At 61.1% G+C, this 52,850-nt stretch carries 70 protein-coding genes and 1 pseudogene (1 of these 71 running past the window's edge); 21 read left to right on the forward strand and 50 right to left on the reverse strand.

The genetic code is table 11. The features are described from left to right. The 4 genes from RYH74_RS20020 to RYH74_RS20035 all read right to left on the reverse strand — a co-directional run. A partial coding sequence (locus RYH74_RS20020; protein ID WP_317409981.1) for an Ig-like domain-containing protein occupies positions 1-5,763 on the reverse strand: 5,763 nt, incomplete at its 3' end. A 408-nt stretch (positions 5,764-6,171) separates the two neighbouring features. Next, positions 6,172-6,483: a hypothetical protein gene (locus RYH74_RS20025; RefSeq protein ID WP_075045127.1), complete on the reverse strand. Its 312-nt coding sequence runs from the start codon at positions 6,481-6,483 to the stop codon at positions 6,172-6,174. 130 nt (positions 6,484-6,613) lie between these two features. Further along, positions 6,614-6,982 carry a hypothetical protein gene (locus RYH74_RS20030; protein ID WP_075045126.1) on the reverse strand — a complete coding sequence of 123 codons (369 nt, stop codon included), beginning with the start codon at positions 6,980-6,982 and terminating at the stop codon, positions 6,614-6,616. 274 nt (positions 6,983-7,256) lie between these two features. Next, a complete protein-coding gene (locus RYH74_RS20035; protein ID WP_155951619.1) occupies positions 7,257-7,412 on the reverse strand; it encodes a hypothetical protein in 156 nt (51 codons plus the stop codon). A gap of 491 nt (positions 7,413-7,903) precedes the next feature. Here RYH74_RS20035 and RYH74_RS20040 point away from each other — a divergent pair, with 491 nt between their 5' ends. The 3 genes and pseudogenes from RYH74_RS20040 (at position 7,904) to RYH74_RS20050 (ending at position 9,128) form a co-directional block, all read left to right on the forward strand. Next, positions 7,904-8,578, forward strand: coding sequence for an SOS response-associated peptidase (locus tag RYH74_RS20040; protein WP_317409982.1), 675 nt, complete (start codon positions 7,904-7,906; stop codon positions 8,576-8,578). 10 nt (positions 8,579-8,588) lie between these two features. Beyond that, entirely contained in the window at positions 8,589-8,756 is a 168-nt protein-coding gene (locus RYH74_RS20045; RefSeq protein ID WP_157896959.1) for a hypothetical protein, read from the forward strand. Between the two features lie 3 nt (positions 8,757-8,759). Then, positions 8,760-9,128: pseudogene (locus RYH74_RS20050) on the forward strand (integrase). Between the two features lie 422 nt (positions 9,129-9,550). Here RYH74_RS20050 and RYH74_RS20055 read toward each other — a convergent pair. Together RYH74_RS20055 and RYH74_RS20060 are read right to left on the reverse strand one after the other, a co-directional pair. After that, complete coding sequence (locus tag RYH74_RS20055; protein WP_084850717.1) at positions 9,551-10,825, reverse strand: Y-family DNA polymerase; 1,275 nt, start codon at positions 10,823-10,825, stop codon at positions 9,551-9,553. After that, on the reverse strand, positions 10,815-11,243 hold the full coding sequence (locus tag RYH74_RS20060; protein WP_317409983.1) for a S24 family peptidase: 429 nt from the start codon (positions 11,241-11,243) through the stop codon (positions 10,815-10,817). Before RYH74_RS20060 ends, RYH74_RS20055 begins: the two co-directional genes overlap by 11 nt. A 103-nt stretch (positions 11,244-11,346) precedes the next feature. Between RYH74_RS20060 and RYH74_RS20065 the strand changes: the two genes are divergently transcribed. Next, positions 11,347-12,066, forward strand: a complete 720-nt coding sequence (locus RYH74_RS20065) for an SOS response-associated peptidase family protein (protein ID WP_317409984.1) — start codon at positions 11,347-11,349, stop codon at positions 12,064-12,066. Here RYH74_RS20065 and RYH74_RS20070 read toward each other — a convergent pair. The 18 genes from RYH74_RS20070 to RYH74_RS20155 all read right to left on the reverse strand — a co-directional run bounded on the left by RYH74_RS20070 (position 12,029) and on the right by RYH74_RS20155 (position 27,052). After that, positions 12,029-12,235, reverse strand: coding sequence for a hypothetical protein (locus tag RYH74_RS20070; RefSeq protein WP_317409985.1), 207 nt, complete (start codon positions 12,233-12,235; stop codon positions 12,029-12,031). The two genes, RYH74_RS20065 and RYH74_RS20070, sit on opposite strands and share 38 nt — an antisense overlap. A gap of 20 nt (positions 12,236-12,255) precedes the next feature. Beyond that, the gene (locus RYH74_RS20075) at positions 12,256-12,465 is read right to left on the reverse strand and encodes a hypothetical protein (RefSeq protein WP_061305539.1); all 210 of its coding nucleotides are present in this window, start codon (positions 12,463-12,465) and stop codon (positions 12,256-12,258) included. 12 nt (positions 12,466-12,477) lie between these two features. Continuing rightward, a complete protein-coding gene (locus RYH74_RS20080; RefSeq protein ID WP_317409986.1) occupies positions 12,478-12,969 on the reverse strand; it encodes a DUF2514 domain-containing protein in 492 nt (163 codons plus the stop codon). After that, complete coding sequence (locus RYH74_RS20085; protein WP_317409987.1) at positions 12,966-13,409, reverse strand: structural protein P5; 444 nt, start codon at positions 13,407-13,409, stop codon at positions 12,966-12,968. Before RYH74_RS20085 ends, RYH74_RS20080 begins: the two co-directional genes overlap by 4 nt. Before the next feature lie 73 nt (positions 13,410-13,482). Then, complete coding sequence (locus RYH74_RS20090; protein ID WP_317409988.1) at positions 13,483-14,076, reverse strand: tail fiber assembly protein; 594 nt, start codon at positions 14,074-14,076, stop codon at positions 13,483-13,485. Then, complete coding sequence (locus RYH74_RS20095; RefSeq protein WP_317409989.1) at positions 14,076-14,870, reverse strand: phage tail protein; 795 nt, start codon at positions 14,868-14,870, stop codon at positions 14,076-14,078. The genes RYH74_RS20090 and RYH74_RS20095 overlap by 1 nt, the downstream gene beginning before the upstream one ends. A 12-nt stretch (positions 14,871-14,882) precedes the next feature. After that, positions 14,883-15,755 (reverse strand): hypothetical protein, encoded by an 873-nt coding sequence (locus RYH74_RS20100; protein WP_317409990.1) that lies wholly within the window; start codon positions 15,753-15,755, stop codon positions 14,883-14,885. After that, on the reverse strand, positions 15,755-16,069 hold the full coding sequence (locus RYH74_RS20105) for a hypothetical protein (RefSeq protein ID WP_317409991.1): 315 nt from the start codon (positions 16,067-16,069) through the stop codon (positions 15,755-15,757). The genes RYH74_RS20100 and RYH74_RS20105 overlap by 1 nt, the downstream gene beginning before the upstream one ends. Next, complete coding sequence (locus RYH74_RS20110; RefSeq protein WP_317409992.1) at positions 16,066-20,307, reverse strand: phage tail protein; 4,242 nt, start codon at positions 20,305-20,307, stop codon at positions 16,066-16,068. Before RYH74_RS20110 ends, RYH74_RS20105 begins: the two co-directional genes overlap by 4 nt. Positions 20,308-20,362: 55 nt before the next feature. After that, the gene (locus RYH74_RS20115; RefSeq protein WP_317409993.1) at positions 20,363-20,947 is read right to left on the reverse strand and encodes a tail assembly protein; all 585 of its coding nucleotides are present in this window, start codon (positions 20,945-20,947) and stop codon (positions 20,363-20,365) included. Next, positions 20,944-21,726 (reverse strand): C40 family peptidase, encoded by a 783-nt coding sequence (locus RYH74_RS20120; RefSeq protein WP_317409994.1) that lies wholly within the window; start codon positions 21,724-21,726, stop codon positions 20,944-20,946. Before RYH74_RS20120 ends, RYH74_RS20115 begins: the two co-directional genes overlap by 4 nt. A gap of 2 nt (positions 21,727-21,728) precedes the next feature. Continuing rightward, positions 21,729-22,430: a phage minor tail protein L gene (locus tag RYH74_RS20125; protein ID WP_317409995.1), complete on the reverse strand. Its 702-nt coding sequence runs from the start codon at positions 22,428-22,430 to the stop codon at positions 21,729-21,731. Between the two features lie 37 nt (positions 22,431-22,467). After that, complete coding sequence (locus tag RYH74_RS20130; RefSeq protein ID WP_317409996.1) at positions 22,468-22,815, reverse strand: phage tail protein; 348 nt, start codon at positions 22,813-22,815, stop codon at positions 22,468-22,470. Then, on the reverse strand, positions 22,815-25,373 hold the full coding sequence (locus RYH74_RS20135; RefSeq protein WP_317409997.1) for a phage tail tape measure protein: 2,559 nt from the start codon (positions 25,371-25,373) through the stop codon (positions 22,815-22,817). Before RYH74_RS20135 ends, RYH74_RS20130 begins: the two co-directional genes overlap by 1 nt. A gap of 54 nt (positions 25,374-25,427) precedes the next feature. Next, complete coding sequence (locus tag RYH74_RS20140; protein WP_317409998.1) at positions 25,428-25,769, reverse strand: superinfection immunity protein; 342 nt, start codon at positions 25,767-25,769, stop codon at positions 25,428-25,430. A 70-nt stretch (positions 25,770-25,839) separates the two neighbouring features. Next, complete coding sequence (locus tag RYH74_RS20145) at positions 25,840-25,980, reverse strand: hypothetical protein (protein ID WP_317409999.1); 141 nt, start codon at positions 25,978-25,980, stop codon at positions 25,840-25,842. 80 nt (positions 25,981-26,060) lie between these two features. Beyond that, positions 26,061-26,528: a phage tail assembly chaperone family protein, TAC gene (locus tag RYH74_RS20150; protein WP_317410000.1), complete on the reverse strand. Its 468-nt coding sequence runs from the start codon at positions 26,526-26,528 to the stop codon at positions 26,061-26,063. An 8-nt stretch (positions 26,529-26,536) separates the two neighbouring features. Then, positions 26,537-27,052: a phage tail tube protein gene (locus RYH74_RS20155; RefSeq protein WP_317410001.1), complete on the reverse strand. Its 516-nt coding sequence runs from the start codon at positions 27,050-27,052 to the stop codon at positions 26,537-26,539. Positions 27,053-27,200: 148 nt separating this feature from the next. Between RYH74_RS20155 and RYH74_RS20160 the strand changes: the two genes are divergently transcribed. Then, on the forward strand, positions 27,201-27,677 hold the full coding sequence (locus RYH74_RS20160; protein WP_317410002.1) for a hypothetical protein: 477 nt from the start codon (positions 27,201-27,203) through the stop codon (positions 27,675-27,677). A gap of 149 nt (positions 27,678-27,826) precedes the next feature. Here RYH74_RS20160 and RYH74_RS20165 read toward each other — a convergent pair whose 3' ends face one another. The 24 genes from RYH74_RS20165 to RYH74_RS20280 form a co-directional block, all read right to left on the reverse strand. Continuing rightward, positions 27,827-28,195: a DUF3168 domain-containing protein gene (locus tag RYH74_RS20165; RefSeq protein ID WP_317410003.1), complete on the reverse strand. Its 369-nt coding sequence runs from the start codon at positions 28,193-28,195 to the stop codon at positions 27,827-27,829. Further along, positions 28,192-28,677, reverse strand: a complete 486-nt coding sequence (locus RYH74_RS20170) for an HK97-gp10 family putative phage morphogenesis protein (RefSeq protein WP_317410004.1) — start codon at positions 28,675-28,677, stop codon at positions 28,192-28,194. Before RYH74_RS20170 ends, RYH74_RS20165 begins: the two co-directional genes overlap by 4 nt. Next, positions 28,670-29,008: a phage head closure protein gene (locus RYH74_RS20175; RefSeq protein WP_317410005.1), complete on the reverse strand. Its 339-nt coding sequence runs from the start codon at positions 29,006-29,008 to the stop codon at positions 28,670-28,672. Before RYH74_RS20175 ends, RYH74_RS20170 begins: the two co-directional genes overlap by 8 nt. Then, entirely contained in the window at positions 29,005-29,334 is a 330-nt protein-coding gene (locus tag RYH74_RS20180; protein ID WP_317410006.1) for a head-tail connector protein, read from the reverse strand. Before RYH74_RS20180 ends, RYH74_RS20175 begins: the two co-directional genes overlap by 4 nt. Next, on the reverse strand, positions 29,331-29,630 hold the full coding sequence (locus RYH74_RS20185) for a hypothetical protein (protein ID WP_317410007.1): 300 nt from the start codon (positions 29,628-29,630) through the stop codon (positions 29,331-29,333). Before RYH74_RS20185 ends, RYH74_RS20180 begins: the two co-directional genes overlap by 4 nt. 43 nt (positions 29,631-29,673) lie before the next feature. Beyond that, positions 29,674-30,828 (reverse strand): phage major capsid protein, encoded by a 1,155-nt coding sequence (locus RYH74_RS20190; protein WP_317410008.1) that lies wholly within the window; start codon positions 30,826-30,828, stop codon positions 29,674-29,676. Positions 30,829-30,843: 15 nt separating this feature from the next. Further along, on the reverse strand, positions 30,844-31,503 hold the full coding sequence (locus RYH74_RS20195; RefSeq protein ID WP_317410009.1) for an HK97 family phage prohead protease: 660 nt from the start codon (positions 31,501-31,503) through the stop codon (positions 30,844-30,846). 18 nt (positions 31,504-31,521) lie between these two features. Beyond that, on the reverse strand, positions 31,522-32,793 hold the full coding sequence (locus RYH74_RS20200; protein WP_317410010.1) for a phage portal protein: 1,272 nt from the start codon (positions 32,791-32,793) through the stop codon (positions 31,522-31,524). After that, complete coding sequence (locus tag RYH74_RS20205; protein ID WP_317410011.1) at positions 32,793-34,514, reverse strand: terminase large subunit; 1,722 nt, start codon at positions 34,512-34,514, stop codon at positions 32,793-32,795. Before RYH74_RS20205 ends, RYH74_RS20200 begins: the two co-directional genes overlap by 1 nt. Then, complete coding sequence (locus RYH74_RS20210) at positions 34,514-34,993, reverse strand: phage terminase small subunit P27 family (protein ID WP_238738876.1); 480 nt, start codon at positions 34,991-34,993, stop codon at positions 34,514-34,516. The genes RYH74_RS20205 and RYH74_RS20210 overlap by 1 nt, the downstream gene beginning before the upstream one ends. Before the next feature lie 136 nt (positions 34,994-35,129). Then, entirely contained in the window at positions 35,130-35,498 is a 369-nt protein-coding gene (locus RYH74_RS20215) for an HNH endonuclease (protein WP_317410012.1), read from the reverse strand. After that, positions 35,489-35,668: a hypothetical protein gene (locus tag RYH74_RS20220; protein ID WP_317410013.1), complete on the reverse strand. Its 180-nt coding sequence runs from the start codon at positions 35,666-35,668 to the stop codon at positions 35,489-35,491. The genes RYH74_RS20215 and RYH74_RS20220 overlap by 10 nt, the downstream gene beginning before the upstream one ends. A 50-nt stretch (positions 35,669-35,718) precedes the next feature. After that, the gene (locus RYH74_RS20225; protein ID WP_317410014.1) at positions 35,719-35,964 is read right to left on the reverse strand and encodes a hypothetical protein; all 246 of its coding nucleotides are present in this window, start codon (positions 35,962-35,964) and stop codon (positions 35,719-35,721) included. Further along, positions 35,964-36,245 (reverse strand): phage holin family protein, encoded by a 282-nt coding sequence (locus tag RYH74_RS20230; protein WP_196187950.1) that lies wholly within the window; start codon positions 36,243-36,245, stop codon positions 35,964-35,966. Before RYH74_RS20230 ends, RYH74_RS20225 begins: the two co-directional genes overlap by 1 nt. Further along, the gene (locus RYH74_RS20235) at positions 36,246-36,620 is read right to left on the reverse strand and encodes a putative holin (RefSeq protein WP_317410015.1); all 375 of its coding nucleotides are present in this window, start codon (positions 36,618-36,620) and stop codon (positions 36,246-36,248) included. 86 nt (positions 36,621-36,706) lie between these two features. Further along, entirely contained in the window at positions 36,707-37,288 is a 582-nt protein-coding gene (locus RYH74_RS20240; protein WP_317410016.1) for a hypothetical protein, read from the reverse strand. A gap of 70 nt (positions 37,289-37,358) precedes the next feature. Further along, on the reverse strand, positions 37,359-38,045 hold the full coding sequence (locus RYH74_RS20245) for a hypothetical protein (protein WP_317410017.1): 687 nt from the start codon (positions 38,043-38,045) through the stop codon (positions 37,359-37,361). A gap of 12 nt (positions 38,046-38,057) precedes the next feature. After that, positions 38,058-38,378, reverse strand: coding sequence for a hypothetical protein (locus tag RYH74_RS20250; RefSeq protein WP_135002667.1), 321 nt, complete (start codon positions 38,376-38,378; stop codon positions 38,058-38,060). Next, positions 38,375-39,673, reverse strand: coding sequence for a site-specific integrase (locus tag RYH74_RS20255; RefSeq protein ID WP_317410018.1), 1,299 nt, complete (start codon positions 39,671-39,673; stop codon positions 38,375-38,377). The genes RYH74_RS20250 and RYH74_RS20255 overlap by 4 nt, the downstream gene beginning before the upstream one ends. Further along, on the reverse strand, positions 39,670-40,098 hold the full coding sequence (locus tag RYH74_RS20260) for a VRR-NUC domain-containing protein (protein WP_317410019.1): 429 nt from the start codon (positions 40,096-40,098) through the stop codon (positions 39,670-39,672). The genes RYH74_RS20255 and RYH74_RS20260 overlap by 4 nt, the downstream gene beginning before the upstream one ends. Then, complete coding sequence (locus RYH74_RS20265; RefSeq protein ID WP_069942525.1) at positions 40,095-40,391, reverse strand: DUF1364 domain-containing protein; 297 nt, start codon at positions 40,389-40,391, stop codon at positions 40,095-40,097. The genes RYH74_RS20260 and RYH74_RS20265 overlap by 4 nt, the downstream gene beginning before the upstream one ends. Continuing rightward, complete coding sequence (locus tag RYH74_RS20270; protein WP_317410020.1) at positions 40,391-41,185, reverse strand: ATP-binding protein; 795 nt, start codon at positions 41,183-41,185, stop codon at positions 40,391-40,393. Before RYH74_RS20270 ends, RYH74_RS20265 begins: the two co-directional genes overlap by 1 nt. Beyond that, positions 41,175-42,032, reverse strand: a complete 858-nt coding sequence (locus RYH74_RS20275) for a replication protein (protein ID WP_317410021.1) — start codon at positions 42,030-42,032, stop codon at positions 41,175-41,177. Before RYH74_RS20275 ends, RYH74_RS20270 begins: the two co-directional genes overlap by 11 nt. Before the next feature lie 136 nt (positions 42,033-42,168). Further along, entirely contained in the window at positions 42,169-42,399 is a 231-nt protein-coding gene (locus tag RYH74_RS20280; RefSeq protein ID WP_080563748.1) for a transcriptional regulator, read from the reverse strand. Positions 42,400-42,504: 105 nt separating this feature from the next. Here RYH74_RS20280 and RYH74_RS20285 point away from each other — a divergent pair, with 105 nt between their 5' ends. From RYH74_RS20285 to RYH74_RS20315, 7 genes are all read left to right on the forward strand, one after another. After that, a complete protein-coding gene (locus tag RYH74_RS20285) occupies positions 42,505-43,161 on the forward strand; it encodes a LexA family protein (protein WP_038410363.1) in 657 nt (218 codons plus the stop codon). A gap of 115 nt (positions 43,162-43,276) precedes the next feature. Continuing rightward, on the forward strand, positions 43,277-43,555 hold the full coding sequence (locus RYH74_RS20290) for a DUF1654 domain-containing protein (RefSeq protein ID WP_049798432.1): 279 nt from the start codon (positions 43,277-43,279) through the stop codon (positions 43,553-43,555). Between the two features lie 539 nt (positions 43,556-44,094). Continuing rightward, positions 44,095-44,478: a response regulator transcription factor gene (locus tag RYH74_RS20295; protein WP_132841336.1), complete on the forward strand. Its 384-nt coding sequence runs from the start codon at positions 44,095-44,097 to the stop codon at positions 44,476-44,478. Between the two features lie 18 nt (positions 44,479-44,496). Next, the gene (locus tag RYH74_RS20300) at positions 44,497-44,766 is read left to right on the forward strand and encodes a hypothetical protein (protein WP_085614947.1); all 270 of its coding nucleotides are present in this window, start codon (positions 44,497-44,499) and stop codon (positions 44,764-44,766) included. Next, positions 44,763-45,221, forward strand: a complete 459-nt coding sequence (locus RYH74_RS20305) for a hypothetical protein (protein WP_317410022.1) — start codon at positions 44,763-44,765, stop codon at positions 45,219-45,221. Before RYH74_RS20300 ends, RYH74_RS20305 begins: the two co-directional genes overlap by 4 nt. Positions 45,222-45,314: 93 nt before the next feature. Further along, positions 45,315-45,503 carry a hypothetical protein gene (locus tag RYH74_RS20310; protein WP_135002229.1) on the forward strand — a complete coding sequence of 63 codons (189 nt, stop codon included), beginning with the start codon at positions 45,315-45,317 and terminating at the stop codon, positions 45,501-45,503. 50 nt (positions 45,504-45,553) lie between these two features. Then, positions 45,554-46,159: a hypothetical protein gene (locus RYH74_RS20315; protein ID WP_317410023.1), complete on the forward strand. Its 606-nt coding sequence runs from the start codon at positions 45,554-45,556 to the stop codon at positions 46,157-46,159. Positions 46,160-46,193: 34 nt separating this feature from the next. Here RYH74_RS20315 and RYH74_RS20320 read toward each other — a convergent pair whose 3' ends face one another. Further along, positions 46,194-46,970, reverse strand: a complete 777-nt coding sequence (locus RYH74_RS20320) for a DUF4145 domain-containing protein (RefSeq protein WP_317410024.1) — start codon at positions 46,968-46,970, stop codon at positions 46,194-46,196. A 151-nt stretch (positions 46,971-47,121) separates the two neighbouring features. Between RYH74_RS20320 and RYH74_RS20325 the strand changes: the two genes are divergently transcribed. The 6 genes from RYH74_RS20325 (at position 47,122) to RYH74_RS20350 (ending at position 49,304) form a co-directional block, all read left to right on the forward strand. Beyond that, complete coding sequence (locus RYH74_RS20325) at positions 47,122-47,376, forward strand: hypothetical protein (protein WP_317410025.1); 255 nt, start codon at positions 47,122-47,124, stop codon at positions 47,374-47,376. After that, positions 47,373-48,098, forward strand: coding sequence for a hypothetical protein (locus tag RYH74_RS20330; RefSeq protein ID WP_317410026.1), 726 nt, complete (start codon positions 47,373-47,375; stop codon positions 48,096-48,098). Before RYH74_RS20325 ends, RYH74_RS20330 begins: the two co-directional genes overlap by 4 nt. 78 nt (positions 48,099-48,176) lie before the next feature. After that, a complete protein-coding gene (locus RYH74_RS20335; RefSeq protein ID WP_317410027.1) occupies positions 48,177-48,506 on the forward strand; it encodes a hypothetical protein in 330 nt (109 codons plus the stop codon). Then, positions 48,503-48,766 (forward strand): hypothetical protein, encoded by a 264-nt coding sequence (locus tag RYH74_RS20340; RefSeq protein ID WP_317410028.1) that lies wholly within the window; start codon positions 48,503-48,505, stop codon positions 48,764-48,766. Before RYH74_RS20335 ends, RYH74_RS20340 begins: the two co-directional genes overlap by 4 nt. Continuing rightward, positions 48,763-49,011, forward strand: a complete 249-nt coding sequence (locus RYH74_RS20345) for a hypothetical protein (RefSeq protein WP_139121105.1) — start codon at positions 48,763-48,765, stop codon at positions 49,009-49,011. The genes RYH74_RS20340 and RYH74_RS20345 overlap by 4 nt, the downstream gene beginning before the upstream one ends. Next, positions 49,008-49,304: a hypothetical protein gene (locus RYH74_RS20350; RefSeq protein ID WP_317410029.1), complete on the forward strand. Its 297-nt coding sequence runs from the start codon at positions 49,008-49,010 to the stop codon at positions 49,302-49,304. Before RYH74_RS20345 ends, RYH74_RS20350 begins: the two co-directional genes overlap by 4 nt. A gap of 7 nt (positions 49,305-49,311) precedes the next feature. Here the strand turns inward: RYH74_RS20350 and RYH74_RS20355 are convergent, their stop codons facing one another. After that, on the reverse strand, positions 49,312-49,725 hold the full coding sequence (locus tag RYH74_RS20355; RefSeq protein ID WP_317410030.1) for an Imm50 family immunity protein: 414 nt from the start codon (positions 49,723-49,725) through the stop codon (positions 49,312-49,314). A 155-nt stretch (positions 49,726-49,880) separates the two neighbouring features. On the opposite strand from RYH74_RS20355, the gene RYH74_RS20360 reads away from it, so the two are divergent. The 3 genes from RYH74_RS20360 to RYH74_RS20370 form a co-directional block, all read left to right on the forward strand. Then, a complete protein-coding gene (locus tag RYH74_RS20360; RefSeq protein ID WP_317410031.1) occupies positions 49,881-50,195 on the forward strand; it encodes a hypothetical protein in 315 nt (104 codons plus the stop codon). Positions 50,196-50,407: 212 nt separating this feature from the next. Next, positions 50,408-51,586 carry a tyrosine-type recombinase/integrase gene (locus tag RYH74_RS20365; RefSeq protein WP_317410032.1) on the forward strand — a complete coding sequence of 393 codons (1,179 nt, stop codon included), beginning with the start codon at positions 50,408-50,410 and terminating at the stop codon, positions 51,584-51,586. Positions 51,587-51,621: 35 nt separating this feature from the next. After that, positions 51,622-52,850 carry the 5' portion of an ABC-F family ATPase gene (locus tag RYH74_RS20370; protein WP_075045122.1) on the forward strand. 358 nt of this gene lie beyond the right edge of the window, so only the first 1,229 of its 1,587 coding nucleotides appear in the window; the start codon lies at positions 51,622-51,624; its stop codon lies off the right edge, out of view.

Genomic DNA, 52,850 nt, shown 5'->3' on the forward strand with positions numbered 1-52,850 from the left:
TGTCGTCTGGCCGATCGGGTTGCCACTGCCGTCGGTGAGGATCACCTTGGTCCCGGCTTCGGCGGTACCACTGATCACCACCCCGTTGCTCGGGTTGACGATCGGTGCGGCCGGGGCGATGGCGTCAACGGTGACGCTGGCCGGCCCGCTGGTATTGCCGGCCGGGTCCTGGGCCACGGCGTTGATGACCGTGCCGTTGGCCAGCGGCGCGCCGGGCGTGAACGACCAGTTGCCGCTGCCATCGGCGGTAGTCTGACCTATCGGGTTGCCGCCGCCGTCGGTGAGGATGACCGTCGCGCCGGCTTCGGCGGTACCGCTGATTTCCGTGCCATTGCTCGGCTCGACCACCGGAGCGGCCGGCGCCACGCCGTCCACGGTAATGACCGCCGGCGCACTATCGGTCCCACCGGGGTTGCGCGCCACCGCGTTGACCACGGTGCCATCCGGCAACGGAATGCCGGGTGTGAACGACCAGTTACCGGCGCCGTCGGCGGTGACCTGGCCGATCGGGTTGCCGTTGCCATCGGTGAGGATAATGGTGTTACCGGCATCGGCAGTACCGCTGATCACCGAGCCGTTACTCGGGTCGACCTGCGGAATCGACGGCAGCGACGAGTCCACGGTGGTGCTCCCTGGAGCGCCAGTATTGCCGGCGGCATCGGTCGCCGTGGCGTTGACCACGGTGCCATTGGGCAGTTGCGTGCCCGGGGTAAACGTCCAGTTGCCGCTGCCGTCGGCAGTGACTTCGCCAATCGGATTACCATTGCCATCGGTGAGAGTCACGGTGCTGTTCGGCTCGGCAGTACCGTTGATCACGGCGCCGTTGCTCGGATTGACCACTGGCGCGGCGGGTGCGATCGAATCCACCGTGGTGCTGCCCTGCGGGCCAGTGTTGCCGGCTGGGTCCTGGGCGACGGCGTTGACCACCGTGCCGTTGGGCAGCGGTGTGGTTGGGGTGAAGCTCCAGTCGCCGCTGCCGTCGGCGGTCGTCTCGCCGATGGGGTTGCCGCTGCCATCGGTCAGAATGACGGTGCTGCCCGGCTCGGCGGTGCCGCTGATTTCGCTGCCGTTGCTTGGCTCGACGACTGGTGCGGCCGGGGCTACCGAGTCCACTGTGGTGGCGGCCTGCGGACCGGTGTTGCCGGTCGGGTCGGTTGCCGTGGCGATGATTACGGTACCGTTGGCCAGCGGCAAACCGGGGGTGAAGCTCCAGTTGCCGCTGCCGTCGGCGGTGATCTGGGCGATCGGGTTGCCGCCGAGGTCGGTCAGGGTGACGGTGGCGCCCGCTTCGGCGGTACCGCTGATGGTCGTGCCGTTGGTGGGATTGATTACCGGTGCAGCCGGCGCGCTGGAATCGACGGTGACCGTCGCTGCCAGGCTGGTGTTGCCCGCCGGGTCGCTCGCCGTGACATTGACCACGGTGCCATTGGGCAGCGGCGTCGCTGGGGTGAACGTCCAGTTGCCGCTGCCGTCGGCGGTGACTTCGCCAATGGGGTTACCGCTGCCGTCGGTGAGGGTCACGGTGCTGTTCGGCTCGGCGGTGCCGCTAAGACTGCTGCCGTTGCTGAGATTGATGGTAGGTACACCCGGGGCCACGCCGTCCACGATGGTGCTGCCCTGCCCGCTGGTATTGCCGGCCGGGTCCTGGGCGACGGCGTTGACCACCGTGCCATTGGGCAGCGGCGTGGTTGGGGTGAAGCTCCAATCGCCACTGCCGTCGGCGGTCGTCTCACCGATGGGGTTGCCGCTGCCATCGGTCAGGATGACGGTGCTACCCGGCTCGGCGGTACCGCTGATTTCGCTGCCGTTGCTCGGCTCGACGACTGGTGCGGCCGGGGCTACCGAGTCCACCGTGGTGGCGGCCTGCGGGCCGGTGTTGCCGGTCGGGTCGGTTGCCTTGGCGATGATTACGGTACCGTTGGCCAACGGTGTACCGGGGGTAAAGCTCCAGTTGCCGCTGCCGTCGGCGGTGACCTGGGCGATCGGGTTGCCGCCGAGGTCGGTCAGGGTGACGGTGGCGCCCGCTTCGGCGGTACCGCCGATGGTCGCGCCGTTGGTTGGGTTGATCACCGGTGCAGCCGGCGCGCTGGAATCGACGGTGACGGTCGCTGCCGGGCTCGTGTTGCCGGCCGGGTCACTCGCCGTGACATTGACCACCGTGCCATTGGGCAACGGCGTGGCTGGGGTGAACGTCCAGTTACCGCTGCCGTCGGCGGTGACTTCGCCAATCGGATTACCGCTGCCATCGGTGAGGGTCACTGTGCTGTTCGGCTCGGCGGTGCCGCTAAGACTGCTGCCGTTGCTGAGATTGATGGTAGGTACGCCCGGGGCCACGCCATCCACGGTGGTGCTGCCCTGCCCGCTGGTATTGCCGGCCGGGTCGGTCGCCGTGGCATTGACCACGGAGCCATCCGGCAACGGTGTGCCTGGCGTGAACGACCAGTTGCCGCTGCCGTCGGCGGTGGTCTGGCCGATCGGGTTGCCGCTGCCGTCGGTCAGGGTGATGGTGCTGCCCGGCTCGGCGGTGCCGCTGATTTCGCTGCCGTTGCTCGGCTGGACCACCGGCGCGGCCGGGGCTACCGAGTCCACTGTGGTGCTTGATGGAGCGCTGGTGTTGCCGGTCGGGTCGGTCGCGGTGGCGTTCACCACGGTGCCGTTGGGTAACGGGCTGCCCGGTGTGAAGCTCCAGTTGCCACTGCCGTCGGCGGTGACCTGGCCGATCGGGTTGCCGCTGCCATCGGTCAGGGTGACGGTGGCGCCCGCTTCGGCGGTACCGCCGATGGTCGCGCCGTTACTCGGATTGATTACCGGTGCAGCCGGCGCGCTGGAATCGACGGTGACGGTCGCTGCCGGGCTCGTGTTGCCGGCCGGGTCACTCGCCGTGACATTGACCACGGTGCCATTGGGCAGCGGCGTGGCTGGGGTGAACGACCAGTTACCGCTGCCGTCGGCGGTGACTTCGCCAATCGGATTACCGCTGCCGTCGGTGAGGGTCACGGTGCTGTTTGGCTCGGCGGTGCCGCTGAGGCTGCTGCCGTTGCTGAGGTCGATGGTAGGTACGCCCGGGGCCACGCCATCCACGGTGGTGCTGCCCTGCCCGCTGGTATTGCCGGCCGGGTCGGTCGCCGTGGCATTGACCACGGAGCCATCCGGCAACGGTGTGCCTGGGGTGAACGACCAGTTGCCGCTGCCGTCGGCGGTGGTCTGGCCGATCGGGTTGCCGCTGCCGTCGGTCAGGGTGATGGTGCTACCCGGTTCGGCGGTGCCGCTGATTTCGCTGCCGTTGCTCGGCTGGACCACCGGCGCGGCCGGGGCTACCGAGTCCACTGTGGTGCTTGATGGAGCGCTGGTGTTGCCGGTCGGGTCGGTCGCGGTGGCGTTCACCACGGTGCCGTTGGGTAACGGGCTGCCCGGTGTGAAGCTCCAGTTGCCACTGCCGTCGGCGGTGACCTGGCCGATCGGGTTGCCGCTGCCATCGGTCAGGGTGACGGTGGCGCCCGCTTCGGCGGTACCGCCGATGGTCGCGCCGTTACTCGGATTGATTACCGGTGCAGCCGGCGCGCTGGAATCGACGGTGACGGTCGCTGCCGGGCTCGTGTTGCCGGCCGGGTCACTCGCCGTGACATTGACCACGGTGCCATTGGGCAGCGGCGTGGCTGGGGTGAACGACCAGTTACCGCTGCCGTCGGCGGTGACTTCGCCAATCGGATTACCGCTGCCGTCGGTGAGGGTCACGGTGCTGTTTGGCTCGGCGGTGCCGCTGAGGCTGCTGCCGTTGCTGAGGTCGATGGTGGGCACGCCCGGGGCCACGCCGTCCACGGTGGTGCTGCCCTGCGCGCTGGTATTGCCGGCCGGGTCGGTCGCCGTGGCATTGACCGCGGAGCCATGCGGCAACGGTGTGCCTGGCGTGAACGACCAGTTGCCGCTGCCGTCGGTCAGCGTGACGGTGCTGCCCGGCTCGGCGGTGCCGCTGATTTCGCTGCCGTTGCTCGGCTGGACCACCGGCGCGGCCGGGGCTACCGAGTCCACTGTGGTGCTCGTTGGAGCGCTGGTGTTGCCGGTCGGGTCGGTCGCAGTGGCGTTCACCACGGTGCCGTTGGGTAACGGGCTGCCCGGTGTGAAACTCCAGTTGCCACTGCCGTCGGCGGTGACCTGGCCGATCGGGTTGCCGCCGGCATCGGTCAGCGTGACGGTGCTGCCCGGTTCGGCGGTGCCACTGATCGTGGTGCCATTGCTGGGGTTGATCACTGGTGCAGCCGGGGCCTGGGCATCCACTGTCGTGCTCGTCGGAGCGCTGGTATTGCCAGCTGCATCCTGGGCCACCACGTTGATCACGGTACCGTCGGGCAGCGGTGTCGCGGGGGTGTAGCTCCAGTTGCCACTGCCATCGGCCGTTACCTGGCCGATTGGATTACCGCTGCCATCGGTGAGGGTCACGGTGCTGTTCGGCTCGGCGGTGCCGCTGAGGCTGCTGCCGTCGCTCAGGTTGATGGTGGGAGCGCCCGGCGCCACGCTATCCACGGTGGTGCTGCCCTGCCCGCTGGTATTGCCAGCCGCGTCCTGGGCCACCGCGTTGACCACGGTACCGTCGGGCAGCGGTGTCGCGGGGGTGTAGCTCCAGTTGCCGTTGCCATCGGCCGTCACCTGGCCGATCGGGTTACCGCTGCCATCGGTGAGGGTCACGGTGCTGTTCGGTTCGGCGGTACCGCTGAGTTCGCTGCCGTTGCTCGGGTTGATCACGGGTGCCGCTGGTGCCACGCCATCGATGATGGTGCTGGCGGGCGGGCCGCTGTTACCGGCGGCATCCACTACCACTGCTTTGACCACCGTGCCATCGGGCAGTGGGCTATCGGGTGTGTACGACCAGTTGCCGTTGCCGTCGGCAGTAGTCTGGCCGATGGGGTTGCCGTTGCCGTCGGTGAGCACCACGGTGCTGCCCGGCTCGGCGGTACCGCTGAGGCTGGAGCCGTTGCTCGGGTTGATTTGCGGCGCATCGGGGAAGTCAGGGGCCTGCACGGTCGCGGGCGGGCTGCTATTGCCGGCCGGATCGGTCACCACCACGGTAACCGTTTCACCGTTGGTCAGTGGCGGATTCAGTGGAATCTGGAATTTGCCGTCAGAGCCGACCACCACGCTGACGTCGGTTTGCCCGTCGCCGTTGATGTCGATGCCCACGGTGGCGCCCGGCTCGGCCGTGCCGCTGATGCTGCTGCCATCTGGGGCAATCTGCAGTCCGCTGGCGGGCGCCGGAGCCGTGGTGTCAGGCGGCACACTGCCGTCACCGCCGCCACCACCGCCGCCGCCGCCATCGTTGCTGTTGGCGATCGCGACGCCGCCGCCAATGATCGCAGCCCCAGCCAGCAATGCAGCGCCGGGGCTGAGCCCGGCAATGGTGCCGTCGGCGCCAGTGAGCGACTCGAACCCGGCCGCAGTTTCCTGTGGCACATAACCTGCCACCAGCGGCCCATCGGCAGCGACCGGTGGCAGGTCCACGGCCAGCAGCTTGTCCCGGTCTACCAGGTACAACTGGCTTACCGGCTGCCCCTCGACATAGAAGTTGGCAATGCGCAGGCTCTCGCCAGACTTCAGTTGTACGATCAGGTCCGCCCCGCTTTTTGTGTAGCTCGTCACGCTTTCGGGAGCAATATCCAAAACAATGTTACTGCTCTGAGTAAGCGTCAGGATTCCGTTATCGGGGATTGCGATGGGGGCGGCAGAAGTAACACTTTGAGCGAGGGGAGATACCTTGGCCTGAATCGACATACGTGACAGTCCTTTTGTCTACAGCACGACCGAGCGATCGCACGCGTATATCCACAAATAGCACGACCCCCATAAAACGCCAGACGGGCTTTAGAATATTTAAGGAAGGTCTCTTGCGGGGAGGATCATCATCAAGGTTCGCAAAAATCTACTTGATCTATTACTTTTGAGTTAGCCCTTCCTCACCGCAGGATGGCGTAACTGAAAGTTGGTGTTAACAGGAAGGTATTAGTTGAAAAGTAGCCGCCCCCACACCTTGATAAATGCAAACAAATCGTGTTTGCTTCCAGCTCCTGACGAACCTTTCAACTTGAGCCTGGGTAAGCCCGACAGCAAGGCAGATTATCGAGCAACATGAGACAGTAGGCCGCTCGGTGCTGGTCTTCGAGCGGCTCGTTCAGCGTTCCCTTAGTTGAACTTGAGCTTTGCCACTTTGCTCAGTGCCCACCCACTGAACACGTAGAACGCATCCAGATAGAAGCGGCCTTCGTAGTTCGGTAGCGGTACACGATTCAACAACAGCTCGGGCATGTCGGGCGACGGTGGAAACAGCGCATAAAAGCCGTTGGGCAACACCGCCAACGCGATGAGCAGCAGGTAGGTCACGGTCCGCAGCATGGTGGCGCGGTTATCGGACTGCTCGGCCCATTTCAGGCCGAACCAGGCGACCAGGCCGGCAACCGGCAACACCCAGAAATGCGTCGGCATTCCAATGAACATTTCCGCGACAATGCTTCTTGCTTCCAACCTGGTGCTCTCCGTTCAAATGAGCGGATTATTGCCGCTGGAGTCAGCAAATGCAAAAAGCCCGCTCTCGAGGGCGGGCATTTTGTTCGCGAGGGTCAGTCGATCATGCTTTAGAACACATCAGCGCGGCATCCAGCAGCCTGCCATGGTCGTACCAGGCATCGCGTTGATAGGCCGCGAACTGGCGCTGGTTACCCGTGCCCCGCACCTCGACCAGGCCACCCGCCTTATCGGGGTCGGTACTATCGACGAACAGTCTGACCGAGTTATCGCCATCGACCTGGTAGGTTTTCACATTCCCTTGAAGTTCGCTTTTGACGCATCCCAGGTACGCCGGCGTACTTCTTTCCGTGGCCCCGGCCGCATACCCATGGCCCTCGCGCACATCGGGGTCATGTGCGCAGCCTGCCATGAACAGTGTGGCGAAAGTGGATATCAGTATTGCACCTGCTACCGATCTTGAGCTCTTCACGCGACACGCTCCTGCCGCCCCATCGAGTAACTTGGGAAAGTGTTGCCAAGCCGCATGCCTTTTTTTGGTTTTTGTTTGCCCATGTTACTGCTCAACGTCAGCCGGGCAATATGCTTGTTTGCTATATCGGTTTCAGGACGGGCTTTCCCCGAGAAGATAATCTTCGTTCATGGATCAGCGGGCAAGTTCCAGACAGGCCAGCCTGGGCGAGTTTGCGTTGTCTTGCAGTGTATTCGCACAGGCCTGGCCGCAAGCGGAAGGGATGCTGCCTGCATCAATAGCGGCGGTAGTCCTGGCCACCATGGTATCCATCGTTGAAATGCCGGTGATGACCGCCGCCGTGATGCCCACCGTGGTGCCAGTATGGCCAGCAACCACCGAGCAGCAGCAACCCTGACAACACCACGACCCATGCAGTCTTGCGTTTCATGTGCGTACCTCCGGCCAGGTGAAACCAGGCCTTGCTTACGTTGGACCGCACAAAGGAGGGATGTTCAGGCAGGGGCCGGCCGTTGGTCTTCTTGCCAGCGATTTCATGCGCAGGACATTCCGGTACCGTATGGCCATGAACCCGCCAGAGCGCGAGCAAAACCCGACCAAGACCGGATTGCCTTCCTGCTGGTGCCCCGATTCCGGGGGGGCTGAACCCACAATCGGGGTCAGGCGATGGCCTTCAGGAACACCAGTGTCGCCACCAGATCCAGGAGCAGTACGGCAACCACCACGAAGGCCATGTAATAGCGGTCATCCTGAGTCATTTTTGCGTTCCCCGAATGATCAATGCCTCAGGGTCAAAGCAATTGCTGTTCCAAAACCGTGACACATCCGATCAGGGTCGCTCCGTCCATGCTCGGCCCCCTGCTGCCATGTGCCCGAGGAACCATGCCCTGGCCTATGCTCATGGTTTCGGAGGAAGCGAATATGTGCGGAAGGCTCAGCCAGTACCGTGGCATACATGACTTCGTTGAAACCCTGAGCCTGCCAGAGGCCTGGCGGAACAACGTCGGCGACCAGCCGCTTGGCCGGTACAACATCGCGCCGACCACGCTGGTGGCAGTACTGCGGATGGATGACGCAGGCCCACGAGCGGACCTGGTGAAGTGGGGATGGCGGCCGCACTGGGCAAACGATCGCGCTGCGCCGATCAACGCGCGGGTCGAGAAGGTGGCGCATGGCCCATTCTTCCGGGCGATCTGGCCGCACCGGGCCATCACCCCTATCGACGGCTGGTACGAATGGGTTGATGAAGGTGGGCCGAAGAAGCAGCCGTACTACATCCGCCGCCAGGATGGGCGCCCTGCCCTTTGCGCCTCGATCGGCCAGTTCACCGGCACCGAACACGACGGGTTCGTCATCATTACCGCCGACGCTCAGGGCGGAATGGTCGACGTTCACGACCGCCGGCCTGTCGTGTTGTCGCCAGAGCTGGCGTACGAGTGGATCGCGGCAGCAATGCCCAGCGAGCGCGCAGAACAACTGGTGCTCAACCTGGGTGAGCCGGCCGAAGCCTTCGAGTGGTACCGGGTGGGTATCGCCGTGGGGAATGTGCGCAACCAAGGTGCCGAGCTGATGAACCCGCTTCAGCGTATGATCTGAATGCGCAGCGATGCAGGATCGTAAGCGCGGCGCCTGCGATTATTGCGATGAGGACCGTATCCCTGCCATCAGCCATACCGAGCTGGCCAAGATCTCGCGCCTCTATGCGACGCGTAGAAGTATCTGCAGATCAGTGCTGCTCAACGAGCGCGCGCTGAATGCCATCCAGCAGGCCTAGAGGATGGCAACTCTCCAGCGCAGGGCATCCCAAGCCCGCGCACCCGATCCGCCCATTTCTGTTCCAGCCGAGCAAAGGTGGGCTGTGGATCAACGAACCAAGTGTTACAATCCGCCACTTCAAATCGGCGCCCAAGGCGCTGAACATCCGTGAACGCCGTCAGTACGACACCCGCCACACCTACGCCACCCTATGCCTGATGTCTGGGATGAACCCGCGTTCATCGCGAACCAGCTTGGTCACAGCGTCGAGATGTTGCTTTCTACCTACGCGAAATGGATCAGCTCCTCCTCGGACTGGAGGGAGCTGGAGAAGCTGCCGCCCCGAGTCGAATTGGCCCAAAATTGGCCCAAGACTGACGAGAGGGCCTAAATACACCTCTGGAACCCCCGCAGGACAAGCACTTGATTTCTACCGCCAACATCACCATGCGATTTCTTAGGGGTGTTCGGCGGTGATAAAGGGTTGATTTTGCTGGACTAAATGCCCCTCCAGTACCCTACGATACCCCATCATTGGTATCAGAATTGGTATCGCACGCGGATGGCTATCGCTTCACTCAGCGCCTCGTCGACCCAGATCGACGCGCAGCGGGCCGCATGGCTGGTCATGCTCGAGCGCCCACAATCTCGCCGACTCGGCGAACTCCAGCATGTCAGCCAACTGGTCTGCGTCAACGTCACACCGCCGGTGGGCAGATACCGCCAATTCCGTAAGCACCGTGGCCCGGCCATCAGGATCTGCTATCAGTGCGTGCTGGTCATTGAGTTCGGCCAGCCAGGCCGATGGCAAGCTCAACATTTAACCGTCCACAGCTGATCGATACGCGTTGTGTAGGATTGGCTCATCATCTCCCTCCTCATCCCCCAGTCCGGTGTCGCCGGCACGCTGCCGGCTCGCATCGTCCCCCTCCCCCAGCGCTCATTGATGTTATCCATCACCTGCATCAGCCGGTCACATGCCACCGATTGCTTGAGCGCGAACAAATCCTCTGAAAACTCACCTGGTTGCCGCAGGTCCATCAGCAGCACCTCGGCCTTGCTGTAACGGAACCCAGGCCTGAAGATCCTCCCGACCGCATCGGTGGCCAGTCGAGTCATCAGCAGCGTGTCGCAGGTTGGGTAAGGAAGCTCCACCAGCGCACCCTGGGCGTGATGCGCCTCCTCCGGATTGAACATGCCTGTGCGGATGCTGACCCGCATGCGCTTGCACACTGACCCTTGAGCCCGCAGTTTCTCCGCAGCGCGGCCAACATAAGTGGCCACGGCCTGTTTGATCGGCGCCAGCTCGGTCAACCGCTTTCCGAACATCCGACTGCAGCAGATCTCCTGCTTCGGCGGTTCGGCCTCGTCAAGTTCAAGGCATGGTGTGCCAGCGAGCTCTCGGGCCGTCTTTTCAACCACAACGCTGAACTTCTGGCGAAGTGTCCAGGCGTCAGCTTTGGCCAGGTCCATGGCTGTGCGGATGCCCATCGCTTCAAGGTGAGCGGTCATACGCCGACCAATGCCCCATACTTCCTTCACCTCGGTATTGCGCAACACCCAATCGCGCTTGAACGGATCGGTGATGTCGACGACGCCACCTGTCTGCGCCAGCAGGCGCTTGGCGGTGTGATTGGCCAGTTTCGCAAGCGTCTTGGTTCCGGCGATCCCGACACCTACAGGAATCCCCGTGCACTGGAAGATCCTCGAGCGCAGCTTTCGTCCGAACTGGGTCAGGTTTTCCTGAATACCGGAAAGGTCAGCGAAACACTCGTCGATGCTGTAGACCTCTGTTGCTGGCACCATCGATTCGATCAGCGTCATGACACGCTCGCTCATATCGCCATAGAGCGCATAGTTACTGCTGAAGGCCATGATGCCGTGTCGGCGCAGCTTTTCCTTCGCTTGGAAAAACGGCTCGCCCATCTTCACAAATGGCTTAGCGTCGTAGGATCTGGCAATCACGCAGCCGTCGTTGTTGCTCAACACGACGATTGGGGTCTTGGCCAGGTCCGGCCGAAACACACGCTCGCAACTAGCGTAGAACGAGTTGCAATCAATCAGCGCAAACACCTGGTCACTGCGCATGGTCACGAACGCTGTAACGCACAACGCCCCATATCACGAGCTCGTCGCCTTCCATGATGTATCGCGGCGGATATGCAGGGTTCTCGGACTTCAAGATGACCACGCCATCGCGCCGGTGCAGGCGCTTGCAAACCGGCTCACTGTTAACCGCGGCAATCACCACATCGCCGTGTTCAGCCTCGCGGCCGCGATCGACGATGACGATGTCACCGGAGTAGATCCCTGCCCCTTGCATGCTGTCGCCTTCGACTTTCACTAGATACACATGGGGCGCGCGGAGGTCGAATAACTCATCAAGGGAAATATGGCCTTCCAGGTGGTCCGCAGCAGGCGACGGGAATCCGGCCGGCACGCGAAACGAATACAGCGAAAGGGGTTCGGTACCGCCGGTTGGCGTACCCAAGAAAGTGATGGTCATGGTGGAAGGTCCGAAGCAAACTGTATGCATATACAGTAAATCCGGCATCAGCTGCTCGGTCAATCCTGGGCGATGAAAATTCTGACGGGCGAGAGGGGAAATTATGTGCGGACGGTACTCGATCTATGAGTCGATGGATCACTACCTGCGACAGCTATCGCTGGATCTGGTCGTAATCAATGGTTACGACCATGAACCGATCAGTCGCTTCAATGTGGCACCTTCGACCCGCGTCGAGGTCATCCGCAGAGTAGACGAGGGGTTGAGCGTGGATAGGGTCAAGTGGGGATGGTCGCCTTTCTGGGCGAAGGGGATACGCCCGGACCCGATCAATGCCCGGGCTGAGACGGTGGTGATGGGAAAATTCTTCAAGGCTCTGTGGCCGAACGGAAGGGCTTTGGCGCCGGCAAATGGCTGGTTCGAATGGGTTCCAGATCCTGCAGACCCGAAGCGAAAGCAGCCGTACTACATCACGAGCGCCGATGGCGGACCTCTATTTTTTGCCGCGCTCGCAGAAGTACATCAGGGTCTGGAGCCAGATGAGCGGGATGGATTTGTTGTCATCACAGCCGCTGCTGATCAAGGCCTGGTCGACATCCACGACAGAAAACCCCTGGTGCTCTCGCCTGAAACCGCTAAGGAATGGCTGGATCCAGCCACATCAGGCGAACGCTTGGAAGCCATTGTCGAGGTTGGATGCCGGCCGGCACAAGACTTCCGATGGTTTCCAGTTGGCAAGGCCGTGGGGAATGTTAAGAACCAAGGCCATGAGCTGATTGAGCCGGTCAGTGAACAGAACCGCCAGGGCAACCTAGAGCTCTAAGCTGGTAGTCGGTTACCGCCTGGAACTGCGATTCGGCAATTAGCCGCAAGCGCTCGACCTTTTCGGCAGATTCGCCTGCCGCCTGAGCCTCGTGGTACCGCTTCATCGCAGCCACAGCATCGCCGTACATAGGGTGATCGGGTAACAAGGGTGGCGGTTTGTCGCTCATTTGCATCCCCGTGGCGGGTGTCATTGGATGGTGGATGGTGGCTGACCAGCTGCGACCAGCTGGTAGTCAATGGCCGCATTGTAAAGCGAGTCGGCCAGCAGACGTAGGCGCTCAACTTCTTCAATGGACGCACCATTCTCCTCGGCTGCTCGATGCTCACGTATAGCTTCCAAGGCTTGACGAAGCAGGGGTTCGCCAGCGAGAGCTATGCCTTCCAACGTTCGTTTCATCGTCTGCTCCAGCTATGGGACCAGAGCATTATAGGACGATTCACATAGCTGCCCGGCTATTCTGGCTCGGTCATAAGCTTTCGCCAGCTCTCCCGCTCGTGCATCAGCCCGGTCGCGCAGTTCGGAGAGCACCATGGCGGCGCGGGTGGCTGCCTGGCCTCGGGCGATAGCGGCGGTATCCGTGCCGGGGCAACTGACGGTGGTGGCGAATTTGGCGCCTTCGTCGCGCAGCCGCTGGCCAGCATCATCAGCGCCAGCAGCGCCAGAATCAGCAGTCGTTCGTTCTTTCTGGGCATGGGCTCTCGCCTCCTCCTGCGCCATGGCGCGTCGTTGTTCTTCCTGGCGCGCATCCCGCTCGCCGATCACCTCGGCCAACCGGTCACCGCTATCTCGTTGCGCTGATGCCTGTCCGGCGTTCGCTCGCTCGATCGAGATGCCGTGCTGGTATGCCGCCCAGTGGGATCCCAGCAGCACAAATACCGCCGCTATGGCCCCCCCCTTCATGCCAGCGCCCGCCGAATGCCTTCGTCGATCACCTCTGCCTTGTACGGATTGCCGCCGTTCTCGTGGACGATGATGCCGACTACGGCTTCGCGCAGCACCTGCGGCCTGGAGATGTCGATGGAGTCGAGCACGCCAACACCCAGGCGCTTGGCGATGGCCTGGGCGTAGGCCTGGGTATTGTTCTCGCTGGACGGCGCCCAGCGGCTGATGAACTCCAGCGGGGTATCGATGCCTGGGCGGCCAACCCCGGGCATACCATCCTTGCCCCGATAGTTCAGCAGCAGCTTGCCCAAGGCCCGGATGCCATTCTCTGCTTGGTCGAAGCGGGCAAAGCGTGGCTTGGCAACGCCCTCCTCCAGGCCGAGCTGGCCCTGCCAGGCGTTGCGCGGGTTGAAATCGATGTTGCCGGGGTTGTTGTTGCGGATGCCGCGTGCGGTCATAGGTTTTCTCCAGGCAAAAAAATACCGGCTCTGAGCCGGTTGTGTTCGAAAGGCAGGTGATTGTTCAGCCGGATCACGCCGGCGGCGCGGGCCACTCGATGTCGTTGGGGTAGCTTTCCTGGTCGGGTAAGCGGCTCAGCGCCACGCGGTAACGTTTCCAGGCGATCAGCAGAGCGGCCTCAGCTTCGGTGGCCTCGTCAAGCTCAACGGCATCCTGCAGCGGGGCAATCGCTGCATCGGCCACTGCGCGCCGCTGCGCCTGTTCAGAAACCACAGCGGCCAGCAGCTGCTCAGCGGAAGCTTGGGCCTTGGCCTCGGCGGTGATGACCTGCGACCAGTCGATTACACCGGGAGTGGCGGGTAGACGTTCGCCCAGCTCCAGGCCGGGCAACTGCACCTGACCGTCACCCGGATAGAGGTCGACCGGGAAGCGCGCCCCCTGCGGTGCATCGGCGTCGTGAGGCAGCATCAGGGTCAGCACCAGGTCGCCGTTGATACGCTCTACAGGGGCAATCACGAAATCACAGCCCACGGCCTCGGACGGCAAGGTCGCGCCATCGGACAGGCGCGAGAAGTCCAAGGCCAAGCCGTTCACTTCCAGTGTGTCGCCGGCCTTCGCAACCGAGAGGCGGACATCAGAACGAACCGGGGAAAGCTTGATAATCATTAGAACCACCTCCCCAGCGCTAGCGCGCCGATTGTCACCAAAGACTGATCGCCTGACACCCAGGCGCCAGTAGATGCAATGCCTAACTGAACCCCCGATGCGGAAACGTTCCTTGCATACACTTCTTTGGTCGTTCCGTAAATCTTCGCCGCGTAGTTGGTAAGATCGAGTTGAGGCAGAACAACCGGCGCCTGACTGAAATAACTTGGGTAGGTCCAAGAAGCTTGCAGGTTGGAGTTATTCGCGAAGGTTAAATTCAGCCCATTCGCATAGCAAACCAGGCACCCATTGGCGAATTTGAAGTAGGTTCCGTTGGCATTCGATCCAGTTTCCATGATCGCCCCATTTGGAACCCCACCACTTTGGCTGACGGTACCAAGAATCGCTGCGACCGCCGCAGCGCCCAGGCCTAAGCCGGTGCGCCCGAGCGCTGCGGTGTTGCCGCCGGTACCACCCTTGGTCACCGGGACCACGTTCTCGGTCGAGACCGAGCCCAGGCCGGCCAGCGTCGAACCCCAGGTGTTGGCGATATCGTTGAACTTGTCAGCCAGGGTCTTGGTGTAACCCTGAACCGGCGCGATCGCATAGGTGCCGCCGGCTACCGTTACCCCTTTGTATGCCGGCAAGATGCTCAGCACCGTAGCGCTGGCAATGTTGGTCACCTCATACCAGTTGCCGTCTGGCCCCAGAAGCGCATCGCCCACCCGGGCGTTCGCGGAAAAGTTGGTGCCGGTACCGGTCACCGTTGTTTGGCCAGCCGTGATCGCGACCGTGCCTGTCCTGTACCAGGGCATAGGATGCTCCGATTAGTTGAATGGGAATGGGAGATCGTCCGTTTTGATGACGAGCGCCTGCGGGTATCGATCGGTGGGTATGTCGAAGTAACTTTGTGCTGCGGTGGTACTCAGCACCATCGTGGTTCTAGCCGCATCACAGCACATGAAGTAAATGCCACCAGCGGCGCCATATGCCCCATCCATGTTTGCCTGCATATAAACGCCAGCTGGGAACGGATTTCCGGGCGAGGACATATTGTCCATTGCACCCTGTCCAATCGACCTGGAGAAGGTCGTGCTGGCTGCGTATTCGCCGGCTCCAATTGAGATGAATACGCGTGCAACGCAATAGTAGGGCCCGCTGCTAATGAAGCGTGTTGCCTGTTTTGTGGCGCCTACAAACGGCATCCCGTAGAGCCGGATACCGTTCCATATAGTCGGCGTAGGCGGTGGCGGAGCCTGAATCACCGAAACAATATCGAGCGGGCGCTGCAATGAATTGAAAGTCAGCGCCCCGGACTCGTCGTAGCACTTCAGCCCGGCACCATTCAGGTTGTTCCGCATGGTGTCGAAGTAGTAGAACTTCGTGGATGGGCTGGCTCCGATAAAATAAAAGGTGGTGGTGTCCCCCGACTTGGACGAGCCACAGGAAATTCCCGAGCCCGTGATGAAGACGATCGGCGCAACAGCTCCGGTAACACTAAATCCGTGGATAGGATCGGCAAGGGAGGACTCGGCAAAACTGCTGCCTTCGTTCGGCGGTAGTTGCGCCGAACGGTGATCGAGCCGGGGCCAGTTGAGTTGAAACGAGAGATAGCCGCTCTTCAAAAGCCCATAAGTGATCTTCTCAGTGTCGAACAGGAGGCTTCCATCCTCCTTGTAGACCTTCAGGCCTGCGGACATCAGTAGTATCCATAGTGAATGCGGCAGTTGAGTGAGTAGAAGCCCCAGCCGCCGGGGTAGGAGTACTGCCACGAAAGGGTGGCGGCAGAGGCGCCCACGGCCAAGGTCACCCCAGGCCGCTTGCCGAGGTACTTGTTCTGAGCGGAAAGCTCGGTGATGGCGTAAAACAGCGTCTTTCCTGCGGGTGCCAGGGGAATCGAGAGCGACCCATTGGCCGCCCCCGTATCCACATAGCCCATCATCTGGCTGATCGAGCTGGTCATATCCAGCAGCGCCAGGCCGCTCGGGTCGTAGACCTTCAGGCCTGCCGTCATACGTTCACTCCCAGATCGATCGCCAGGTTGCCGTTGGCGTGGAAGATGCGCAGGCGCTGGTTGTTGATCAGCAAGCGGCCCTGCCCTGCCACCGTGCCGTTGATCTCGAACGTCCCGCTCTTGTTCAGGATCCAGCCTTGCTGGCCGGCCACGTAGTTGGTCGAGCTGATGTAGCTGCCGATCTTGGCGTTCGTAATGGTGCCGTCTTGGATGAAGGCCTCATTCATGAACACCTGCCCGCCCTGTACCGCGAACGGCGAGGAAAGCGTGCCATTGATGCCGTTGACCACTGCGAAGAGGTCGGCCGACACTAGGAACTTGCTCTGCAATCCGGCCGGGCCGTTCTCGATGCCAAGGCCGATGCCGGCTGCCACGTATTGGCCTTGGGCGTTGACCTGCATCTTGACCGACCACATAGTGCTGGCCTTGTCGTCGAGCGCGGCCAGGGCCTGGCTGGTGATCTGCACCGCAGCGCTGGTCTTCTGGACTTCGGTATTGGTTTTGCCAATCTCCCCGTTGGCCTTGTCCAGCCCGGAGTTGAACGACACCTCCAGCGTCTCGGTCTTCTTCGCTTGGGCGTCGATTGCGGTGGCCCGCGTCTTCGATTCCTCGGCTATCTTGGCCGTGCTTTCCCAGCCCTTAAGGGCCGCAGACAGCTCACCCTCGGCATTGTCGTCCCGCCCAGCCGTGTACACCGCCTCAATATTGGTGCGCATCGAGGCAACCGCCTGGTTGGTGTCTGCTTGGGCCTGCTCAACGACCTGGATCTTGCCGGTGTTTTCGTCCACCTGGGCGCTGACGGTTTCGACCAACAGGCCCAACGCCTCGTCCGCATCCGCCCGAACAGTCGCCTCGTTCTCTACAGCCGCTTCCCGCGCCTGACGCTCGCCTGTCACGGCGCCGTCACGGTCAAGCTTCTCCTGATCGAGTGCTTGATTAGCAGCATCGACCCGCGCATTGACCGACTGCAGGCGCGAGGCAGTCGAGCTCTCGTTGTTGGTGACCGTGGTCTCCAGCTGCGAAATGCTCGCGGTGTTGCCGGCCACCTTGGTATTGACCTCGGTGAGTCGGCTGGCCGTCGCGCTCTCGTTGGTAGCCACCGTGCGCTCCAAGGACCGGACGCTTGCGATGTTCTCATCGACGCGCGACTCCACCACAACCAGCCTGGTGGCCATGGCTTCGTTCTGCGTTGCGCGCGTGCGCGTCTCTTCCGAGACCTTGGCCAGGGTGTCCCAGCCCCGCAATGCATCGTTGAGGGCCCCTTCCCTGTTGTCGTCGCGGTAAGCCGACTGCACGGCCTGGAGCATGGCCGCGCTTACCATGACCTTCCCGTCGACGGTGGCGATGTCGGTGGTGTTCTTGGCCACCGCCTGCGCCAGGCCATTTGCCGTCGACGCAACGCTGCCGATATCGACCCAGTAAGTCGGGTTCGGCGGGGCGTTGCTGCCATTGGCTGCCGCCGGTACCGGCGCAATGGCCATGTACAGACGCTGCCCGCTGCGCACAGCGTCGTCCTTGGCGTAGGCGTTGGTGGCCACGTACTCGAGCGGGTCAGTCAAGTCAGTGATCAGGTCCTCCAACTCCTGCTTGGCCGCCTCGATGCGGCCATTTACTGACTCCGGACCCTCGCCGGAAATCTTCTCGATTTCGCTCAGCAGATTCTGCCCAAGCTCGCTTTCGGTGATCTGGCCACTGATCAGCTCGAGCACCGGGCTGGCATCCGCCCCAGACTGGCCAAGCACGCCATTGCCAGCCGGGTACCATGGGCCGATGTTGCCGGTTCGGTCCACCAGGCGCGCCCAGAAGAAGAACGACACACCGGCTTTCAGGCCTTGCATTACGTGCTCGGTCTGCGGGTAGGCTAGGTCGGCGAGCTTCGTTGCTGCCTCCAGGCTGTTCGTTGGGCTGTACCAGATCTCTGTTCGCTGGGTGTCCTCGGCGCCTGGTGGAATTCCCCACTTCAGCGATATCCCAAAGATCAGCGAACCGGCAGTGAGGTGCGTCACCGCAGGCGGTGGCGTGGTCTTGCCGGCAACATCTGTCAGCACGGAGGAAGTCGGGATAGAAGAAACGTCCATGGCATTGACCGCACGCACGCGGGCCATGTACTGGCCGGCATACACCCCACGAACATCCACCGCCAACTCACCAGTGCGCGGTACCTTGATCCAGTCACGGGAACCCCATCGCCATTCCACATCGTATGCAACGGCACCGGGTGCAGCGTCCCACCCAATGGTCATGGTGGTTACCGCTATGCCCTGGTCCACAGCTGAATGGCTGCTGATCAGCACTCGGGCCGTGGCTTCTTGCACCCCTGGTGGCAACACACTGATCGGCCTGTCGTCGATCATGGTGCCGTGGTCGATTGCGTCGAACTTGCTCGGTTCGTGCTGAATCAACTCGAGCTGGAACCGGGTCCACTCCGGCCGCGTCACATTCCTGACGTAGAACTGCATCAGCTTGAGGTCGTCGTAGTCGATCGCCCAGCCGCATTCCGGCTGCGGGGACTCGCTGTAGTCGGCCATCACCGTGATCTGCCGACCGGAGACGGAACGCACCTGGCGCATCTCGGCCTTACCGCTCGGAAGGTTGACCAGTAGACGGGCGCCGGCTGGCACATCCGCGTCCCGGTCGAGTGTCACGACACGCCCGGATACAGCCGCGATCCTACCGCCATTGGCCCGGCCAGCCAGCATGGAGTCGGACAGCGCAATCACTGTACCTGGCTTCGGGATGTAGCCATCGAGACCTACGTTGATCGTCGCGCCGCGGATCTGCAATTGCTCGGTCAGCAGTGCCCACTTTCCCGCGCGTTGGGCCTGGCCACGGCTGGTGCAACCCACGGCCTCGACGGACACATCACGCACACCGTACTCAGCCATGGCATCCTCATCGAACACCGGTTCCTTATCCGTCTCAAAGCCCTGGTCCGGATCATCGAACGAGACCATGGCGAGGCTGTGGCGGTCACGCCATTTGCTGCCGGTGTACTTGATCACGCCGTCGCCCAGGATCTGGGAGGGGCTGTAGGTGTACACCGGGTCTTGAGGCATGTCGGCATTCACCGCGATCTGGCTGCCATCCCAATAGGCCAAACCATGGAAGATCGCGGCTAGGTCCTGCAGCACTGCCCAGGCGTCGGCCTGCTTCTGCAGGTAGAGGTTGCAGGTGAACCGCGGCTCCATACCACCCTGCCCTTTCCCGTCCGGAACCAGCTGATCGCACCACTGGGCGATACGGTATAGCGACCAGCGGTTGATCATGGACGCATCAATACGATCGCCCAGGCCGTAGTAAGGATGCAGGGCCAGGTCGTAAAAGACCCAGGCCGGGTTGTTGGTGTAGGCCTCCTTGAAAGATCCGTCCCAAACGCCATTTGTGGTGCCCGCACCCGAGGTGGCATAGGTTCGGGTCTCAGGGTCGTAGTTCATCGGCACGCGAACTATCCGGCCCCGCATCAGCACAGCGATTTTCGGAAAGTCTCCACCGAACTGCTGGGCGTCGTATTCCACGCAACCAACCGCCGTGAGCGGGTATTCCTGGTCACTATCGACCACCTCAGCGATCGCCTCGACGACCATGGCGTCTTGCACCAGCGAGCTGTTGGCCTCAGGCGTCAAGCGGCGTGCACGGATTGTCCAGCTGGTACCTTCTGGCAGCTCGATGCGATGCGACCGCTCGTACTTGGTGACGTTCTTGCGGCTCACGCTCGACGCCAGCACTTGCTGATATGAGCCGCCATCAGTAGCTACGTCGACTGCATAGTCGATGCGTACGCCGTTGATGTTGCCGCCGCTGTCTTGGGCCTGCAGCACAGGCCAGGAGAACCGAACTCGAACGGCATCAATCACGGGGTTGTTGATCGAGTGGACCCAGGATGCGGTGGTGCGCAGCTCCTGGCCGACCTGGATCTCGTTGCTGGACTCCGTCACGCCATCCAGGCGCTCCTGATGCAGTTCGCCCGAGCGAAACTGCCACTTTACCCCCGGGTAATTGATCGTGCCGTCCTCGGCCATGATCGGCGTCCCGTCGAGCTTGACCGAACGCAGGCCATTCACCGGGCCAACGATCGGCCCCCAGCTCCACAGGTAGACCAAGCGTGCCGTGGAGATCGACGGCACGCTGTTCGAAGCGATGCTGGGCTGCTTCTGCTTCTTGCTGCCGCCCTTGTGCCCGGTGATCTGGCGCCGTTGCGCACGCGGGGCCGGGGTTTTGCGCTTCACTTCTGCGCCCATTCTTCCTCCAGAAACAAAAAAACCTGCCGAAGCAGGTCAGGGAATCGAGCCGTGGCTACAGCTTGTCTTGTGGGTACACCCCGCCGGACTCGATAGCCCCGCCGATCTCCCGTTCGCCGTAGAGCACCGGATAGGGGTTGCCCTGGGCGATGGTCGTCACCGCCGAGCCGAAGCCGTAACTGGGGTTGTTGCCGTCCTCGTTGCGGTCAAGGCTGCCGGTCTTGGCTGTTGGCGAGAGCATCTGAACCGCCCCGCCCAGGGCAAGGGCAGCACCACCGGCCATCATCGCAATGCCCACACCTGACGAGAGGCCGCCGGTGAACACCCCGGCGACCACCAGCACAGCGCCAAGCACCACCTGGAACAGGCCGCCCTGTTTGCTGCCCTGGATGATCGGCGCAATGCGGATTTCCTCTGCATCGCTTCCCTGCAGGTCCAATTCCTCAATTCCCAGGTTGCGCCGCCCCGAGAACACGGTGAACACCAGGCCGCGCTCCTCGCCCGTGGCCAGGAACTTTTCAAAGCCTGGCACCAGGCTGCACAGCGCCTGCACGGCGTCGCGCGGGCTCTGGACATCCAGCAGATACTCCCGCCCGAAGTGTTTGCGGAGCACGCCGTAGAGTTTCACCGTTCGCTTCATGGCTGGTAGTCCTTGTGCCGGAGGATCAGCCGGCAACGGTTGGCCATCGACCAGCCGTAGATATCGCGGGTAGAGGCCCGGCCGGCCATATGGTGGTAGATGAACGGGCCAGAGCCGCCCAGCGCCGGAGCATCCTCGCTGACCAGGGCGGGCTCATTGCCGAGGTAGATTGCCGCGTGGTTCGGGTGGTAGCACGGCCGCCCAGGTGACGGCACCATGAAGACGAGCATGTCGCCGCGGCGTGGCTCGTCGACCTGGTAGAAGCCGGCACCCTTGAAGTTGTCCTCGTACAGACTCGGGCCGTCGGCCTGCTCCCACCACAGATCCTTGCGCTCGAAGTTCGGTAAGTGCAGCCCGGCCTCGCGGGCATACCAATCGCGGCAGGCGCCCCAGCAATCGAGCAACCCATGCGAGAACTCTCGGCCCAGCAGTGGCGCGGTATAGCCGGAAGGCTTAAACCATTCCATGTCGCCCCCGGGCCAGGCCACAATCCCCCATGGAACTTCATGCAGCTCGCAGCTGACGCGATCAGCCATGCTCGGGCGTGGGCTGGCATCGGGATGGCTGTGGATGATCGCCAGCAACTCGCCGCGGTCTTCGGCTGCCGCCAGGTCTTCATGGTGCAGGGTGAACTGGTCGCGCGGCGTCCTGGCCAGGTTGCGACACGGCACGTACTCGCGGCCCGCTTCGGTCTTGATCAGTACGCCACACGCCTCGGCCGGGTGCTCGCGTTCCGCATGCTCGCGAATCGCGGTCTGCAGCTGTTGGTTAATGCGCATGGTTACCTCGAACTGGCTATCAGGCTTGCGCCCATTGAGCCGCCGAAACGGCGGGTGTTGCCGCGCAGCTTGCAGCTGTTCCAGCGGCCGCCGCACCGATCGAGCGCGGGGTTATCGGTGGGCTCGTTTTGCTTGGTGAACATCGCCGCGCCGGCATAGGCGCATGCCTCGCCTCGGTACCCGCCGCGCGTGGCCCAGCGGCAAAGCTTGGTGATTTGCTGACTGGGCAGCTGTACGCCACCCAAATCGAGTGGGCTCGACAGCTGGAACGTCACTTGCTCGCGGTCCTCCTCGGTCTTCTGTTCGATGAACCAGAGGTTTTCCCGGGCTTGGTTAGCGGCGTTGGGATTGCCGTCCTCAAAATTGGCCGCGTCCAGAAAGTGCCGAAAGGTCTCGATGACTTTCACTCGGGCGCCGGCCAGATCCTTGAGGGCCAGGCACAGCGCCGATACCGCGCCGCGCACACCGCCGATCTCGTTCACCAGCTGCAGGGTTGGTGTGGCCGGCCTGCCGTCGCCACGGATGTCGAAGCCCTTGGCCTCGATCTGGATCGGCTCGTACAGCTGACCTCGCCAGATGATGTCGCCCTCTTGGGCGTGGCCATGGAAGCGCATGATGTTGCCGCCAAGGCGGGTGGCGTCCACCTCGTACAGCCGAATCTGGTTGCCAGGCTCGAGCTTCTGGATATCGGTCTCAAAAGTCATGGAGGCCTCAGAAAAAAGAAACCCCGCGCGGGCGGGGTCAGTAAGGGGTGAAGACCTGCTTCATCGTGAAGCTGAGTTTGAACAGGCCGGCGCCTTGGGGGTCGAGTTTGTAGTCCTTGACCTTGTACCGGCCCTGGGCGCCGCCTGGCGGCGTCCAGAGGAACGACTTGTAGCCTTCGTGCCGGTCAAGGAAGTCGCGCATCAGGCGCAGTTCCTGGCCCTCCTCCAGGCCTCCGATAGCCTGGTGCGACCACTCCTGCGACTTGCCGTTGATGCCGGTACCGCCTGACTGGACGTAGCCGTCCCCAAACTCGTTCTCCCAGACCCGGTGCTTGATCTCGCCAGAGGCGCCGACCCTGGTACAGAAGCTGAATGTCTCGGACATTACCGCCTCCACATCGAGCCGCCCTGGGCGAACTCTTCGTTAACTACCTCACGGATGGTTTGCCTGAACGCCTGCCCCATCATCTCTCCTTGTCGCCGCGCCGCTTCATCGCTCATTCCCGGCTGGGCCTGGACGGTAACCGGTGCGTGGATGGTGATGCCGCCGCGCAGCCCAACACCGGCGCCAGCGTCATTCGCATTGCGCAGATACTGAGTCAGGTCGCGGTTTTGGTTGGGGTTCAGCACGCGCTCACCTCCATCAAGAAGCCACGTGCCCTCGCGGGGAATGCTGTCGATACCATCGTGGGCCATACCCATCAGCGCAGTAGATGCCACGCCAGCAACCATGGGCGCGGTCGCAGCGGCAGCTGCGGCTGCGGCTGCGGGGGCCGCCGCGGGGCCGACAATCGGAATGGCTGCGGTGGATGCGAAGGCCGCTAGACTGGCCTGGAAAGCTGTTGCTTGTGCATTGGCAACCATCGCCATGCCGGCGGTCGACTGCGTCGTTTTGCCTACCAACAACTGCACTGTCTGGTACACCAGCCACTGGGCAGCCATGTCTGCAAGAGCGCCGACGAAGGCCTTGCCGAAACCGGTGATCATGTCCATCAGAGCATCGCCAGCGTCCTCGGAGCCGGTGGCCACGTCAGAGAGGAACGAACTCAACTCGCCCTTTGCGCTACCGAGAATCGAGGTGGTGGCGTCGGCCGCCATAGCTGAATAGTTGGTGGCTGCGTCGGCGAAGTTTTCCCAGGCGCTGGTGACACCATCCATCCAGTTGCTTTGCGCTTCGTCTACCTGGTTGTAGTAGTCCTGTTGCAGCACCAGGCGCGCCGCAAGCGCTTCGCTCAGCACCTCGGTTTCCTGATCGTACAACTCGGCACTGATATCGCCGCTGTTGCGCTGCAAGACCAGCTCGCGCTGCCGGCGGTTGAAGTCCTCCTCGATCGCCAGGCGCTCCTTCAAGCGCTCCTTGTACTTGTCGCCGCGGCCCGCGCCAGACAGGTCCTGATCGAAGCCGCTCCTGGCTGTCTGGTAATCTTCGCCGACGTTGGCTCGGAAGGCGGCGAGCTTCTTCGCGTCCTCGTTCTCCTGCTTGATCTTCTTGAGCTGGTCGAGCTCAGCGGCGAGGCCCTTGAGTCGATCCTGCTGCTGAACGCTCAAGCCGCTCAGCTTCCCGGATTCGAGCTCGAACTGCAGCTTCGCCACTTCCGTGGCGTCCTTGCGCTTGTCGACCTCAGTATTGATCAGCGCGATCTGGCGCTGGTAATTTTCCTCAGTCGTCTCGAAGCTCTGGTTGAGCTTCTTGGCCGCAGCCTCCGCAGCTTTGGCAGCCGTCTTTTGGGCATCTGTTTGCCCGAGAATCCCAGGGCTCCCAGCTTCAGGCGGGATGAGCTTCGGTAGATCAGCCGCCGCTTTCCTGGCCTCTTTCACATAGTTACGAATCACATCCCCTGACCAGGGCTTATTGAAAGCATCCGCAACTTCTGACATTACACTGCTAGCAGTTCTAGAGTTGATAATGGCGTCACTAGTCAGCTGCTCAGCGTTCTTTTTGAAGTCCTTAGACATGTCTCCGAACGTGATAGAGCCCAGCAACGTATTTGCAGTAGCTCCGATGCTTTGCAGGTAGGCCATTGTCGTGGAGAACCCACTAACTATGAGCGCTGCGGCGATTTTGAAAGCACGTGCTGTTCCATCAGCTAGGCTTGCAGTAATCGCGGTTACCTCAACCAAGTCATCCGCAAACTCGTGCACCACGCTCCTCAGCCCGCCAGCCTCTTTGGCAGTGTCCGCTAAATCTCTAGCAAGCTGTGCTAGAACTGGCATAAATTCCGCAGCCAGAGCAGTTTTCGCCGAATTTGCGTATTGCCCGATAACAGTAAGCTCGGCGTTAAATTGCTGGGCAGCGCCTATCGTCTGATCGTCCATGATCATGCCGGCAGTCTGCGCGGCATCCCCGAGCTCCTTGAGCTTCTTCCCCCCATCAGCAAGCAGCGGAAGCAACGCCGTAGCCTCGTCTGCAATAGCCTCCATAAAGAAGGTCATCTGAGCCTGGCTTACGTTTGCTTTTTGCAAGCTACTGACGTACAGCTGAAGAGCGTCAGCGCTGTTTAACTTGCGAAACTGCTCAGCTGTAACACCAACTTTCGGAGCCACTGTCTCGAAGAAGTTTTTGAGCTCACCACCGCCAGTGGCCAAGAAATCGCCAACCTTGTCGTTGGTGTCCTTGAAGATATCCGATAGCTTGTCCTGCTGTAGCCCAACAGACGCAGCCGCCGCCGCGTATCGCTGGAATTCAGTGGTAGTAAGGCCTGCCAGCGCTGAAAGATTGGATATTTCCTTTGCGGCGGAAGCAGAGCTCGTTACCAGAGCTGCTACAACCGCAGGAATGGCAGCAAATGTTGCACCGACAGCCGTACCCAATCGCTCAGCATGCTTTCGGATTTCTGCCATTTGCTTCTGGGTTTCGCGCCCGGCCTTATCCATAGGTCCGGTGAACCCACCAATCCGGGCGATCAAATCGAGAGTTAGAGTGCCAAGAGAACGGCTCGCCATGCTTTCCTCCGGGCGAAAAAAACCCCGCAGAAGCGGGGTCAATTAATATGTTTGTCAACGATTTAGAATTTTACTCTTCTCGGCTTCAAATTCCTCAGCAGTGATATGACCTCGCTCCTTGAGGTCTGCTAATTTTTCAAGCTCGTCATACGACGCGGTCGGGGTGCTCTTAGATGAATACCCTGACTTATTATCAGCCCCACGTATAGCAGATGCCGACCAAATCAAAGCCGCAATCCAGCCAATAAAAGTCCAACCAACAAACAAGTTTAGAAGCATGATTGGCACCCTGTTGGGATGCAATCTAATTGCGGCGATAATAGTAGGAATGAAGTAGAGCGCCACCCCCAGACCAAGCATGGCAAAGGCCATAGCTGGTTCTTGCTCAACGACCATGATTAGACTCTCCCTGTAAAACGGGAAATCTACCACCATCGCCCTCAAGACCCAAACCAGACGCCCAGTATCAGCTCCATTCGTCCATGGCCTGCTCCAGACTGATTACCTTGAGGTCACCATGAGGGGTGAAATCATCCGGGGTAAAGGGTTGCGGGCGTGCCTTCCTGTCACGGCCCTGGTTGGCCAGGATGGATGCCAGAAGCGCCACACCCCGCTCAACCCTCATCCCGAGGTGCAGCGATCCGCGTCGATCCCGGAACTTCACCCAGGACCGATATTCACGCATGCTCAGGTTTTCTTGCGCTTGCGCGATGGTGCAGCCTCCGACACCGGCGAGGACGAGCTCATGCCAGAGTTCGTCGAGGTCGGTGAGCTCGTCGTCTTTCCCAGGTTGTTGACCTCATGGATGGCGGTGAGCAGCGCCACGGTGAGGTTGCCGTCGAGCGCGCCCATGCGCTTGGTGCTGTCCGGGTCCTTGGCCTGCTCATCCTTGTCGAGAGGGCCGTGCGTGATATCCAGCGCAGTGAACACTGGATTGCCTTCCTCGTCGCAGATCGCGGCTGCAATGCGTCCCGCAATACTGTCCTGCTTGCCACCAGCTGCGAGCACATCACTCACGGCTGTCTGGTATCCCAGCGGGCGGACGAACACAGTGGCGGTAATCGTATTGCTGCCCTGCCGCCAACTGATCTCCTTTTCAACTGGCCGGCCGGTGAACGAACCCGCTTGGCGCAGGCTGTCGATATTGAGCTTCATTGGCTACCTCAAGCGGTCTTCTTGATCCAGGCGGAACCGCCCGAACGCTGGATGGAGACCGCGGTGCTGACCACGGCGTTGGCGGCGAAGTCGAACGGGAAGTCAGCGACGTAGCCCTGGAAGACGTACCAAGTACGACTGGTGGGCAGTTCGAAATCGTCGCCCTCCGTGTTGAGGGTCGGAAGAGCCGTGGGCTTGCCCTCGGCATCCAGTGGGCCGTCAGACCAGCCAACGGCCCAGCGTACAGTGGAATCTCCATCCGCCTCGGACAGCTCATGCAGACGGATATGGCTCGGGCTGTTCGGATCGGCGTTGATGGTCAGGGAGGCCTGTCCAGGCGTGCGCAGACCTGGCTTGTAGGTCCTCTCCCGCGAGCTGAGGCAGGTGTCCTCAATCTGCTCTTTGGGGGCCCCGCCGGGGTTGAAAGCGGTGGCGCATTCTACCTCCATAACCGTAAGCGGGCCGGTACCGGAAACGGGCGGCACCAGCGCGAATACCTGGGTGCCTTGGGTCAAGATCGACATGGTGGTCTCCTGTCGGGCAAAGAGAAGCCCGCACTTGGCGGGCTGGGTGAACTGTTTGGTTATCCCGAGTGGATAGAAATCCAGTACCGGGAATAGCAGCAGTCGTAGTAGCGTTGCGACCACTTTTCGAGCACGGATGGAACCTGTTATGACTGAATACGCAGTGCCTGATGGATCAAAATTTGTACCAATACGGTTCATGTCTCCGGACGGCAAGGTCAGCAAGCTGCCACCGGGCAGACCTGTGGTGATCGCCGCGCTCCGACACGACCCAGATCATGGAAGTGGCCCTCGGGATATCCCAGGCGTGAAAGCGATGTGGGCTCTGATTGATACGGGAGCTGACCACAACTACGCAACGCCAGAACTAATCGCAGAAATGGGATGCCCGCAGATTGGAACGGCCCGGGTACGCAGCGCCGACGGCTGGTTTGATTCAACCCAGCATTTGGCCCACATACTTCTGCCTGAAGTTGGCAAGCAGTTCGAGACAGATGTGTACTCATCCCCCCTCGTTGATGAGGGCGATTCAGGGCAGAGCTTGATTATTGGAGTGCTTGTCATCAAGACAGGCAGGCTTGTAATGGACTTCCAGAGCGACGTTTACAGGCTCTATGTCGATTAGACAGGCCCGTGCCGAGCATTCCTGCAGAATTTGCACAGGGCCAAATTCAAACGAATCGTGAGTTTTCCGCGCATGCGGGCCTCCGACCTGAATGCTCATTGTATGAGCGTATGCTGGACTTTTCATAATTCCTCCAGGATGCAGCGAAATCATCTCCGGACTATCCAGTCCACATCGAAGCTGGTTCGGTAATTCTTTGTGGTCGGATCGCGGGCCTCCCCGCCCCATCGGGTGACGTAGGCGCTCAGCTCAATGGCGTCTCGTATCGCGTCGCGCACCTGGCGCACTGATGTGCCGGTGACACCGTATACGTCGATCTGCAGGGTGACGCTGTCAGCATCGGGCCGGCCAGCCAGGTAGTTCTCTGGCTCGCCATTGACCAGCTGCCACACCGCGTACGGCTTGGCCACATCCTGCGGAGCTTCGCCGAACGAGTAGAGGCGAAGATTGGCACCGGTGCCGAGCAGCGCCGTGACGGCGGCAGCCTGGGAGCACAGTTGAAAAATAGGTGGTGTCATGAGGACGCAGCCTTCTTCACAGCGCGCCGGATCGCGCGGTCAATCGCTTTTTCGTACTCGGTGACGAATGTGTTGGTGACCTCGCTGATGCTGTTGGCCAGGGCCGGACGCATGAACGGAGCGGCAGTCATCTTCTCGGTACCGAACTCGATCAAGCGCCAGTGCGGAGTTGGGGAGTTCGGGCTGAGGTCACCGCCATCCTTGAGCACAGCGCCGTGCAATACCCCCACCCTGAAACCAAGGTCGCCGGTCTGCTTGAACAGCTTGCCGTTCCAGCGCAGGGCAATGTTGTCAGCGATCGAGCGACCGGTTTCCTTGTCGTCGATCCGCTCGGCGCCTTCCTTGGCCTTCTGTATCACCACCTGAGCGGCCTTTCGCAGCGCTGCCCGGCCCCCCTTGCGGCGAACGTCATAGCTGACCGACTCCAGCTTCCCCAGCAGGCTATCCAAGCCGGTGATGCTGAACTCGACGCTGTCAGCCATCTTTCACTCCTTTCGATACGAGGATGGTCAGGTACTCCTGGCCGGACTTGTCGTCCTCCAGGGGCGGGCCTTCAATGCTGTACACCTGGCCGCGATGAACGATGCGCATGGTTGGCAGAACGTCAGGGCGGTACCGGATGACAACCCGGGCCGTGGCTTCCGACTGGGCCGACTGCGCGGCGATCAAGTCTTTCGCGGATAACGGCTCTACTGAAGCCCAGGTCCTGGCAAACATCTGCCAAGCTGGCTCACCAAACTCACCTGATCCGGGGTCACGCACGGCGGAAAACTGCTGAATCTCGATGGGGTGACGAAGATCTCCGGCCCTCATGGCGCCACCTCATCTGGCGGCCCTCTCCAATCACGGGAGGACCAAAGCAATGATTCGACGGCCATCGGTAGCTCGGTTGCGATGGTGCCGGTAACGATGGCCTCACGATTGGCATACGAGTGGCCAATCAACAGAAGCAACGCTGCCTTGAAGCTTGCCGGGAAGGCTGACGCGTCGATCAGCTTCGGGTTGTCGCAGTACCACAAAGCCCAGGCCAGCGCTGACTCGGCGTAGAGCTCGATCAGCGCATCTTCGCTTTCATGATCGACACGGAGATGCTGGCGAATCGTGCCGATCGGCAGCAGTTCCAGTGCCGTGACGGTCATTTTTTCTTACCTGCCTTGGCGTCAGCAGCCGGAGCTTCGTCCTGCTTCTGGTCCTGCTGCTGGTCCTGCTGCTGGTCCTGCTGCTGGTCCTGCTGCTGGTCCTGCTGCTGGTCCTGCTGCTGGTCCTGCTGCTGGTCCTGCTGCTGGTCAGCAGCCTGGGCGGCGTCGACATATTCGGCAAGCCCCATACCCACCAGGGCTTCAGCCATTTCGGCAGAGACGCGCCGCTCTTCGCGCTGGTCAAAAGTGCCGGCGTGGTAATGGGAGAACTGGCGCAGTGCGCGGATCTTGATCATCTACTTGACCAGGGCGGTTGCCCGCCCTGTCCTCGTCCGGTGATTAGGCGAATGCGCCTTTGATGATGGCGGTCGGGCGATAGTGGGTGACCGCCAGGCGCTCCTCGCACAGGATGGTCAGCATGTTTTTCACGAAGTTGTCGCGATCCTGGTTGCTGATCTCGATGGTCGCATCCATGCGGTCCCAGATCTGCGACGCCAGGTCGAAGCCGCCGACGGTGAAGGTGCCCTGCGCCTGAGCCTTGGTGGCCACAACCGGCAGGCCCCACATGACCCGCGCAGCGAAGGCCGCAGGGCCGCCGAAGATGTAACGGCCCTGCTCGTCCTTCAGCAGCGAGATGGCATGCCAGTCGCGCGGGTTGAGGATGATGCCGGAGGCTTCAAATTCGGACTCGGTCACCTGGAAGATTGCGTGTGCAATCTTGTCGGCACGGGTATCGCCCACAGCATCCAGATCGACGTCATAGGCGGTCGCAACGTTGTTCAGGCCAATCAGGTTGTCGCCGGTACCGTCACCGTTGAGCAGCTGCCCCTCCTCTACCAGGTCCAGGCCGAAGAGAAGACGGCCGTTCACGTAGGATTCCAACATCGGAGCATCGTCCATGATCTGGCGCGAGGCCTGAATCCAGTGGGCGATGGTTTTGACATTGGCGGTTTCCTTGGTGAAGGTCAGCTGCGACTCTGGCTTCAGCGCTCCTTCAGCCACAGGCGCCGCGCTGTTGGTGAAGACGTTCTCACGAACGTACTCGATGGCATTGGAGCTGGTGCGCCCTTGCGCCAGCAGGTCACGGATGGTCAGGCGGCGCAGGCCCGGCATCAGAATGCCGGCGTTCATCTGGGGCTGAACCAGAGCGCCCGCCGATGCGCCGCCAGAACCCAGCGCCTTGCTGAAGCTCTTCACATCGACCTTGCCTGTGGAAGACCCGTTCCAGCCCTTCTTCAGGTCCTCGGCAGCCTGGGCGGCAAAGGACTTCTTGTTCTCAGGGTTGTCCGGGTTGCCACCGGCCAGCTTCGACTCCAGGTCGAACAGCCGGGCGCCTGCGGTTTTGAGTTCTTCCTGCACAGTGGTCAGGTCGGACTGCAGCTGCTTGCTGACGGCACCGGTGGCTTCGATTTCTTTCTTTTGAGCGTCGAACAGCTCGGTCATGCGAGTCTGCGCGGTCTCGATCGCCTTCTGGACTTGGGCCAGTTCGGACATGGGTAAATCCTCGGTTCAGAGTTTCGGGAAGGTGTTGATGCGCTCGATGAGCGCGGCGATGTCGTCGCCGCCTTCGGACTCACTCCGAACTGCGGACTTGATGCGGGCGATGAACGCCTGCGATTCGGACTTGGAAACCCCGGCTACGTCCCGCAGCCAGTGCTCCGCGTCGCGGATGCTGGTGATTGCCTCCAGGCTTTTCAGCGACTCGACCGTGGCCAGCTCGTTGGCCGGCTGGGTGCAGATGCTGATTTCGTTGAGGCTGGCCATGTTCTTGAACGCGCGGCCGCTGGCGATCAGGTCGAAGTCGTCCTTGCGGGCCGAGAAGTTGACCGACATTCCGCGCACGGTCTGGTGCTCCATCGCGGCCCGCAGGTCAACGGCGCCGGAGTGCCCCTTGGTCAGTTCGCCGCGAACGTGCAGGCCCTTGCTGTCCTCGGCGATCTCCAACCACTTGCCCACCGGTATCTCCCAGGTGCGGTGGTTGAAGAACATTCCAACCTGACGGCTCTGCGTCTGCAGGGCCGACTTGAAAGCCCCGGGCAAGATGATATCGCCGTCGCCATCGACGACGCTGAACACGCTCGCATAGCCCTCGAAAACGCCCTGGGCGCCGGAACTGGCGAACTTGATCTCGGCCTGGTCGAAGGCCAAGGTCTTTTTGATGCTTGGCATTTGCTGCCTCCAGAATGATCAAGCCCCGCTTGGGGCGGGGCTTGGTTGGCCGAGTTGGGTGATGGGCACGTTCTGCGATTGACGGGTGGCCACGTCGCCGCCGGGCAAAGGCGGCATGTTGTCCAGCCGCCGAAGCTCGTTGATGGTCCGGAGGCCTTTGTCTGCCAACGTGCCCATGAAGGATGCACGGGCTGCTGAATCTCCGCGCAGCAGGCCATCAATGTTGTGCTCCGCGTGGTACCGCCCGACGTCGCCGGGCTTTAGCAACCATCGCTCAATGGCGTGCTCCCAGCGGTTGAGGTAAGGCGACAAGGTGTACTGCAAAAAACCAAGGTTCTGCTGCTCAATGCCGGTGCCCCAGCTGGTCGACTTCTCGACATCACCCACCAAGTGCGGCGGCACCCCAAAGAACCGGGCCAGCTCACTTACCTGGAACTTCCGAGCGGCCATGGTCTCTGCGTCTTGAGGGCTGACACCAATTGGCTGAGTGGTAAACCCGCCCTCCAGAATCCACAGCCGTTTTTTGACCGGCCCGCCGGATATCTCCTTGAAGTTCTCCTCAACCTGGGCTCGCTGCTCCTTGTTAAGCACCTTGCCCTCACCGGTCATCAGCAACTGAGGTGACTTGGCGCCGTTGGCATAGAAGTCGCGCTGCTGGTCTTCCATGGCAACGGCAACTCCGGTGGTCTTCGCCGCGAAAGCGATCGGTGACAGCCCCACCAAGCCGTTGAACCCGAACCCCTTGAGGTGGAAGATCTCCGACGCCTTGAAATTCGCGTACTCGTTGTCACGGCGATACCGGTAGACCACACGCTTGTTCTCCAGGCGCACGTCCATGTTGACCGACAGAAGAGGCATGAGGCTGATCACATCTCCTACGCTGTTCCGATCGATAAAGGCATAGGCGTTGCCGTAGAAGCACAGCTGCATGGTCATGGCCTCGCGGAACTCCACCGCGGTCATGAACTGGTTTGGGCTGAATCGCAGCAGACGGGCCAGCGGGTTATCGATGCCGACCTTTCTCCGGTCATCACCGGTGGTCTCGAAAACATCAAGCGGCAGGCCGGCTGTGACGGTGGAGATCAGGCGGACGCAGGCGAACACCGTGGAGATTTGCAACGATCGCTCGTCGCTCACAACCGAATCGCCCACCACCCCAGAGGCGGAAACGGGTCCGTTTTGCGAGCCCTTATCCGGCGAGACCAAGCGGCCGCCGACAAAGAAGCTCGCCATGCGCGCCCAGAAGGGACTGCGCGTGCGCAGATCAATGCTGTAGTCGATGTCTGCCATTACATGCTCATCGGTCTGGAAAGGAAGTCGTCGACAGAGCCTTGGGTATCCGCGTTCGCGAGCACCCGGCCTATCGTCATGATCAGCGCCACGGCGCCATCGATCTTGTTGTCGTCGCCCTGCTTAATCGGGCGCACCACGTCATCGTTGCCCGGCAGGTTCTTGCCGATGACGTTGCCAATACACCAGGTCATGATCGGATTGCCGTCGTGATGGAATCTGCCCGCCTCGATTGCGGCCTCCAACTCCTTCATGCCGTCGGACATGTTGGTGTAGTTCTGGGTGATGGTAATCGGGTTGAAACCCTCGTCGTCCAGGTCATGACTCAAACCCGTGGCGCCGTGCGGATCGATCGGGCTCTCCCTGATCGGTGCCAGCTTGTTAGCTTCCTTGGTGTCCTCGAGGATTTCGCGGTAGTCCACCTCTGCGCCAGGTGTGGCTGTCAGGTGCCCGGTATTGACCCAGGCCTGGAAGCGCTCGGCCATGCGCTTGTTGTCCACGTCGTTCGCGGTGTCCTCGGGAACCCAGAACGCCGGAGCCACGCTGTAGTAGTGGATCTTTCCGTCGATCTCGCGCCAGAACAGCCTGGCCCTGGAGTTCATGTCGAGCTTGCGCGCCAGGTCGAAACCCGCCATCCACTCCTGCCCCTCGAACTGCTCAAGCGTGAGCGTCTTGTCCTCGCAGGCCTTCCAGCTTTCCATATTGAAGAAGCCGGACTTGGCGCTCACCCACAGGTTCAGGTGCTTGGTCTTGAACGTGTTGGTGAAGCGTGCCGAGCGGATCGCCCGGGCCAGCTGGCTCTCCAGGTACTCCTGAAACACCGACACGCCCATGCAGGGATTGGCCTTGGCCAGATTTTTCGGGTCAGTCCAGTCGTCGCCCTCGTCGAGCGTCCAGATGTATCCAAACAGCTCGTCGTCCGGCACGGTTCCGTTGAGCATCTCGATGACCTGGCGGCGCTTGTCGTAGCAAGGCCCCTCGATGTTCGCGCCGGCGGTGGTGATGATGAACATCAACGGCTGCCGGCGTGCACCCATGCCGGTGAGCATCGTGTCGTACTGGGCCGCGCTGTCGTGCTCATGGTATTCGTCGATGATCGCGCAGGATGGCGACGCACCATCACCAGGGTTGCCGATCAGCGGCTCAAACCGGCTGCCGTTCGACGGAATGTTCAAGTTCGAGGCATTGACCTCGATGCCCGCCGCCTCGATCAGCATGGGCGACCGGCTGACCATCAGCCTGGCTGGCCGGAACACCTCCCACGCCTGCTTCTCGGTGGTCGCGCCGGAGTAAACCTCGGCACCGAACTCGTTGTCGGCGGTGAACATGCTGATGCCGACGCCGGCGGCAATCACCGATTTGCCGTTCTTGCGCGGCACCTCCCAGTAGCTCTCGCGGAAGCGCCGGTACCCGCCCTTCTTCCGGATCCAACCGAAGGTGCAGGCCAGGCCGAATAGCTGCCAGGGCTCAAGCGTGATCAGTTGCCGCTTAAACGCCCACTCGCCCTTCGTGTGGGGCAGCAGCTGCATTAGGCGCAGCTTCTTCTCGGCCTTGGCCGGGTCGAACTTGTACGGGTAGTCCTTCGAGCGGCTGGCCGCCACATCATCGAAGTGCCGCTCGATCGCCTGGTGGATGAAGCGGCAAGCAGGAAACTTTCCTTTGAGGACGGACTTTGCCCACGCCATCGCCTTGTCGACGTTGGTGTATTTGGCTCTGGCCATCAGGTACTCAGTAGGGCTGCGAACTCGTTGGTGGATTTCTGCTTGTTGCCGCCGATGATCCGCGTGCGGCTGGCTGGGTCCAGTCCAAGCATCGAACCGAAGGTGACCATCTGGCGCATCGCTTCGTTTGCGGCAGTGAGCGCCGGGTTTTTCACTGGCCCGCCAGTGGCTCCAGCCACCACGATGCCGTGAGCGATTACCGATTCCTGCGCCCTTCGCCAGTTGCCGTAGGCAGAGCAAAAGGCCTCGACGTTGTGCATGTCGGTCAGGGCCAGAACCTTGGCCCGGAGCAACTCCGGAACCAGCATTTCCCAAACCCGGGTCGCGTGTTCACACAACCATTCGGGCGGGTCAACGTTGGTCACCAGGGCGAAATCAGGCTCGTCCCTGTTCAGCTTGCGCTTGCCGGGATTGCCGGCCAACGCCTTCTGGGCCGTGGGTTTTGGGCGACGGCCGGAGCGCCCGGCAACCCCTGGCATCGGCGCCTCCACTAAACTTTATATTTCGCGGGTGTAAAAAAACGATTGAGGGCGCGGTGTCCGAGCGAAAGGGTCTGAACTTTTGACCCTCCCCCTCCCCGCAAACGAGATTTCGTCTCATTTTCGCCGTTTTCGATCATTTTTTGACCGTTTTCGACTCCCGCTGCGTCTTGGCCTTGTGACAATCGCGGTTGATAGCCCGCAGGTTGTGGTCATCGTCGGTACCGCCGTGGGCCAGGGCCACGATGTGGTCAACCTCGTGCGCCTCGCGGATGCGGCCAAGCTGGGTGCAGTCATCACACCGGCAGAGGTTCTGATCTCGCTTCAGGATTCGCTCACGCTTGCGCCGCCACGGGCGACCGCCACGGCCTGACCCCTTGCGCGTCGCCCACGCCTTGGCCTGCTCGGCAGCCAGGTCGGCATGGCCATCGCAGTAGCCATTGGCATTGCGGTGCAGAGCACGACAGCCCTGGGCCCGACATGGCCGCTGAGGTCTCAACGGCATGGAGCGCCACTCAGGTAGGTCTGCGGTGGCGCATCAGGATCGACACCGCCTTCATCCGCCAGGGCTTCGATCAGTGCCAGGTTCTGGCTTGCGATCGTCTCCATCAGGCCGGTCTGCTTCTGCTGCTGCTCCAGAATCTGCTGGAGCAAAGAGATTGCTTGCTCGTTCACGCGCAATCCTCATCCACTTGTTGATCCATTCGCGCCGAGCGGCGCACCCACTACACGACATCGCCTTCAACCACCAGTCCATGGCCGTCGACAGTGAAGACGACGGTCAGCTTTACCGGCTCGCCAGGCTTACTCAGCATTGAGGTACTGGCCTGACATGGCAGCAGCTCACCGCTTTCGGTATGCAAGGCGAACGGCGAAGACAAATCAGGCTTACCCGGCACATAACGACAAGAGGCGTCGCCAAGGCAGGTGACGTCGATATCAGGCGCTACACGCTTCAATACCAGCTTCATCAGTCCACCCTAACGATCTTGGCCACGTTGCCCTTGGCCCGGCACACCAAGATGGCGGCCAGCAGGTAGAACGCAGTGTTGAACCAGGACGCATCGGCGAAATCGTCGTGCATCACCATGCGGCCAACGAGGCTGACGCACTGCATGCCAGTCACAGCGCAGGCCGCCCACGCCATCAGCGATATGCCCAGCTTGTAGCGGGCATCTGGATACGGCCGGTAGCGCAGGCCGATCATCACGAAGATGACGGCGCACAATGCGGCCTGGATAACGGCAACCATTCAACCCTCCTTCCTGGCTCGCAGGCGAAAGACCCACTGCAGCCAGGTAGGCATGCGACCGGTCTGCATCCACTCCAGCAAGCCAGAGAATGTGACGACGCAGAGCACGCCGCATACGAATGCGCTGAAGCCAGCAGTCTGGGTCCAGGCCCGGCCCATCAGCTCGGCTGCACCGAAGTAGCCGCCGATCCAGCCAGCCAATAGGTAGCCAACACGGCGCCAGGTGCTGATGTCCTTGGCGAACACCACGTAGAAGAAAGCCCCGCCGAACGCGCCGACCAGTGCGGCGAGATCCAGCTGAGGGAATGCAGCACCCAGGCCGACGCTGGCAAGTACGCCGGTCACTGCGAGGGCGCCGGTACCTGGCTCGGCCATAAGCACTGCTCCATAAAAAAGCCCCGGCATCTACCAGGGCTCAGAAACTAAAAGCCCAGCTCTAGGCTGGGCTCGATAGGATTTTGCTAGTGAACAATTACGGATTCGGGATCAATCCTCAACTTTACCGCTTGGACCATTGCTGCGAACAGCGCATCAAACTTCCCCTCTTGAGCATCTGCTTTGCTTACGTCGAAGTCGTTAACAACTCTGTCAACGCTCACTTTGTAGCCCTCAGGCGCTGTAAGCACGCTGCAATCGAAGGTGAGAGTGTAGTCCCCGAGCTGGCCAAGCAGCCGATAGCTAATAGAAAACTGCACTGCCCCATCTCGGCCAATTGGAAGAGTGGTCCAAGATTGACCTTTGAAATCCTTACCTTGACCGACCCCGATATCCACTCGGGCACCCTTAAATTTCCCATCGTCGTCGTACCAAGCATTCGGGTTGAGACCTAGGTACTTGACCCACCCATCCTTGATATCTGATGCGACCTTTCTGACAGCCATTTGACGAGCTTTCAACTTCGCCTCGAAAGCGCTGTACTGCTGATCAATCTCTTGAGCGATTCCCATGGCCAAACTCCCTCTGTAGAAGAAGGCAGATTGCCATACGGCACTATTGGCGGACAATAAAAAGCCCGACACAATGGCCGGGCTTTTGATGCTCACTCCTCAACACGCGCAGGAATGACAGGATGGAGATAATTTCGCTCAGTCGCTCACTGATGTCAACAGGCAATCATGCAGCCTCGTTCATCAGCAGCCCTTCGGCCTCCAATATCACCCGCACCTCTGCCAGCGCATCGTTGATCATGCCGTCGAGCTTCTCGTTGACCTCCAGTCTCCAGCGACGGCGCGTAGACTCCGGCGTGGCGTCGATATCCCAGGTATTCATGTCGTAAAAGCTGTCCGGCAGGATGATTACATCCTCTTCGAGCGCTTCGATGCGCTTCTTCGCTGCCTGGCCAGCGGCGACAGCAGCATTCACGGCGGCCTCCCGACGCCACGGCGAGGCATCGAGAGGAATATCCACCGATACAGATTGTGGCGCCTTGCGACGCGCACCCTTGAGCTTAGGGATGGCCCACGCGGTCACCGCCTTGTAGATGAAGAGTGTCGGCGCTGGGCTCGCGATGAGTGGCCGGATCAGCGTAATCGCTTGAACCTTCTTCGCCTTGTTGGTGCTGTACTTGGCGACCAGTGCATCCCAGTGCCTGCCCTTGAGCATGTGGTGCAGGCGCGCCGACAGCCAGTAATCCACCTGGGTACGGTCAATGCCGCCCGATCGGCCGCCCAACGAGGCCAAGCAGCCGCCCTCCTCTTCTGCCGATCTGTAAAGCTTCTGCCAGGCCTGGGCCTTCGCCGATCCCTTCTCGCCCGCAGCCAGAGCGGCCACTACTGCACCCGAAACGCTGCTGTAAACCATGGTCCTTCCCCCTCAATCGCCGGTGTGGTTGGTGCCGCCGGCGCCGCGCCGGTTGCTTCCCTGATATGTCGCCTCAGGCCCGGATGCCTGAGGGTTCTTCAACTGCTCGATCTGCCGCAGCGCTGCCCGGAGCCTCATGCTGAGCTGGGTCACCAGTTCATCCAGGGCAAGGGCCTCACCAGTTGCAGCCGCCACAAAGCCCGAGGCATGGCAGTGGCCGCATGGCAGTTCATGAAACACACCCTGAGTGACCGCTCTCCCACGGCACAAAGGGCACTGAGCCAACTTGATCGCAGCCTTCTTGAAGGCAGGGCCATGGCTCTTCCTTGTCACTTCGAATCCTCGCTAATTACAAATTCGGCAAGGTCGCTGGAGGCCTTGTGTTCCGCTGGCTGGGCCGAATTCTGTGAAATTCCGGATAAGGCCTTGGTAAGGCCGTGAATGGCACCGAAGCCGATGCCGTCTAACCATGCGTTCCACTTCTCCAGGGCGGCCCGCCGCTGCTGCATGGCCTGGGTGTGGATGTAGGTGCTGGCGATCTTCCCCAGCGTGTGGTTCAGCAGCATCTCGCCGATGTGGCCGTCGATACCGAGGTCGGTCCAGGTGGTGCGGGACACCTTGCGCAGGTCGTGGCTGGTCCACTCGCCCTGCCCCAGCCGGGTGAACACCATGCTGGCCTGGGTCTCGCTCAGCGGCAGACCACGGCGGTTCGGGAACAGGTACACGCCCTCATAGCCCCGGGCCTGCTGGATCGTCCGGTACCGGGTCAGCAGTGCCGCCACCTGGGTGGTCAGTGGCAGGCGGTGCTCGGTGCGGGTCTTGGTGTTGGCCGCCGGGATGAACCACTCGGCAGCGGCCAGGGAGATCTCGCTCCAGCGCGCCATGCGGGTCTCGCCGATCCGGGTGCCGTGGGCCAGCATCATCAGGGCCAGCATGGCGTCACCCGGCTGCTGCTCGAAGGCCTGGGCCAGCTGCTGCATCAGCTCGGGCAGCTGCACGCCACGCAGCCGGGCTGCCTTTGGCAGGATCCGGGCCTTGGTGAAATCGTTGAAGCGCATCCCGGCCATGGGGTTTCGGTCGATCAGCCCAAGCTGCAGGGCCTGGCGGAAGGCGGTCAGCAGCAGCGCGAACATCTGCCGCAGGTAGGACAGCGACACTTCGGCCTGACACGGCCACATCAGGTGCTTGTCCAGAGCCTCGGCACTCACGCCGGCCACGGCCAGGTCATCCAGGCGCGGCTTCAAGTGCTGGGCAATAGCCGAACGGGCGCCGGCCTTGCGCTTCGCCGACAGCGAGCGGTCGCGGGCCATCCGATCGCCGTACCAGTCCAGCAGCTGGCCCACGGTAACCATGCCCGACACCACGGGCGCAGTGGCCGGGGCGCGCAAAAGACGTTGGCGCAGCGCGGGTAGCTCGGCGATCACCGCCGCCACGCTCAGGTCAGGCCAGCGGGCCACCGGTACCCACTTCTTGCCGCGCACCAGGTGCCAGGTGCCGCGCTCGCGATTGCTCCAGAAGCGCAGGTACAGGCCGGGGTGGCGCGGGTCGCGCAGGTCACGCACCGACTTGTCGGCGGCTTGCCGGCGCACTTCTGCCTCGCTCAGCTTCACTTCCCGGGTCGCACTCATGCGGCCACCGTCGCAGGCTGCAGCAGGTAGGCGCGGATGGCCTCGACCGCGTCGATATTGCCCCGGCACACGATCGCCAGGTAGCCCTGGGCGGCCAGCGCCTGGAGGTAGGCGTACTGGCTCGGCGATACCGGCGCGTCGAACGGCGGCATGGCCTTGAACTCGATGTACAGGCCGAAGTAGCCGCCGCGCGCCATGGGCAGCACCAGGTCGGGCACGCCGGCCTTCACGCCCTGCCCCTTCAGCTTGGCGGCCACGGCCTTGACCCGATGCCCGCCGTTCGGAACGTGGTAGATCAGCTTGTAGGCCTGCGGGTAGCGCAGCTGCAGCTCCTGCATCAGCGCGGCCTGTTCCTGCCCTTCCCGGTCGATGGGCTTGGCGCGGGCCGGCGTGGCCTTGAACGGGCGAAGGGCGGGAGCATTCATGCGATCAGCACCCCCTCGTTCAGCAGCAGCGCCTGGGTGCGCATGACACCCTCAGCGTGGTACTGGCGGGCAGTCTCGCGATCCACGGCTTTGCTGCGCCCGTCGCACGCGTCATGACAGGCGCTGCAGCACCAGGCGCCCTGCAGGTCGTGCGGCTTCTTGCCGACACCGCAGGTACCGGCCAGCCGGTAGTGCGCTAGGACGGTGGTCTCTGGGTTGCCGTTGCACACGCCCGGAATGCGCACCTGGCACTCCCGGCCGCGCGCAGCCTTGGTCAGCTTGGTCTGGCGCATCAGATTCCCTCCCGCCCACGGTGTGACGACCAATCGAACGGAAGGACTATGCCGCCACCCTCCCGCAACCGGTCAGCCGATCGCTCGCCCATTGCCGCGGGAAGCTCTTTCGCGCCCAGGTTGGAAATCACGATGGTCGGCAACATCCGCTCATAGCGGCCGTTGATGATCAAGAACAGGCGGCTCAGCTCGAAATCGCTAGGGGCCTCCTTGCTCGCCCCAACTTCATCAAGCACCAACAGCGACGGGCGAATCAGCGCGTCAAGGATGCCCCCCTCGGTCTGGCCCGAACTGCCATCGAACGTGGCGCGTATGGCTTGCAGAATACCGCCGAGGGTCCGATAGGCAGCCGTATGTGTGGAGTTGGCCATGACTGCCTGGGCGATCGACACTCCCAGATGCGTTTTGCCGGTACCGGGATTGCCAACCAGGATCAGGCAGCGGCCCAAGGCCAGATTGGCCTCGAACTCGGCGGCGTACCGCTCGCAGCGCGCCTTGGCCTTGTGCTGGCCTTCGCTGCTTGCCGAGTAGCTGTCGAAGGTCTTGTCCTTGAAACGCTTTGGGATCAGCGAATCACCGAGCTTGTAGGCCAGGTCCACGCGTTGACGCTTGATGTCTTCAGCCTGGGTCTTGGCAACCTGCGCGGCTTTGCAGCCTGGGCACGGCGAGCGGAAGGTGTGGCTGAGCACCTGGTGAGTGGTTGCCTCATACGGGCCATGCTCTTCGCACATGGCCATGGAGGTGACCTGCGGGCCGGCAATGCTCGACAGGTGGACAACTTTTTCAGAACGCATACGAGCCATCCTCCCGTGGAATAAGGCCATCGTGGTAGTCGCGGTCCTTGAAGCCGTGATGACGGCTGTTTGGCTTGCCCTGTGTGGGCGATTTGGCTGCGAATCGCTTGGTGATCCATTCCACCTCGAAGCTGCGCCACCCGCTCTCGATGACGATTTCCATGACCTGGGCTGGCTGGATACCGAAGGTCAGGCACTGGCGAAGCTTGTCGTTCAAGCGCGCCCAAACCCGGGAGCTCATTGGGGCGCCCTTGGATTTGCGGACCGCCAAGTAATCAGCGATCAGGGACTCATCGAGCCCGTGCGGGTTGTCGGCCAGCATCGCGGCTTTACCGAAAGGCGCCTTGCGCTCGTCCTTGGCCGGAGTCGACTCCGATTCGCTGGGGGGGCATGTAATCTCTTCCGTAGGAAGAGTTACATAGGGGGTTTCTTTCTTAGAATAAAGAAGGGACTCAGCGGTTTTGGTCTGTTTCGACTCTTCGCCGATTCGGACCACTTCAGCCGAGTCGGCTGTTTTGGTCTGTTTCGGCTCAGTCACATAGACCCAGTCTTTCGGATCATTTACGCCGATGTCACCCCGTGCACCGCCCTCGCGGAACAGAACCCGACGACGCAGCAGGCTCGAAACCGCCTTGGATACGGTGTCAGGGTGGGCATGGATGGCTTTCGCGATGTCGGTCGCCGGGATGCGCTGAGCGCCCGCGCCGTAGTTGATGGTGGCCTTGGCCACATACAGCACAATCTTCATCTCCCGGGCCGGGAGATCGATAGCCAGCAGGCCATCCATGAGCTGGTTGTCCATCCGGGTAAACCCCCTGGACTTGTCAAGTGGGACGATGTTTGTCATGCTTCATCTCGATCTAAAGCTGTAGAGAAAGCCGCCCTGCCAGGCGGTTTTTTTTCGCCTGCGATTCCTCTACTGGATGGATTCGCAGGTGTTTCGGCCATCTACTGGCGAAAAGCCTTCAGATGCACAATGCTCATCACGAAGCTGCCTTATCTTCTGCCGGATAGAGATCCGGCCTCAGTTGATGGCGGGTAACCTGACCACCAACCGCCTTCTCAAACGGAATCACTAGATCTGCCGGCACCTTCTGGTTCCGGTGTACGCACTGCCAAATACGTGGCTGGCTGGTGTTGCATCTTCGGGCGAGCTCTGCTTGGCCTCCGGCCAACCGCACGACCTCGTCAATTGGTCTTTCTGTGTTCGGCATGTCTGCGTGCCTCAATGGATCGTGCACTCGATGATAACTCAAGTTATAGATAAGGCAAACACATGTTATTTGAAGGGTAATAACGTGTGTTTTACCCTTGGAGGCATGAACAAACCTTCCGAAATGCTCAAAGACCGAATCCTTGAACGTCGCACGGCGCTTGGCCTAAGTCAGGCCCAGTTGGCCGAGAAAGCCGGGGTAAGCCAGGTCACGATCCAGCACCTCGAAAGTGGTCGGAACTCGACTTCCAAAAAGCTGCTTGAAATAGCGAGGGCTCTTGGAGTGACTGCCGAATGGCTGGCGTCCGGACAAGGGTCGCAGCGAGAGCCGAGCAATGTCAGGGCGCTGAAAGAGCAGCCTGAATCCTTCAGGTACCCGGTAATTAGCTGGGTCGCTGCGGGAGCTTGGGCGGAAGCGGTCGAACCATTTCCACCCGGGTTTTCTGACCGCTACGAAATGTCTGATTACGACTCCAAAGGGGCAGCGTTTTGGCTGGAGGTCAAAGGTGACTCGATGACTTCACCAGTCGGTACAAGCATCCCTGAGGGGATGCTCATCCTGGTGGACACCGAAGCTGAGGCCACCCCTGGAAAGCTTGTCGTTGCCAAGCTGGCCGACAGCAATGAAGCGACCTTCAAAAAACTGGTGGAAGACGGCGGGCGGAGGTTCTTGAAGCCGCTCAATCCGGCCTACCCTATGGAGATGTGTATGGAAGGCTGCAGAATCGTGGGTGTCGTGGTACGCGCTACCATCAAGCTCTGAAAATACTTGGCCCAAATAGCCCGGCGGAATGCTGGGCTTTTTTTTGCCCGAAGAATGAAAGCTAAAAAAAATTAGCTCGCGGCTATTGAAAATTCCTACAGCAAAGGATAACTGTATGCACATACAGTACAAGGAGTTTCATGCCGTGCCTCACCCTGCCTTTTCGCATTCCCCATCGTTGTCCTACGAACGGCTCGGATACCGTATCCAGCAAGCGATCTCATCACCCCACGTACAGAAAAGGCAGTTTGTTGAGGTCAAGCCGAGCGCGGATGAATCCCCTGCCGACTGGCAGCGATTGCTCGCCGACCTGGAAGAGACTTCAGGTATCACGATCGACACCTTGGATTCAGGCCTCATCAGGATTGGATGGCGAGGATTTACTGAAGCATGAACAAGCGCCCGCATAACGCGGGCTTTTTTGTGGCCGGATTTATAACTTGGGTTATTGACACGGAGAAAACATGGGTTATGATTCAATCCATAACACAGGTTATAGGCAGCTACGGCAGCCACCGCTCTTTACACAACTCGACACCCGTCACCCTCAGCGGCACATGAGGGCAGCAGCTGCCTCATGCAGTGAGCTGGGTTCAGGTAACCAAGTGGCGCGCATGCCAATGCGGGGAAGCGCGTAGCCCAGAGAACGATGGGCGCCTGGATCACTTCGATTTCACTGGCTGGCCTTGGCAACAGGGCCAGACGGGAAATGAATCCTGACCGGGGTTAGCCGGCCGCTGGACTCCCAAGCGCATAAAGGGATAGCCCTTCCGCATGACGGGCTCAATGGTTGTGCGGCGACAGCCGGAAAGACGGCCCGATCCACCTGGTTCCCCATCACCAGGCTGCATCGGTCGTGGCGTTCGCCCTCCCCTGGTCCGGGAGGTAGCGGCAGCGAGCGTCACGACCAATGCAGCCCACCGAGGACTCTTCATGGAAACGATCACTTGCGGCTCATGGATTGGCCAGCTCGGCAAGGCGCTGGCTCCCCGTGAGCTAGAAGCACTGTTGTGGGTGGCCCAAGGCCTCACCACCAAAGAAATCGCCCGCCAGATGGCGGTCAGCCCGGGCACGGTGGCCAACCGCATCGAGGCCGCTCTGTTCAAGCTGGAGGCAGGCCGCCGTATCGAGGCGGTCACCAAGGCCATGCGCCAACAGATCATCAGCCCGCTCTGCATAGCCCTCGCCGGCCTCATCGCCATGCATGCGGTGATCGACGACAGCGACCCGATGCGCCGAGACCGGCGCGCGCCGGAGCGCCGCACCGCTCAAGTTCGAATTGTTCGCAAGGCCGAGGCCTTAGAACTTCACGCCTGACCCACCTGAGGATCACCCATGCAGACAGCAATGCACCCTGCTTTCGAGCAGAAGCTTGCCGTGCTCGCGGCCCTGCTCGAGCGCAGCAAATCAGTGAGGGCCGAGGCCCATGCCAAGGTCAGCCAGACAGCGCCGCGCTACCAGGCGTGCGGCAAGGGTTCAACGTGGGATGTGGTGGAGATCGCGACCGGCGCCAAGCAGGGATTCGCCTTCAGCTACCGCACTGCAATGCGGTTTGTGGATGCGATGGAGGCAGGTGCGGCGAGCAAGCAAGGCGGCATGCAATGAGCAAGCGCAAGCCGCACAACATGCGTGCCCGGCTAGAGCGCACCTGCAGGGCCCTGGTATCGGCCAACCACGCCGCCGTGGTGAACATCGACCCCAGCGGCCAGCAGGTACTGCTCAACTGGAAGAAACTCAAGCAGATCCGCGTGCGCCAGGTGGTTGACGCGGTCTGCGACATCCCGCACCGCTGGACGATCTACTTGAGCGTGCTGTGCAGGACGGAGTTCGGCGAGCGATACCACAAGTCGATCGAGGTCGCGCCGCAGGGCAACTACCGGGCCGAGCACCTGACCGACGTTATCGAGGCTACCTACACCGACCTGCGGGCCACGGCCAACCCTAATCACCTGGTGGCGGCCGGCTGGATCGCCGTCCCCACCGAGACAACGCTCGACGAAGCAAAGGCCGCCGAGATCTTTGCCGCTATCGGCGCCTGGAATCAGCAGAAAGCAGCATGAAACGCATCACCGCACGCGTCCGGCACGGCCGGCGCCAGCAGCAAATCAGCCTGCCGCCCAGCGGGCTATCACAAGATCGGGGAAACGCTTCGAATGAGAATCGACCTTCCGGGCCAGTTCGATCTGCCGATCCAGCTTGCCCACCAGCCGCCTGCAGCGCCAACCGGTAGCAAAGAAGAATTGGCCCTGCGCATCGCCAAGGCACTCGTCAAGTACGAAGCGCGGCCATCGTCGGCTCTCTGGATCGAAATTCAGGCCTGCGCCCGCGCCATCCTCAAGTAACCACCATGCCGCATCCGGCCACGGAGGGCGGCGCATGCATGGAGAAAGCCATGAACGAAGCCACCGAGAAGCAGCTCGGCCTGCTCTGGCACACCCTGGGCCTGTCCGCTGAGCGCTCAGACCGCCGCCGCATCAGCCGCAACCACTTCCTCACCAGCCCAGGCTACGACGACGCGAACAATCTGGACGTGCTGGTGGCGGCCGGTCTAATGACCTGCGGTAAGCCACCGGCCTTCTGCTCTCAAGACGAGGTGGTGTATCGGGCCACGGATGAGGGTAAGCAGTTCGCCCTGGACAAGCTGCCACCGCCCCCGCCGCCGGCCACACGCACCAAGTTCGACGCCTACCTAGACGAGTACGAGTGCTACAACGGGTTCGCTCACTTCCTCGGCATCAACATGCCGCAGTACCAGCAGCGCGGCGATTGGGGTGCACGGGAGTACCGAATGGTGCGCTACCCCCGCGGGAACGCGTACCGGCAGTACCGCCTGCACTACGACTTCGCGCGGTGGTCACCCTACGAGACGCTCGAAGTCGTGGGTGAATGGGCTCCCAACCTGAAAGAGGCCAAGGCGAGCTACAAGGCGGCACTAAAGGTATTCCGCGCCCGGCCCAAGCTGCCGGCCAACGACTTCGATCGCCTTTACTCCGCCTGACCCCTCCGGCGCTGCCCGCCAGCGCCTCGACTGGCTAAACGTCGGTGTTTTTCAACAACCATTTGTAGAGTCGGCCTAACGGACTCTGACGGGCATTAATCACGCGGGCAAGCTTCTGAACTTCCGCCCTGCGAGTTCCATATACCTCTTCCAATATGAACTCTGTTATTTCGAGGGCGTGGATAGCATCGTCATGTACCATTTCGGTTCCAGGATGACTTCCGTGATTCCCTAGCACCTTCAGAGCATGGAATAGTTCCTTCACATTCTTTTGACCATCAGAGAGCAGCTTTACCCTATTTCCGAATGGTATAAAACTTTTACCATTTTTCTCTGGAATACCAAGATGGCTTAATATAACTTCTCCTGCAGTTCTGACACTATTGCAGCAAGCGGCTGGACTGGAAAAGAATAACTCGCATGCAGTCGACAGGGGAAGTATTACCTCTTTTGGCGTCGCTGCCGGGTAGTCAATCAGCTGAAGGGGTGGATGAAAATACGATGGCGTATAAATTTCCGAGTACTGCCGATCCCAGTCTCCATTATCATCGGGAATGATTTCTTCCTCGACAGATCCTCGACCTACGACAAAAACAGTTTCTTTACAGCCTACACATTTGAGCGAAGTGCTGAACGCGAGCCTAATCATTTCAGGCTCCCACCAGTCCTCGTGATGCTCCGACTTTGACTCTTCGGTTTCTACCGAACGAAACTCTCCATCAGGGCGCAGCATCGCCGAATAGCAGTGAGGACACTTGTATTCGAATATTGAGTCTTTTGTGAATCCTCGATTCAAAATTTCTTTGTTCATACACTTTCCCAAGCTATTTAGCGAAGTGGCTGCGCCATCATAGGGAAGCCTATTTGCCAAGACAACTAATAATGGAGCGATACTGCACTTTCCCCAAGCACGAGACCTGCTCGCGCAGTCGACAAATGAAGGCAACATCGGAGATTCATGCATGACCTCCCTCAACATATACAGGCACACTTTCACCGCGGTCTGTCCGAGCGACGCCGAGGTGATCGTCTACAGCCTAGAGATCCGTAGCCTCGCGATGATCCGTGTCGAGCACATCAAGACCGCCACCGCGCTGATCAAACAGGGCTGGCACGAGCAAATCGCTGACCATCTCGCAGATCGATTCGGCGGTGACCAGGTGATCAAGGCCGTGCACCAGGGTATCGAAGTCGAAACGGTGAGGTTGAACGGATGATCCATTACCACGGCACGCCGATAGGCGGCACGCGGCAGGATGCAGCACGACTGCTGGCTGGCCGGCACGCCCTGGTGCCGTTCCCGCGGCAGGATGACATGGGCATCGTCGCCGAGGCCTGTCAGTCCTTCGTCTTCGACAACGGCGCGTTCACGGTCTGGAAGAAAGGCGGCCAAGTCGATGTCGAGGGATACACCCTCTGGGTGGATGACTGGCACAGGCACCCAGGCTTCGACTGGGCGCTCATCCCTGACGTCATCGACGGCGACGAAGACGCCAACGACCGCTTGCTCGAGCAGTGGCCGGGTCACCTGCCGGGCGTTCCGGTCTGGCACATGCATGAGTCGATCGAACGGCTGCAGCGCCTGGCAAAGGCCTGGAGAACGGTCGCCCTGGGCAGTTCCGGCCAGTGGCGATCTCCCGGCATCGCATCGTGGTGGAAGCGGATGGGATCAGCGATGGATGCCATCTGCGACGACCAGGGCCGGCCCCAATGCCGCCTGCACGGCCTGCGCATGCTTGACCCAGCAATCTTCCAGAGCCTGCCGCTGGCATCAGCGGACAGCACCAACGCAGCGGTGAACGGCGGCAGCATCAGCCGGTTCGGTATGTACACCCCGCCTTCCGCTGGCCAGCGCGCCAGCGTGATCGCTGATCGGATCGAGGCGCATTCCAGCGCACCGATCTGGCAGCGCGAGCCGCAAGCAGAGCTCGCGCTGTAGAGTGCATTTGTACTCCACCCAGCTGTAACCCCTCTCCCCTCTATTCACTGCCGCGATATGGCGGCCAAGGACGAAGTCATGCCTGAAGAAAAGAAACTGATCCAGCCGCTGCAGGTTGAGCGCGATGAATACGGCTTCTGGACCCACCCGGCCTGGCCGGACGACGGCGATGAATGCGCGCTTCCGTTCAGCTGGTTCGGCGACTACGGCCTGGAGTACTGCGTGGTCGACATGGAAAACGACGGCCCGGAAGAACTGAATGCGAAATGGCTCGACGGCGGCGGCGACTATGACTGCACGCCCTGGCAGCCAAGCAAGCCGGTCGGTGATGGCTGGTTCACCTTCTCGATCCACGACACCGAAGACGGTCCTGTTTGCGTGTGGGTCCGCGACAAGGTGGCGGCATGACCCTCCTCGCCCTCTGCCTCCTGCTGCTGGCCACCGGCGCCAGCGCAGCACCTCAGCCCCAAGAGAACGTCATCGACGTACAGCACGACAGCCAGCGCGGCGTCACCTGCTACCTGCTGAATGGGGTCGGCATCAGCTGCATCCCCGTCAGCCAGCTGCAGGCCGGCAACCAGCGCCAGCTCTCCCCGCACGAAACCCAACCCGAACCTACACCCGCTATGGCGCCTGGGCGCTGGATTGATGAGAGGTATCAGCTGTGAAAGACGCATCAGCACTAGGCCGCGACATGTGGATCATGCTTCGGCCAACCTTCGACGATGTTGCGGCGGCAAACGGCTTCGACGGGCCAATTGAAAAAGGCCAGCTATGGGCCGGGTTCATGGCCGCAGCAAACGGTGCCATGTATGCACAGTTGGGCGCTGCCAACGCCCGCATCATCAACGATGCGATCCGCGACGCTGTTACGGACGTTGCCCGAAGCAAACTGCAGGTAGTGAAGCCATGACCGACCTGACCCAAGCAAAGAACTCCACCTACTTCCTGCAAGCCGCCATCGATGTACAGGCCGAGCGCGGCAAACAGTACGACGCCCCGGGCGGCGAGCGCAGCATGGGGCGCACCGTCCAGGCCTTCAACGCCATCACCGGCCGCGACCTCACCGAGGCCGAGGGCTGGCTGCTGCTCCAAGTTCTGAAGGACGTGCGCCAGTGGCAGAACCCCGACAAGTTCCACGAAGACAGCGCGCTGGATGGCGTGGCGTACTCATCGCTGAAGGCTGAGGCGCTGGCTAAGGGCTAGGAAACAGTCAAATCAGGGTCGTAACCTCCCCTACCTCAACCCGCGCACACCTGATCACTCCGCCAAAACCAAAGATGGATCTTATGTTTACTTCAATCAATTGGTCACCCACCCGCAAAAATTCTATAACGTCAATGACATTTTGGTGGTTGAAGTCTTCAACAGAAAAGAAGCGCAAATCGTAGAACAGAAACTCAATCAAGACGCTTTGGAAACAAACTACTTCGTAGTTTGCTGTCCCTTGGCCAATCTCCTTGTAATAGCGGACGTTTACGCACAATCGAGCCGACGAGGAAGTCGGATTCCCAACCCCGTTTCTGGACGCCGACACCGATATAACTTCAGCATCGTGAAACCCAGGCCAGAATCCTAGCGCTTTGACTACTTTCTCGCTGTTTTGCACGCAGCTTGGCCATTCCATGAAAAGCACTCCAAATTAACATCCTGCATTCTACCCATCGCTGAGCATACGCCTCAAAGCTTCCCGGTGACGATCGACACAGCTGCGAAGCATTCAAACAACCTGCCCCCCCCTACAACCTAAGCCCGCCGACATGCGCGGGCATGGAGAGACTCATGCTCAATTTCTTGGCCCGCCTGTTCAATCGCAAGAAGAAGCCTGCACAACGTGCCGCGCTCGGCCCGACCGGGTATGCCCGCGGCCACAGCCCGGCATCTGGCAGGCAAGACCCGATGCTCGACCCGCTCAATCCCATGAGCCCGGTGAGCCCCATGTATCCCACGCACCTGGCCGATAGCTACGAACCGACTCGTTCGAGCGGCTCCTGCTCAAGCCGTGACTACAGCAGCTACGACAGCGGCAGCAGTTACTCATCGAGCGACAGCAGCAGCTCCAGCGATAGCGGTTCCAGCTCAAGCAGCTGCGACTGACCAACAACCTGCCGCCACCGGCGGCGTGGAGACCATCCCATGGATATCGAAAGCACCGGTGACGTAGACAAGGTCACCGAGCACCGAATGGCTGAACTCATCGGCTGCACCAAACGTTCCCTGGAACACCGGCGCCTGGATGGGAAGATTCCCGCAGGCGTCTGGATGAAACACGGCGGCCGGATCATTTACAGCATAAAGAGGTATGACGAATGGCTGGAAAGCCAATGGGTTTACCCCGCGGGGTCGAAATCTTCCGCAACTCCCTCCGCATTCGTTTCACATGGGACGGTATCCGTCGATGCGAAACGCTCCCCTATCCCCCGACACAAAAAGGGATCAAGGCTGCATCCAACCTTCGCGATCAGGTAACAAGCCTCAACAAGCTCGGTCTCCTTGACCAGAACAAGTACGCCGAGCTTTTCCCCAGCTCACAGGCGGTGGTCGGAGGAAAGCCGACATTCGGCGAGTACGCGCAGCTCTGGCTGGACAGCCGCGAAATCACTCAGGGCACGCACAACAACTACAAGAGCGCCCTCAACCTTTACTGGGTGCCACGCCTGGCTCTGGTCCGTATTGACCTGATCACTACCACCCTGCTCCGCCGTGTCATCACCGAAACCGAATGGACCTCGGCAAACGTGAAGCGCAACGCGATTACAAGGCTGTCGACGATCCTGGCTGCGGCAACCCGGGAAGGCCTGCTGACCAAGAACCCCGCCGAGGTGATTGAGTTGCCGAAGCGGTCGCGTAAGGAGATCGACCCGTTCACTCTGGCCGAAGCCAACACCATCATCAACAAACTCTACGAACACAAGCATTGGCCGAGCCTCATCTATGCCGCGCTGTTCGAGTTTATGTTCTTCACCGGCCTCCGCTTGTCGGAGGCCTTGGCAGTGCGCTGGGATGTGATCGATATGGACAAGAGGACTGTGCACGTAAAGAGGACCGTCGCCTTGGGCGAGGTGGAGGAAAGGACGAAAACAGGCAGGGATCGCTTCGTGCTGCTGAATGACCGGGCCTTGCGCGCAATTCAGTTCGCCAGGGAATACGCAGACCGCCGCAGGCATGGGAAGGGAGCGGTGACCGAAACGCCGTTCCTGTTCCCGCCGTCGAAGAACGCCGAGCATGTGAAACAGACCTCCGATCTACACAAACAGTGGGTGCCGGTGCTGAATGAGCTGGGCATTCGGCGTCGTCCCCCATATAACTGCCGGCACACCTATGCGACAATATGCTTAATGTCCGGCCTCAACCCCGCATTTATCGCCCAACAGCTGGGTCACAGCGTCCAAATGCTGCTGTCGACGTATGCCCGTTGGCTCAACTCAAGCTCCGACTGGAGCGAGCTGGAAAAACTCAAAATTGGTATCAAATCGGTATCAGCTTGAAAGCCAGCTCTGTAAGTGACTGATAGGTAAGCCCTTTGATCTCCACCGCCAACATCACCATGCAGTTCGGCTCCAAGCCGCTGTTCGAAAACGTTTCCGTCAAATTCAACAACGGCAACCGCTACGGCCTGATCGGCGCCAACGGTTGCGGCAAGTCGACCTTCATGAAGATCCTCGGCGGTGACCTGGAGCCATCCGGCGGCCAGGTCATGCTCGAGCCGAACACGCGCCTGGGCAAGCTGCGCCAGGACCAGTTCGCCTATGAGGAATTCACCGTGATCGACACGGTGATCATGGGCCACGGCCAGCTGTGGAAGGTCAAGGCCGAACGCGATCGTATCTACTCGCTGCCGGAAATGACCGAGGAAGACGGCATGGCCGTCGCCGAGCTGGAAACCGAATTCGCCGAAATGGACGGCTACACCGCCGAATCCCGTGCCGGTGAACTGCTGCTGGGCCTGGGTATTCCGCTGGAACAGCACTTCGGCCCGATGAGCGAAGTGGCACCGGGCTGGAAGCTGCGTGTCCTGCTGGCCCAGGCGCTGTTCTCGGACCCGGATGTGCTGCTGCTCGACGAGCCGACCAACCACCTGGACATCAACACCATCCGCTGGCTGGAAACCATCCTCACCGCGCGTAACAGCACCATGGTGATCATTTCCCACGACCGGCACTTCCTCAACAGTGTCTGCACCCACATGGCCGACCTGGACTACGGCGAGCTGCGCGTATTCCCGGGCAACTACGACGAGTACATGACCGCTGCCACCCAGGCCCGCGAGCAGCTGCTGTCGGACAACGCCAAGAAGAAAGCCCAGATCGCCGAACTGCAGACCTTCGTCAGCCGCTTCTCGGCCAACGCCTCCAAGGCCAAGCAGGCCACCTCGCGGGCCAAGCAGATCGACAAGATCCAGCTGGCCGAGGTCAAGCCGTCGAGCCGGGTGAGCCCGTTCATCCGCTTCGAACAGACCAAGAAGCTGCACCGCCAGGCCGTCACCGTCGAGAAAATGGCCAAGGCCTTCGACGACAAGGTGCTGTTCAAGGACCTGGGCTTCACCATCGAGGCTGGCGAGCGCGTGGCGATCATCGGCCCCAACGGTATCGGCAAGACCACCCTGCTGCGCACCCTGGTCGGTGAAATGACCCCGGACAAGGGTGAAGTGAAGTGGACCGACAGCGCCGAAGTGGGCTACTACGCCCAGGACCACGCCCACGACTTCGAAGACGACATGACCCTGTTCGACTGGATGGGCCAGTGGACCTC

The sequence above is a fragment of the Pseudomonas sp. LSJ-87 genome (assembly GCF_032971465.1).
GTDB lineage: Bacteria > Pseudomonadota > Gammaproteobacteria > Pseudomonadales > Pseudomonadaceae > Aquipseudomonas > Aquipseudomonas putida_Z.

What these genes read in the sequence shown, in the direction of transcription:
- RYH74_RS20025 (WP_075045127.1), bottom strand. Translation starts at nt 6,483, where the DNA reads ATGTTCATTGGAATGCCGACGCATTTCTGGGTGTTGCCGGTTGCCGGC.
- RYH74_RS20035 (WP_155951619.1), bottom strand. Translation starts at nt 7,412, where the DNA reads ATGAAACGCAAGACTGCATGGGTCGTGGTGTTGTCAGGGTTGCTGCTG.
- RYH74_RS20040 (WP_317409982.1), top strand. Translation starts at nt 7,904, where the DNA reads ATGTGCGGAAGGCTCAGCCAGTACCGTGGCATACATGACTTCGTTGAA.
- RYH74_RS20045 (WP_157896959.1), top strand. Translation starts at nt 8,589, where the DNA reads ATGCAGGATCGTAAGCGCGGCGCCTGCGATTATTGCGATGAGGACCGT.
- RYH74_RS20055 (WP_084850717.1), bottom strand. Translation starts at nt 10,825, where the DNA reads ATGCGCAGTGACCAGGTGTTTGCGCTGATTGATTGCAACTCGTTCTAC.
- RYH74_RS20060 (WP_317409983.1), bottom strand. Translation starts at nt 11,243, where the DNA reads ATGACCATCACTTTCTTGGGTACGCCAACCGGCGGTACCGAACCCCTT.
- RYH74_RS20065 (WP_317409984.1), top strand. Translation starts at nt 11,347, where the DNA reads ATGTGCGGACGGTACTCGATCTATGAGTCGATGGATCACTACCTGCGA.
- RYH74_RS20070 (WP_317409985.1), bottom strand. Translation starts at nt 12,235, where the DNA reads ATGAGCGACAAACCGCCACCCTTGTTACCCGATCACCCTATGTACGGC.
- RYH74_RS20075 (WP_061305539.1), bottom strand. Translation starts at nt 12,465, where the DNA reads ATGAAACGAACGTTGGAAGGCATAGCTCTCGCTGGCGAACCCCTGCTT.
- RYH74_RS20080 (WP_317409986.1), bottom strand. Translation starts at nt 12,969, where the DNA reads ATGAAGGGGGGGGCCATAGCGGCGGTATTTGTGCTGCTGGGATCCCAC.
- RYH74_RS20085 (WP_317409987.1), bottom strand. Translation starts at nt 13,409, where the DNA reads ATGACCGCACGCGGCATCCGCAACAACAACCCCGGCAACATCGATTTC.
- RYH74_RS20090 (WP_317409988.1), bottom strand. Translation starts at nt 14,076, where the DNA reads ATGATTATCAAGCTTTCCCCGGTTCGTTCTGATGTCCGCCTCTCGGTT.
- RYH74_RS20095 (WP_317409989.1), bottom strand. Translation starts at nt 14,870, where the DNA reads ATGCCCTGGTACAGGACAGGCACGGTCGCGATCACGGCTGGCCAAACA.
- RYH74_RS20100 (WP_317409990.1), bottom strand. Translation starts at nt 15,755, where the DNA reads ATGTCCGCAGGCCTGAAGGTCTACAAGGAGGATGGAAGCCTCCTGTTC.
- RYH74_RS20105 (WP_317409991.1), bottom strand. Translation starts at nt 16,069, where the DNA reads ATGACGGCAGGCCTGAAGGTCTACGACCCGAGCGGCCTGGCGCTGCTG.
- RYH74_RS20110 (WP_317409992.1), bottom strand. Translation starts at nt 20,307, where the DNA reads ATGGGCGCAGAAGTGAAGCGCAAAACCCCGGCCCCGCGTGCGCAACGG.
- RYH74_RS20115 (WP_317409993.1), bottom strand. Translation starts at nt 20,947, where the DNA reads ATGAAGCGAACGGTGAAACTCTACGGCGTGCTCCGCAAACACTTCGGG.
- RYH74_RS20120 (WP_317409994.1), bottom strand. Translation starts at nt 21,726, where the DNA reads ATGCGCATTAACCAACAGCTGCAGACCGCGATTCGCGAGCATGCGGAA.
- RYH74_RS20125 (WP_317409995.1), bottom strand. Translation starts at nt 22,430, where the DNA reads ATGACTTTTGAGACCGATATCCAGAAGCTCGAGCCTGGCAACCAGATT.
- RYH74_RS20130 (WP_317409996.1), bottom strand. Translation starts at nt 22,815, where the DNA reads ATGTCCGAGACATTCAGCTTCTGTACCAGGGTCGGCGCCTCTGGCGAG.
- RYH74_RS20135 (WP_317409997.1), bottom strand. Translation starts at nt 25,373, where the DNA reads ATGGCGAGCCGTTCTCTTGGCACTCTAACTCTCGATTTGATCGCCCGG.
- RYH74_RS20140 (WP_317409998.1), bottom strand. Translation starts at nt 25,769, where the DNA reads ATGGTCGTTGAGCAAGAACCAGCTATGGCCTTTGCCATGCTTGGTCTG.
- RYH74_RS20150 (WP_317410000.1), bottom strand. Translation starts at nt 26,528, where the DNA reads ATGAAGCTCAATATCGACAGCCTGCGCCAAGCGGGTTCGTTCACCGGC.
- RYH74_RS20155 (WP_317410001.1), bottom strand. Translation starts at nt 27,052, where the DNA reads ATGTCGATCTTGACCCAAGGCACCCAGGTATTCGCGCTGGTGCCGCCC.
- RYH74_RS20160 (WP_317410002.1), top strand. Translation starts at nt 27,201, where the DNA reads ATGACTGAATACGCAGTGCCTGATGGATCAAAATTTGTACCAATACGG.
- RYH74_RS20165 (WP_317410003.1), bottom strand. Translation starts at nt 28,195, where the DNA reads ATGACACCACCTATTTTTCAACTGTGCTCCCAGGCTGCCGCCGTCACG.
- RYH74_RS20170 (WP_317410004.1), bottom strand. Translation starts at nt 28,677, where the DNA reads ATGGCTGACAGCGTCGAGTTCAGCATCACCGGCTTGGATAGCCTGCTG.
- RYH74_RS20175 (WP_317410005.1), bottom strand. Translation starts at nt 29,008, where the DNA reads ATGAGGGCCGGAGATCTTCGTCACCCCATCGAGATTCAGCAGTTTTCC.
- RYH74_RS20180 (WP_317410006.1), bottom strand. Translation starts at nt 29,334, where the DNA reads ATGACCGTCACGGCACTGGAACTGCTGCCGATCGGCACGATTCGCCAG.
- RYH74_RS20185 (WP_317410007.1), bottom strand. Translation starts at nt 29,630, where the DNA reads ATGATCAAGATCCGCGCACTGCGCCAGTTCTCCCATTACCACGCCGGC.
- RYH74_RS20190 (WP_317410008.1), bottom strand. Translation starts at nt 30,828, where the DNA reads ATGTCCGAACTGGCCCAAGTCCAGAAGGCGATCGAGACCGCGCAGACT.
- RYH74_RS20195 (WP_317410009.1), bottom strand. Translation starts at nt 31,503, where the DNA reads ATGCCAAGCATCAAAAAGACCTTGGCCTTCGACCAGGCCGAGATCAAG.
- RYH74_RS20200 (WP_317410010.1), bottom strand. Translation starts at nt 32,793, where the DNA reads ATGGCAGACATCGACTACAGCATTGATCTGCGCACGCGCAGTCCCTTC.
- RYH74_RS20205 (WP_317410011.1), bottom strand. Translation starts at nt 34,514, where the DNA reads ATGGCCAGAGCCAAATACACCAACGTCGACAAGGCGATGGCGTGGGCA.
- RYH74_RS20210 (WP_238738876.1), bottom strand. Translation starts at nt 34,993, where the DNA reads ATGCCAGGGGTTGCCGGGCGCTCCGGCCGTCGCCCAAAACCCACGGCC.
- RYH74_RS20215 (WP_317410012.1), bottom strand. Translation starts at nt 35,498, where the DNA reads ATGCCGTTGAGACCTCAGCGGCCATGTCGGGCCCAGGGCTGTCGTGCT.
- RYH74_RS20225 (WP_317410014.1), bottom strand. Translation starts at nt 35,964, where the DNA reads ATGAAGCTGGTATTGAAGCGTGTAGCGCCTGATATCGACGTCACCTGC.
- RYH74_RS20230 (WP_196187950.1), bottom strand. Translation starts at nt 36,245, where the DNA reads ATGGTTGCCGTTATCCAGGCCGCATTGTGCGCCGTCATCTTCGTGATG.
- RYH74_RS20235 (WP_317410015.1), bottom strand. Translation starts at nt 36,620, where the DNA reads ATGGCCGAGCCAGGTACCGGCGCCCTCGCAGTGACCGGCGTACTTGCC.
- RYH74_RS20245 (WP_317410017.1), bottom strand. Translation starts at nt 38,045, where the DNA reads ATGGTTTACAGCAGCGTTTCGGGTGCAGTAGTGGCCGCTCTGGCTGCG.
- RYH74_RS20255 (WP_317410018.1), bottom strand. Translation starts at nt 39,673, where the DNA reads ATGAGTGCGACCCGGGAAGTGAAGCTGAGCGAGGCAGAAGTGCGCCGG.
- RYH74_RS20260 (WP_317410019.1), bottom strand. Translation starts at nt 40,098, where the DNA reads ATGAATGCTCCCGCCCTTCGCCCGTTCAAGGCCACGCCGGCCCGCGCC.
- RYH74_RS20265 (WP_069942525.1), bottom strand. Translation starts at nt 40,391, where the DNA reads ATGCGCCAGACCAAGCTGACCAAGGCTGCGCGCGGCCGGGAGTGCCAG.
- RYH74_RS20270 (WP_317410020.1), bottom strand. Translation starts at nt 41,185, where the DNA reads ATGCGTTCTGAAAAAGTTGTCCACCTGTCGAGCATTGCCGGCCCGCAG.
- RYH74_RS20275 (WP_317410021.1), bottom strand. Translation starts at nt 42,032, where the DNA reads ATGACAAACATCGTCCCACTTGACAAGTCCAGGGGGTTTACCCGGATG.
- RYH74_RS20280 (WP_080563748.1), bottom strand. Translation starts at nt 42,399, where the DNA reads ATGCCGAACACAGAAAGACCAATTGACGAGGTCGTGCGGTTGGCCGGA.
- RYH74_RS20285 (WP_038410363.1), top strand. Translation starts at nt 42,505, where the DNA reads ATGAACAAACCTTCCGAAATGCTCAAAGACCGAATCCTTGAACGTCGC.
- RYH74_RS20290 (WP_049798432.1), top strand. Translation starts at nt 43,277, where the DNA reads ATGCACATACAGTACAAGGAGTTTCATGCCGTGCCTCACCCTGCCTTT.
- RYH74_RS20295 (WP_132841336.1), top strand. Translation starts at nt 44,095, where the DNA reads ATGGAAACGATCACTTGCGGCTCATGGATTGGCCAGCTCGGCAAGGCG.
- RYH74_RS20300 (WP_085614947.1), top strand. Translation starts at nt 44,497, where the DNA reads ATGCAGACAGCAATGCACCCTGCTTTCGAGCAGAAGCTTGCCGTGCTC.
- RYH74_RS20305 (WP_317410022.1), top strand. Translation starts at nt 44,763, where the DNA reads ATGAGCAAGCGCAAGCCGCACAACATGCGTGCCCGGCTAGAGCGCACC.
- RYH74_RS20310 (WP_135002229.1), top strand. Translation starts at nt 45,315, where the DNA reads ATGAGAATCGACCTTCCGGGCCAGTTCGATCTGCCGATCCAGCTTGCC.
- RYH74_RS20315 (WP_317410023.1), top strand. Translation starts at nt 45,554, where the DNA reads ATGAACGAAGCCACCGAGAAGCAGCTCGGCCTGCTCTGGCACACCCTG.
- RYH74_RS20320 (WP_317410024.1), bottom strand. Translation starts at nt 46,970, where the DNA reads ATGAACAAAGAAATTTTGAATCGAGGATTCACAAAAGACTCAATATTC.
- RYH74_RS20325 (WP_317410025.1), top strand. Translation starts at nt 47,122, where the DNA reads ATGACCTCCCTCAACATATACAGGCACACTTTCACCGCGGTCTGTCCG.
- RYH74_RS20330 (WP_317410026.1), top strand. Translation starts at nt 47,373, where the DNA reads ATGATCCATTACCACGGCACGCCGATAGGCGGCACGCGGCAGGATGCA.
- RYH74_RS20335 (WP_317410027.1), top strand. Translation starts at nt 48,177, where the DNA reads ATGCCTGAAGAAAAGAAACTGATCCAGCCGCTGCAGGTTGAGCGCGAT.
- RYH74_RS20340 (WP_317410028.1), top strand. Translation starts at nt 48,503, where the DNA reads ATGACCCTCCTCGCCCTCTGCCTCCTGCTGCTGGCCACCGGCGCCAGC.
- RYH74_RS20350 (WP_317410029.1), top strand. Translation starts at nt 49,008, where the DNA reads ATGACCGACCTGACCCAAGCAAAGAACTCCACCTACTTCCTGCAAGCC.
- RYH74_RS20355 (WP_317410030.1), bottom strand. Translation starts at nt 49,725, where the DNA reads ATGGAATGGCCAAGCTGCGTGCAAAACAGCGAGAAAGTAGTCAAAGCG.
- RYH74_RS20360 (WP_317410031.1), top strand. Translation starts at nt 49,881, where the DNA reads ATGCTCAATTTCTTGGCCCGCCTGTTCAATCGCAAGAAGAAGCCTGCA.
- RYH74_RS20365 (WP_317410032.1), top strand. Translation starts at nt 50,408, where the DNA reads ATGGCTGGAAAGCCAATGGGTTTACCCCGCGGGGTCGAAATCTTCCGC.